Raw genomic sequence first — 54555 nt, 5'->3', positions numbered from 1 at the left:
CGGCCAGCTTGCCCGACAGGTTTTCGCGCGCGCACAGGGCCTCGGCCAGACGGCGCGGCACGACGCGGCCGACAGCCGTGTGCACGGCCTGCTTACCGTTCTCAGTCTTGGCGGCCAGAATTTCAGCCGCCGCGTCGCGGTCGGGGGCCAGATCGACGGTGATCGCCTCGCCCTCGCGCCAGTAGGAGCTGATCTGCAGGATCGACGGCCCCGACAGGCCGCGATGGGTGAACAGCAGGCCTTCACGGAAGACAATTTCCTTGCCCGAGCGGCCCGCGCCTGCATCCTTGGGCGCCTTGTGCCGCACCACGGCGTCGACCGACACGCCCGCCAGAGGCTTCAACTGTTCCAGCAGCCCCGGCTCGAACGTCAGGGGAACCAGCGCGGGCCGGGTGTCGGTGACGCGCAGGCCGAAGCGCCGCGCGATCTCATAGCCCCAGCCGGTGGCCCCCATCTTGGGAATGGACTTGCCGCCGGTGGCGACGACCAGCGAGGCCGCCGTCACGCGCGATCCGTCGTCCAGATCGACCTGAAACCGCTCGCCCGCGCGCTCCACCGCCTTGACGCCCACGCCCAGCGACAGGCTGACGCCCGCCGCCCTCATCTCGTCCGTCAGCATACGGATGATCTGCTTGGCGCTGTCGTCGCAGAACAGCTGGCCGAGCGTTTTCTCGTGCCAGGCGACGCCATGGCGATCCACCATCTTGATGAAGTCGTGCTGGGTGAAACGCCGCAGGGCCGACAGGGCGAAGCGCGGATTCTCGCCCAGGAAGTTGGCGCCGCCGGTCCCCAGATTGGTGAAGTTGCAACGCCCGCCGCCCGAGATGCGGATCTTCTCGCCGGGGGCGCGGGCGTGGTCGATCACGCGCACGCGGCGGCCGCGCTTGCCCGCCTCGATGGCGCACATCATGCCGGCCGCGCCGGCGCCGACGATCAGGACGTCGATGTCTGAAGACTTCATCGCCCCGCCCTAGCAGGCGGCGGGGCTTGAAGCGATGCCCTACAGGCCCAGCATGGCCCGATAGGTCGGATGCACCTGATCGGCGTATTCCGGGTGCTTCTTCAGATAGCCGGAGAAGAAGGGGCAGGTCGGCAGGATCAGCAGCTCTTTCGCCTTCAGATCGGCCAGCACGTGCTTGGCCATGCGGCTGGCGATGCCGCGTCCTTCCAGCGGGACCGGCACGATGGTCTCTGTGATCAGCCGGCCGCCCGCGACGGGGTTGTAGATGACCACGGCGGTCTCGCCGTCGACCTCCAGCTCGTAACGCTTGGCCTCTTCATTGTCGCGGATTTCGGGGTCCAGGCTCATATCTCGTCCCTATTCAAAGATAAGCGGATTTAGTGCGCGTCGTCCCAGTTGCCGGCGGCCTTGGCTTCGACGTCCAGCGGCACGCTCAGGTCCACAGCGGGCAGGGCGGCGCCTTCCATGATGCGGCGGATGACGGCGACGGCGCGCTCGGCCTCGGCTTCGGGGGCCTCGAACACCAGTTCGTCGTGGACCTGCAGCAGCATGCGGGTCTGAAGCCCGGCCTCGGCCAGGGCGCCCGGCATGCGGATCATGGCGCGGCGGATGATGTCGGCGGCGGCGCCCTGGATCGGGGCGTTGATGGCCGCGCGCTCGCCGAACTGGCGCTCGGCGCCGGACTTGGAGTGGATGGCCGGGATGTGGATGCGCCGCCCGAAGACGGTGGTGACGAAGCCTTGCTCCTTCACCAGCGCCTTGGTCCTGTCCATGTAGTCGCGGATGCCGGGGAAGCGCTCGAAATAGGTCTTGATGTAGGCCCCGGCCTCGCCCTGATCGATGCCCAGCTGGGCGGCCAGGCCGAAGGCGCTGATGCCGTAGATGATGCCGAAGTTGATGGCCTTGGCCCGGCGGCGCGTCTCGCTGGGCATGCCTTCGACCGGGACGCCGAACATCTCGGATGCGGTCGCCGCGTGAATGTCGAGGCCGCTCTTGAAGGCGCGCTTCAGCTCGGGAATGTCGCCGATGTGGGCCAGCAGGCGCAGCTCGATCTGGCTGTAGTCTGCGCTGATCAGCACATGGCCCGGCGAGGCGATGAAGGCCTGGCGGATCTGGCGGCCAGTCTCGGTGCGGATCGGGATGTTCTGCAGGTTGGGGTCGGACGAGGCCAGGCGGCCGGTGGTCGCCGCCGCCAGTTGATAGGAGGTGTGGACCCGGTTCGTCTGCGGGTCCATCGCCGCCACCAGGGCGTCGGTATAGGTGCCCTTCAGCTTGGACAGCTGGCGCCAGTCCAGAATGGTGCGGGGCAGGGGATGGCTCTGGGCCAGATCCTCCAGCACGCTGGCGTCGGTGCCCCATTGGCCGCTGGCGGTCTTCTTGCCGCCGGGCAGGTTCATTTCGCCGAACAGGATCTCGCCGATCTGGCGGGGGCTGCCGACGTTGAACGGGCGGCCGGCCAGCTTGTGCGCCTCTTCCTCCAGCTCGGCCATGCGCTGGCCGAAGGTCGAGGACAGCGAGCGCAGCCGGTCCGGGTCGACCCGCACCCCGGCCCGCTCCATGTCGGCCAGGACGGCGGGCATGCCGCGCTCCAGCGTCTCATAGACATTCGACAGGCCCTCGGCCGCCAGGCGCGGCTTCAGCAGGCGATGCAGGCGCAGGGTCACGTCCGCGTCCTCGGCGGCGTAGCAGACGGCCGATTTCAGCTCGACGTGTTTGAAGCTCTTCTGGCTCTTGCCGGTCCCGGCCACGCTCTTGAACGGGATCGGCTCGTGGCCGAGGTGCAGCCGCGCCAGCTCGTCCATGCCGTGGCCGTGCAGACCGCCTTCGAGGACGTAGGAGATCAGCATCACATCGTCGATCGGGGCGACGCGAACGCCGCGCCGGGCCATGACGGCGAGGTCGTATTTGATGTTCTGGCCGACCTTCAGCACCGATGGGTCTTCCAGCAGGTCTTTCAGTCGAGCCAGGGCCGTCGGCTTGTCGATCTGTTGCAGGGGCGGGCGCGCGTCGCCGCCGTCGCCGAAGTCCAGCCCGCCGTCGCCGGTCGGCTCATGCTCATGCGTCAGGGGGATGTAGCAAGCCTCGTTCGGCCCGACCGCCAGCGACACGCCGCACAGCCCGGCGTGGGTCGAGGACAGGGCGTCGGTCTCGGTGTCGAAGCCGACCACGCCCGCCGCCCTGGCCCGCGCGATCCAGCGGTCGAGGTCTTCCAGCGTCTGCACGCATTCATAGCGATCCCGATCGATCGCATGGGTCTCTGTCGGCGCGGCGACCTCGGTCTGGCCGTAGCGCGGGGTGGCGACGGGCGCGCTCGGCTGGCGGGTGAAGGCCGAGCCTTCCTTCTGCGGCGCCTTGCCGTCGCCGACGCGGCGGGCCAGCGATTTGAACTCCATCGTCTCCAGGAAGGCCGACAGGGTTTCAGGGTCCGGATCGCGGATCAGGAAGTCGTCGATCGGTTCAGGGATCGGCGCGTCGCAGGTCAGCTTCACCAGTTCGCGCGACAGGCGGATCTGGTCGGCGAAGTTGATCAGGGTCTCGCGGCGTTTGGGCTGTTTGATCTCGCTGGCGCGCGCCAGAAGCGTGTCGAGGTCGCCGTATTCGTGGATCAGCTGGGCCGCCGTCTTGGGGCCGATGCCGGGGGCGCCGGGGACGTTGTCGACGCTGTCGCCGATCAGGGCCTGAACCTCGACCACCTTGTCCGGCGTGACGCCGAACTTCTCGAATACGGCCTCTTCTTCCAGGCGCCGGTCCTTCATGGGATCGTACATGACCACGCCGTCGCCGATCAGCTGCATCAGATCCTTGTCGGAGCTGACGATCACCGCCTCGCCGCCCGCGTCGCGCGCCTGACAGGCATAGGTGGCGATCAGGTCGTCGGCTTCATATCCGGCCATCTCGACGCAGTGGACGCCGAAGGCCTTGGTCGCCTCGCGCACCAGCGGAAACTGCGGCACCAGATCCTCGGGCGCCGGGGGGCGGTGGGCCTTGTACTGGTCATAGAGATCGTTGCGGAAGGTCTTCTCCGAATGGTCGAAGACGGCGACCAGGTGCGTCGGCCCGTCCTCGCCCTTCATGTCCTTCAGCAGCTTCCACAGCATGTTGCAGTAGCCCTGCACAGCCCCCACAGGCAGGCCGTCCGACTTGCGGGTCAGCGGCGGCAGGGCGTGATAGGCGCGGAAGATGTAGGCCGAGGCGTCGATCATCCACAGCCGCAGAGGCGGCCCGTCTTGCGTGAGGGGGCGGGCGGGGATTTCGGCGGGCGCGTCGGTCATGGCGCGAACATAGGGGGCGGCGACGCCCCCGTCATCCGGCCATGTGACGGATTAGGGCTGCCAGCCGCCCGGCGTTTCGGGGATGACGTGTTCGCCCTCGTCCGAGACCTCGCCGCGGGTCTTCTTCACCTCGGCCCAGGCGGCGCGCAGCAGCTCGGTCACGCCCTCGCCCGAGACGCCGGACACCAGATAGGGCCGACGACCGGCGACCGCCTCCAGCTCCGCCGCCTTCTCCTCGCGGGCCTCGGGCGTCAGGGCGTCGATCTTGTTCAGCGCCAGGATCTCGACCTTGTCGGCTAGGCCCTCGCCATAGGCCTCCAGCTCGCCGCGGATGATGCGATAGGCCTCGACCACGTCGTCCTGCGTGCCGTCGATCAGGTGGATCAGGCTGGCCGATCGCTCGACGTGGCCCAGGAAGCGGGTGCCCAGACCTGCGCCCTCGCTGGCGCCTTCGATCAGGCCGGGGATGTCGGCGATGACGAAGCGTTCCGACGGGCTCAGGTCCACCATGCCCAGGTTGGGCGTCAGGGTGGTGAAGGGATAGTCCGCCACCTTGGGCCGCGCCGCCGAGACGGCGGACAGGAAGGTCGACTTGCCCGCATTGGGCAGGCCCGCCAGGCCGATGTCGGCGATCAGCTTCAGCCGCAGCCAGATCCAGCGCTCCTGGCCTTCCTGGCCGGGGTTGGCGTGGCGCGGCGCCTGGTTGACCGGCCCCTTGAAGCGGGTGTTGCCCCAGCCGCCGTTGCCGCCGGACAGCAGCTTCACCTTCATGCCCGGTTCGTCCAGATCGACGAGCACGGTCTCCTTGTCCTCGTCCAGCACCTGGGTGCCGACGGGCACGCGCAGGACCACGTCCTCGCCCTTGGCTCCGTGCATCTGGCGGCCCTGGCCGTGGTTGCCGGTCGCGGCCTTGAAATGCTGCTGATAGCGGAAGTCGATCAGGGTGTTCAGCCCGTCGGCCGACTCGACCCAGACGTCGCCGCCCTTGCCGCCGTCGCCGCCGTCGGGACCGCCGTTGGGAATGAATTTTTCGCGACGGAACGAGACGGAGCCCGCGCCGCCGTTGCCGGAGCGAATATAGATCTTGGCCTGATCGAGGAACTTCATGGGCGCCTTATGGCCCAGAAGCGCGGCGAATTACAGGCGGCCGAAATTCACGGGTGGGATTTCAGCTGCGCGCCCAGACGCCGAAGGGGTCGCGCCATTCCATCCCAAGGGCCTGGGCCACGGCTGGGTGGGTGATCTCGCCCTTCAGCACGTTCAGCCCCTTGGCCAGGTGCGGGTCGGCGCGCAGGGCCTCCAGCCCCCGGTCGGCCAGGGCCAGGCCGAAGGGCAGGGTGGCGTTGTTCAGGGCTTCCGAACTGGTGCGGGGCACGGCGCCGGGCATATTGCCGACGCAGTAGTGGATCACGTCGTCGACCACATAGGTCGGCTGGTCGTGGGTGGTCGGGCGCGAGGTCTCGAAACAGCCGCCCTGGTCGATGGCGACGTCGATCAGGACGCTGCCCTTCTTCATCGACGCCAGCTGGTCGCGCCGCACCAGGGTCGGCGCCTCCGCCCCCGGCGTCAGGACGGCGCCGATCACCACATCGGCCTTGGGCAGTTCATCTTCGATGGCGTGCAGCGAGGAATAGCGGGTGATGACCCGGCCGCCGGTCACTTCGTCGATCTGGCGCATCCGGGGAATGGAGCGTTCCAGCACCACCACCTCGGCGCCCAGACCCATGGCCATGCGCGCGGCGTTCAGCCCCACGACCCCGCCGCCCAGCACCAGCACGCGCGCCGGCGCGACGCCCGGCACGCCGCAGAACAGCAGTCCCATGCCGCCCTTGTGCTTGAGCAGGGTCTCGGCCGCCGAAAAGACGGCGATGCGCCCCGCCACCTCGGACATGGGCGCCAGCAGCGGCAGGCCGCCGTTCTTGTCGGTCACCGTCTCATAGGCGACGGCGGCGCAGCCGGAGGCCAGCAGGGCCTTGGTCTGTTCGGGATCGGGCGCCAGGTGCAGATAGGTGAAGAGGATGTGGCCGTCGTTCAGCAGGGAGAACTCGGTCGGCTGCAGCTCCTTGACCTTCACGATCATGTCGCTGCCGGCGAAGACGGTGCGGGCGTCGGGCGCGATGCGGGCGCCCGCCTTGACGTAGTCGGCGTCGGAGAAGCCCGCGCCGAGACCTGCGCTCGTCTCCATGACGACGGCGTGGCCGTGGGCGACGTATTCGCGTACGGCGGCGGGCGTCAGGCCGACGCGATGTTCGTTGGTCTTGATTTCTCGGGGGCAGCCGACGCGCATCTTCTTTTCAAAGTCCTGGCCCCTTCATGGGGCGCGGCGACGCTAAATGAGCCGCCAAGGTCGCGCCAGTGAAAAATAAAACCCCGCCGAGCGATGCTCTCGGCGGGGTCCAGGCGCAGTCTCCTGATCGGAAGGGGATCAGTTCTTGGCGTCGCGGGCGGCGCCTTCGACGGCCTGGCCGGCGGCCTGGGTGTCCTTGCCGACGCCTTGAATGGTGTTGCAGGCGGCGGTGGTCAGGGCCGCGGCGGCGACGGCCAGGATGATGATTTTGCGCATGGAATGCTCCTGAGGCATGGGACGGTCGGGACGGAAGCCCTCAGGTTTTCTGAACGCCACGCTCAAGGTCGGGTTCCACTGACCCGGAAGGCGGCGACCTCGCGCACATGGGCCGATCCGTGGGCTTCGGGCGTGACGAAAGTCAGGCGGGCGATCGAGCCCCCGTCGGGCGCGGGGACGATCTCAGCCTCGCCGCGCAGCTGTTTGGCGAAGGCGATCATCAGGGTGCGGCCCACCCCCGCCCCGGCGGCGTCGGCGACGCCGGGGCCGTCGTCCTGCACCTCCAGCACGCTGGTGTCGCCCTGGACCCGGAAGCGGACCTGAAGGTCGCCGCCGCGCTCGGCGAAGGCGTGCTTCTGGGCGTTGGAGACGGCCTCCACCACCCACAGGGCCAGGGGCGCCAGCTTGTCGGGGTCGATGACCAGGGGATCGGCTTGGATCGTCGTGGTCACCAGAGGGCCGCGCATCGCTTCTCCGGCGATCAGCTGGCCGACCAGTTCGCGCAGGAAGGTCTCGGAGTCGGCTTCGCGGACGTGCTCGCTCTGGTAGAGAATGCGGTAGATCAGGGCCAGGGCGGCGATCCTCTGGCGGGTGTCGCCCAGGGCCGCGCGGGCGCTGGGGTCTGTCACCGCCCGCTGCTGCATCGACAGCAGGGATGAGATGATCTGCAGGTTGTTCTTCACCCGGTGGTGGATTTCGCGCATCAGCGCGTCCTTCTCGTCCAGGGCCTCCAGCAGGGCCTTGTCGCGTCGGGTGATGTTGTCGCCCAGGGCGCCGAGGGTGCGGGCCAGGACGCGGATTTCGGCCGGGGCGTGTTCGGCCTGGACGGGGCGGACCGAAAAGCGGCCGCGCGCATAGATGGCGGCCACCCGCTCCAGATAGATCAGCCAGCGCACGACGATCCGCTCCGACAACAGCATGACGGCGGCGAAGGTCGCCAGCCAGGCCGCCAGCGGCAGCAGCAGGGTGCCGAAGGGGTTCAGCCGCGCCCAGGACAGCAGGCCCGGCGCGGGCGCCGACAGCAGGACGAAGACGTCGCGCCCCGACAGCGGCGCCCCCGCATAGACGTGGCGGCGGCCGCGCGCGTCCTTCGCCTCGAACAGGGTGGTGTCGCCGCGTTGGGCCTCAGCGGCCCAGGCGACGATGGCCTGGGGATCGTTGAGCTGGAAGGATTCGGCGTCGGTCGTGGTCAGCACTCGTCCGGACGCGTCGATCACCGCCGCCTGGGCCCCCAGGGGCAGGGCGGGATCGCGAATGTCCGGCTGCAGCGCAGCCAGCGGCAGAATGGCGGTCATGGCGCCCTGGAAGGCGCCCATGGGCCGTTCGGAGCGGACCGCGACCAACAGGGCGTTCGGCTTCCCGGCGGTCCACTCCATGACGACGTTCTCGCCGCGCCTCAGCCGCTGATACCAGGACCGCTCGCGCACCTCGGCGCCGGAGGGCGGCGGATTGGAGCGGGAGGCGCAGACCGGCTCGCCAGTGGCGCTGAAACGGGCCAGGGCGGCGATGCTGTCCATCCGTTCGACCAGGGTCGTCAGCCGCGGTTCGCAATAGAAGCCGACGCCTTCGGGGGCCAGGGCCTGCAACAGCACCACGGCGCTGTCGATGTTGTTCTTGGCGTGGGCGGCGCTGCGGTCGGCGGCCAGTTGCAGATCGATGCGCTGTTCGGCGGCCTGGCGGCGGAAGCCCGCCTCGGTCTGGATCATGGCCAGCAGCAGGATCGGCAGCAGGGCGATGGCCATGGCCACGCCCAGGCGAAAGCGGATTCCCTGCACGCTGGGCCATCCGAGCTTTCGCCCCAGAACCCGGCCGATCCGCCGCACGACTATCTCCGCCCGGAGCCGCTCAGCCTGTCGGCGTCGGCCAGGATGGATCGCATCGCATCCCCGGCGGACTTTCCGTCGCGGGCGTAGCCGCCGCGCTCCAAGGTGGCCTGCAACGCCTTGCGGGCGCGCGACACGCGGCTCTTCACCGTGCCCACGGCGCACTGGCAGATCTCAGCCGCCTCCTCATAGGCGAACCCTCCGGCCCCGACCAGGATCAGGGCTTCCCTCTGCTCTTCGGGCAGGGTCTGCAAGGCCTGACGCAGTTCGTCCAGGGCGACGGGCGCCTCGGGATCGTCGACGGCGATCAGGGTGCGTTCGGCGGCTTCCTGGTCAAGCTGGGTCTGACGCCAGGAGCGGCGCTTCTCGGAGTAGAACTGGTTGCGCAGGATCATGAAGGTCCAGGCCTTCATGTTCGTGCCCATCTGATAGCTGGCGCGGGCGTCCCAGGCCTTCATCATGGCTTCCTGCGCCAAGTCGTCGGCGGCGGTGGGGTCGCCGGTCAGGGTGCGGGCGAAGGCGCGCAGGTGGGGGATCAGGGTGACCAGTTCGGCCTTGAAGGCGCCGTCATCGGCCGACGGGGGCCGGGATGGGGTGCTGGTCACTGTCCCTCCTTGGTGGACGACGCTTGGTCGGCGCGTCTGAGAATCTCGAGGAACTCGTCGGGAACGGGTTCGTTCACGACCTCGTCGAACATGTGGCGCAGCTTCACGCCGATCGCCTGCTGACGCAGGCGGACCTCTTCAAGCCCTCGCTCATTCGACGGTGTCCCGTCGGGGTGAACGGGGGTGTCCTTGGTGTTGATCATCGAGTTTACGGCTGCCGCCCAAGCCAGTTGAAACGCCTGTAGAAACGGAAAACGCCGCCTCTCGCATAGAGTTCCTAACGCCGGACGTTTTTATGCTCAAGCTGGCGGACGGTGCGGGAACCGCGGCCCATTTGGCACGTTCAATCCGCTGGTGCGCCATTAGACATGCGGCGCGAAGATTGTCGGGGAACGAACCAATATGAGCCTTCTGGCCAGACTAGCGCCTCATCTGCCCTACGTTCGTCGTTACGCCCGGGCGCTGACCGGCGACCAGGCGACGGGCGACAACTACGTCCGCGTGGCCCTTGAAGCCCTCGCGGCGGGCGAGCGCCAGCTGCCGACGGACATGACGCCGCGCGTGGCCTTGTATCACGTCTTCCACACCATCTGGGCGGCCACGGGCGCCCAGCTCGAGGACGGCGCGGCGGCTGAGGGCGACGACGCCGCCCATCGCCTGATGCGTATTTCGCCGCGCTCGCGCCAGGCCTTCCTGCTGACCGCGCTGGAAGGATTCACGCCGTCCGAGGCGGCCCAGATCCTGGCCGTCGATCCGCGCACGGTCGAACGGCTGATCGCCGAGGCCCAGTCGGACATCGACGCCGAGCTGGCCACCGACGTCCTGATCATTGAAGATGAAGCCATCATCTCGGCCGACATCGAAAGCCTGGTGAAGGAGCTGGGCCACCGCGTCACCGGCACCGCCACCACCCATGACGAGGCTGTGGACGCCGTGTCGCGCCACACGCCGGGCTTGGTGCTGGCCGACATCCAGCTGGCCGACGGCTCGTCGGGCATTGATGCGGTGAAGGACATCCTCAAGAAGTTCGACGTGCCGGTCATCTTCATCACCGCCTTCCCCGAGCGGCTGCTGACCGGCGAGCGCCCCGAGCCGACCTTCCTGATCACCAAGCCCTTCCAGCCGGAGACGGTGAAGGCGGCGATCAGCCAGGCGCTGTTCTTCCATCCGTCGCGCCAGAAGCAGGCCGCCTGATCGAGCTGAATTTCTTCGGCCAAGATCAAGGGCTCCGCTGCAGCGGAGCCCTTTTTCGTTCAGAACCGCATCAGGGCGCCGGAGGCGGTTCGACAGGCGGCGGCGTGGCTTCCGGCCCCGCGGGGCGGACCGCAGGGTCGGTCTGCACAACCGGCGAGGGTTCGGGCGTCGCGTCGGTAGCTTCCGAGGTGCGTTGGAGCCCCGCGTTGTTGAGCGCCCACCACCCCAGCAGCAGGATGGCGGCGGCCCCGGCCGAAACGATCAGCAGCACCAGGATGCGGCGTCCGCTTCGGCCTTGGCGCACATACTGAGCCTCCACCGCCTGGTGCTCGTGCACGGCGTCGGCGGAGTGGGAATGCGGGTCTTGGTGGGTCATCGGCTCGCCTCCTTTTCGCGGTCTGGAAACCTCTAGGGCCAACGCCGCCCCCGCTCCGCCGTTCCGATGGGGAGGATCGCCGGGCGGTCCGCGCCTTTGGAACCGAGTTTCGCGTTCGCCGTTGTCTGATTGTCGAGGGTCGTTCCCCCGGACCGGCTCGGCCGGTCTTCGCCCTCGCCTCATTCTCGATGATGCGACTCCTAGGCGGATCCTGAACGGGTCCGCCTTCTTTTTTGTCGGCAGGCCGGGGCGAACGGTCGATCCGTCGCGCTTGCCCTCTGGCGGCGAGGCGTCACTATGGGTTCTGAAAGAAAACGCTTTAGGAGATCGATTGATGAGCCTGCGCAACAGACAATGGATCCTGCGTCAGCGGCCGCACGGCCTGATTCAGGACGGCGATCTGGAGTTGGTCGAGAGCGCCCTGCCCGATCTGAAGGACGGCGAGGTTTTGGTTCGCACCGTCTATCTGTCGATTGACCCGACCAACCGCACCTGGATGAATGATTCCGAAGGCTATCTGCCGCCCGTCGGCCTGGGCGACGTCATGCGCGGCCTGACTCTGGGCGTGGTCGAGCAGTCGCGCGGCGAGCGATACAAGGAAGGCGATCTGGTCATGCCCCTGTCGGGCGCCTGGGCTGACTACGCCGTCGTGCCCGAGGCGGGGCTGCGGCCGGTCCACCGTGCGCCGGGCCTGCCGTTGACGGCCAACCTGTCCGTCCTGGGCATGACCGGCATGACCGCCTATTTCGGCGTCACCGACGTGCTGAAGGCGAAGGCCGGCGAGACCCTGGTCATTTCGGCGGCGGCGGGGGCGGTCGGCTCCATCGCCGGTCAGGTGGCCAAGCAGCGCGGCTGCCGCGTCGTCGGCATCGCCGGGGGCGCCGAGAAATGCCGCTGGCTGACCGAGGAGCTCGGTTTCGACGGCGCCGTCGACTATAAGAACGAGGACGTCGGCGACGCCCTGGATCGCCTGGCCCCCGACGGCATCGACCTCAATTTCGAGAACGTCGGCGGCGACATCATGATCGCCGTCTGGAACCGGCTGAAGGTGCACGGCCGCATGGCCGTCTGCGGCCTGATTTCGGCCTACAACGCCACGCGGATGCCGCCTTCGCCCAACTTCGCCCGCATCATCACCCACCGCCTGGACGTGAAGGGCTTCCTGGTCCTCGACTACGCTCATCGCGCCAAGGAGATGGTCGCCGAGATGGGCCCGTGGCTGGCCGACGGGAAGATCCACTGGAAGGTCCATGTCGACGACGGGCTGGAAGGGGCGGTTGGTTCGCTGAACCGCTTGTTCACGGGCGACCATGACGGCAAGCTGATGGTCAGGGTGTCGGAAGAACCGGCCGCCTGACGGAGGGAAGACCGCGCATGACCGAGCCGCTGCACATCCATTTCGAGGATCTCGAGATCGGTCAGGTCATCCCTCTGGGCGCCTGCGCCGTGGATGCGGCGGCGCTGGATCTGTTCGCCGAGCGGTTCCAGCCGGGCTGGGACGTCGCCTACGGCGCGCCCGAGGCCATGGTCTACGCCTTGTGGAGCCGCCTGGCCGCCGACCGCACCAGCGGCTGGGCGGGGGTCAAGACCCTGGCGGTCGACGGGCTTCGCTTCCTGCGCAGTCCCCCGGCGGGCGAGCTTCTGCGCGGCCGTCTGACCATTATGGGCAAGGATCCGGTCGGGGACGAAAAGGGCGTGGTCATCGCCCAGCAGGACTTGCTGGACGAGGCGGGGCGGCTGGTCTTCTCCTGCCTGACCCGCGCCCTGGTCGCGCGCCGTTAGAATCCTTCTCCCCTTGCGGGAGAAGGTGGACGGCGAAGCCGGACGGATGAGGGGTTTCGCGCCCTTGACCGTCAGCCGGCGCCAAACTTCGGAGAGACCCCTCATCCGGCCCTGGCGGGCCACCTTCTCCCACAAGGGGAGAAGGATAAGAAAACGCCCCGCCAGTTTCCTGACGGGGCGTTTGCCGTTTGGTGTTCCAAGGGCCTTAAGCCGCGCTAACGCGCGTTAGGCCCTTAAAAAATCAGGCGTTGGCGGCGACCGGCTGCTGCTTGGCGGCGCGGGTCAGAGCCACGGCGATCAGGCGATCCCAGCCCAGCAGCGACACCAGGTGGGCGTAGATCTGGCCCAGGGCGCCGTTGTCGCGCAGTTCGGCCAGCTTCTCGGCCGGCAGGGCCTTCAGCTTGTCTTCCGAGACGGCGAAATATTCGGCGATCTTCTGCGGCGTTCCGGCCGTGCCGTCGGCGTTGCGCGGGGTGTAGTTGGCCTCGCGCACCTCGAACAGGTCCAGTTCCTTCAGCAGGGCGACGAAGGATTCGCTGCGCACGCGCTCCTGCTCGAAGTTGTTGCAGAACTCCATGCCGAAGTTGACGTAGCCGCTGGGCTGGCCGTTTTCGAACAGGGGGGTCTCGCCGCCTTCGACCACGAAGGGGGCGGCGCGGTCGATGCACAGCACCAGGCGCTTCTGCTCTTCGTCATTGGCGAAGACGAAGGGGTAGCGGCGGACGTAGGCCGGGATGTAGGCGTCGGGACGGAAGTCGCCGTCCTCGATGAACAGGTTCTCTCCGGCGTTCAGGCCCATGGCGGCGACCGGCTGCTTGGCGTCGCCGACGAAGATGACCGGATAGGACAGGGCGGCCGGGGCGAACTCCGTCACCGTCAGCGGCACCACATTGGTCTGGGCGACGAAGGCGTAGGGCTTGTCCGCCGGGGTCACGCCCAGCTTGCCGTGAGCCTCGGCCGACAGGGGTTCGGGCTGGGAATAGAACAGGACGTTGCCCGACAGGGGGCTGTTCGCTTGGATGGCGTCGGTCATGAAAAACGGATCTTCTGAACAGAAAGGACGGTTCTTCTAGCCCATGGCCGGGGCCGCCGCAAACGCCGCTGTTTGGCCACATTGCGCCGGCTGCGGGCGGCGACCCGAGCGGGTGCGACCGTCGTGCGGTTGCAGCGGCGGCCCTGACCTCCTAGCTGTAGGCCATGGGTCTGGCCTGCGATCATGAACACGCTGAACACGAGCTCGGCGCCGCCGAGGTGGAGCGCGCCCTGACGGCCGTCGAGGCGCGCTGCGCCGCCGACGGCGAGCGCATGACCGCCCCGCGTCGCCGGGTGCTGGAGCTGCTGCTGACGGCGGGCGAGCCGGTGAAGGCCTATGACCTGATCGCCCGTTACGGCCTGGACGGCCAGGCGGCGAAGCCGCCGACCGTCTATCGCGCGCTGGACTTCCTGGAGCGCCGGGGCCTGGCGCACCGCATCGCCTCCATCAGCGCCTATGTCGCCTGCACCGCTGACGCCCTGGGCGAAGACAAGGGCCACGCGGCGGCCTTCCTGATCTGCGACTGCTGCGGCGCCGCCGAAGAGGTGGCGGTCCAGGGCGGCGACGCCTTCGCCCGCGCCGCCGCCGGCGCCGGCTACGCCATCGAACGCACCACCATAGAAGGGCATGGCCGCTGCCCGGCCTGTCGCGTGGCGGCCTGAACCTGATGGACGCCCTGGCCCTGTCGGCGCCGCGCCGGATCAGCGTCCCCATCGACAATCGCTGGGGCGGCGGCGAGATGGCGGTTCTGGACTTCGGCGATCGCGAGCGGCCGGTCGATCTGGTCTTCGTCCACGCCAACGGCTTCAACGCCCGCACCTACCGCACCCTGTTGCAGCCCCTGTCCAGCGCCCTGCGCATCTGGGCGCCCGACCTGCGCGGCCATGGCGCGACGCGCCTGCCCGCGGAGCCCGAGGGCCATCGCAGCTGGAAGGATCACCGCGACGACCTGATCGGCCTGCTGGAGGCGATCGGCGGCCCGCCCGTGGCCCTGGCCGGTCATTCCATCGGCGGGACCAGCGGCCTGCTGGCCGCCGCCGAACAGCCCGAACGGGTCTCGCGCCTGCTGCTGCTCGATCCCGTGATCTGGCCGCGTCCGATGGTCATGGCGATGAACCTGCCCCTGATCGGGCGGGCGTCGCGTCGTTTTCCCATCGTCACGCGCACGCTGAAACGCCGCGCGGTGTTCGACAGCCGTGAACACGCCCTGGCCGCTTATCGCGGACGGGGCGCCTTCAAGGGCTGGCCGGACCTGATGCTGGCCGACTATCTGGCCGACGGCCTGGCCGAGACGGATCGAGGACTGGAGCTGACCTGCAGCCCGGCGTGGGAGGCGTCCAACTACGGCGCCCAGGCGCATGACCCGTGGCGGGCGCTGGCCCGCTATCCGGGGGCGGTGCGCATTCTCAAGGGCGAGACCGGCAGCCTGTGCGCGGTTCGGCCTTCAGCTCGGCGCGCGAACATGCAGGTCGAGACGGTCGCGGGCGGCGGCCATCTGTTTCCCATGACCCATGCCGAGATCACGCGCGACGCCCTGTTCGACCTGGCGGTCTGACCCCGCGCTTGGCGGAACGTCCCTGTCGCGCCAAGAGGCAGTATGGAACCGGCCGAGAGGGAATATCGTCATGACCGCAGACCTGACGGTGCGCCGCGCGACGGCGACGGACGCCGGGCGCATCCACGCCCTGATGCGCGCTCTGGCGGAGCATGAGGGCCTGGCGCCCTATCTCGCCGCCACGCCGGACAGTCTGACGCAGGTATTGTCAGCCCAGCCGCCGCGCGCCGCCTTCCTTCTGGGCCGAGATCGCAGGGCGAGCGGCGGGTTTCGTCTCCTGGACGCGGGTCTACGGCATTTGGCGGGGCGGGGACTACCTCAACCTCGACGACCTGTTCGTGGCCGAAGAGGCGCGCGGCGCTGGCGTAGGCGAGGCGCTGATGCGGGCGTTCGCGGCCGAGGCGGCGGGCGAGGGGCTGAGCGGCCGCTGGGAGGTCTGCGCGGACAATCACGGCGCGCGGCGTTTCTACGCCCGCCTCGGCGCCGAGCAGGAAGAGAAGGTCGTGGTGCGCTGGTCGGCCCAGGCCATGAAGACCACGCCCTAGCCTCAGGGGTTGTCGTGCGTCGGTTCGATGCTAGTCCTGACGGACGATGACGTCGTCCGCCTCTTCTTCTCAACTGCCGCGCGTCCTGCTGGGCGCGCTGATCGGCGCTGTCCTGGGCCTGCTGATGCTGGGGGTGGCGCTGGCCGCTTGGTGGCTGGCGGTCGCGCGTCATGAGCCTCAGCCGATCATCGCGCCCGAGGGGTTCGAGGCGCGGCTGGAAGCGGCGGCCGGGGGCGCCGCCTTCGGCCTTACGCCCGTCTATGTCCATGATCGCGACGGCCCCGATTCCAGCGGCGCCGTCTGGTTGTCCCAGATTGCTTCCGAGCTCGAGGCCCAGGGCCATGAGCTTCGGCCCGTGCCGACGGACGACGCCGAACTAGTCCGCGAGATCGAGCGCCTGGCCCGCCGCTGGGCCGAGCCGCCGCGCCGCCCGCTGCTGATCTGGAGAGGGCCGACCGGGCTGATGCTGTGCCGCTGCGATCATCCGCGCGCGCGAGCGCAGGCGCGTCAGCTGCTGGCGGCCTCGGCCGCGACATCGGCGGATGCGGTCGAGGCGCAGGCGTCGCCTTCCGTGGTCGCGCCGCGCCGGGCGGTCGAGCCGAAGGGGCCGGCCTATCCGCGCCTGGGCCCTCCGCCGGCCAAGACCGCCGCGCCGTCTGCGCCGCCCGTTGCGGCTCCGGCGCGGGCTGCGTCCCCGGCGCCGTCCCTGCCGGGAGATCCGGCGCCCAGGCGAGCTGAAGCCAAGGCCTCGCCCGCGCCCCGCGCTTCGTCTGCGCGCCCCGCCTCGCCCCGGCGCACCGATCCGCCCGAGGCGCGGCGCGACGCCGACAGCCTGTTCTTCTGACGGCCTAGCTCAGGCGGGCGCAGGCGTGGATCAGTTTCTCCACGTCGTCCTCGCTCTGATACAGGCTGAAGCCGAAGCGGATCACGTCGTCGCGCACGTCGGCGATGACGTTCATCTCCTGCAGCGCCGCCTTCCAGCGCGGCGCGTCGGCGTGGCGCAGGGCCAGGAAGCGGGCGCGCGGCGCCGTCCCCTCGACCGGGTTCAGGATCTGGGCCCCGGCCAGCGCCCCGGCCTCGTTCGATTGGATCGCCGTCTGGAACCGGGCCTGAAGACCGCGCGCGTGATCGGCGATCATCGCCGTGGTCAGGCCGTGCTGCTCCAGCATCCGGCGCACGGCGTTGAAGCGATAAAGGGCGCTGGCGTCGAAGGTGGCCCCCCAGAAGCGGCCGCCGTCGGTGCGGTACTGAACCCCGCCGGGCGGGCCTTCCAGATGGCCGAACTCGGCGAACCAGCCGGTCACGACCGGGCGCGGGCCGAAGCCGGGCGGGGCGTGCAGGAAGCAGGCGCCTTCGCCGGCCATCGCATACTTATACCCCCCGGCCAGATAGAAGATCTTGTCCGCCACGGCCGACAGATCGGTCGGCGTGGCCATGAAGCCGTGGTAGCCGTCGACCACCACCCACGGTCCCGCCGGGTCGGCCAGTTCCGCCAGTTCGGCGATGCGCTCGAACAGCCCGCCGGTGCGGAAGAAGACCTGGCTGACGAAGATCAGGTCGTGCCCCGCCCGCCCTGGCCGCGGCGACGAAGCGGTCGGCGAAGGTCTCGAACGGAGCCAGGGGCACGCGGGTGACGACGGCCTGTCCCGCCTCCTCCCAGCGTTCCGACTGGCGGCGGAAGGAGTGGAACTCGCCGTCGGTGGCCAGGATGCGTACCGGCGCCTTGTCGACCGCCGAGACGATCCGCAGCAGAATCTCATGCGTATTGGGCGCGAAGATCAGGCTGTCGGGCGAGGGCAGGCCCAGTTCCTTGGCGACATGCGCTTGCGCCTCGGGGATGACCTCTCCGAACACCAGATCCCATTTGCGGTCGGCGAAGCGGTTGGCCTCGGCCCAGGCCTGGACCTGGCCCGTCGAAGCTGACGTCGGGCCACAGGTGGTGGCTGTGAGCGGCGAAATGCAGGCGTTCCGGATCGAGGCCCAGCGCGCGCGAGAACAGGGGCTTGTAGTTCATGGTCCGACCTTACCCGGATCAGCGGGCGGCCCAACAGAAAAGACGGATGAGCGATAAGGAAAGGCGCGGCCAAAGAAAAAGGCGGGCCGCTTTCGCAAACCCGCCTCTCTCAAGTCGGTCTTTGGCGCTCAAGCAGCGAGCGACCGCGTCGCGAGCGTAGCGCCGCGCACTTCAGCGCGCCTTAGATCAAACTACCGTGGCAGTGCTTGAACTTGCGGCCCGAGCCGCAGGGGCAGTCGGCGTTGCGGCTGGTGCGCTCCCAGCCGACGGGCAGGGCCTCGACCGGCAGTTTGGAGCGGTCGTCGCCGGTCAGCTGACCTTCCGGGTTCTGAGCCATCGGGTTCAGCATCTCATTTTCGCCGGTGCCGGGGTTCAGGTGGATTTCCTGGAACTCGGGCATTTCCATCGGCGGCGGCGCCTGGAACTGGAACTCGACCGTCATCAGCCAGCGCGTGACGTTGTGGCGCAGGTCGTGCAGCAGCGTCTCGAACAGGTTGAAGGCTTCGGTCTTGTACTCGTTCAGCGGGTCCGCGCTGGCCGTAGCCGCGCAGGCCGATGACGCCGCGCAGGTGGTCCAGATGGACCAGGTGCTCGCGCCACTGCATGTCGATCATCTGCAGCATGAACTGCTTTTCGAGGCCGCGGCGTCTGGTCGGCGCCGATCAGTTCGAGGCGTTCGGCGGCGCGCACGTCGGCGGCCGCGACGATGCGCTCCTCGATCTCCTCGTTGGAGACGCCTTCCTCGGCGGCCCAGTCATGCAGCGGCAGTTCCAGGCCGAGGGTGGACTTCACCTTCTCGTCCAGGCCGTCGATGTCCCACTGCTCGGCATAGGCCTTGGGCGGCATATAGCGTTCGACCAGGTCGTTGATCGCGTCGTTGCGGAAGTCGGCGACCAGCTCCGACAAGTCTTCGGAGTCCATGAACTCCTGACGCTGTTCGAACACGGCCTTGCGCTGGTCGTTCACGACGTCGTCGTTACTTCAGCACGTTCTTGCGCATGTCGTAGTTGCGGGCTTCGACGCGCTTTTGGGCAGTCTCGACGGCGCGGTTCAGCCAGGGGTGGCTGATGGCCTCGCCCTCGGCCACGCCGAAGGATTTCATGATGGCGTCCAGACGGTCGCCGGCGAAGATGCGCAGCAGGTCGTCTTCGCACGACAGGTAGAATTTCGAGGTGCCGGGGTCGCCCTGACGGCCGGTGCGGCCGCGCAGCTGGTTGTCGATGCGGCGGCTTTCGTGGCGCTCGGTGCCCAGGACGAACAGGCCGCCGGCGGCCATGGCCTGTTCCTTGGCGGAGGCGATCTCGGCCTTGAACTCGGCTTCCTTGGCTGCAAGGTCTTCCGGCGTCACGGCGACGGCCATGTTGCGCTGTTCCTGGGTCCAGCGCTGGATGCGCATCTCCAGGTTGCCGCCCAGCTGAATGTCGGTGCCGCGACCGGCCATGTTGGTGGCGATCGTCACCGCGCCCGGCAGACCGGCGTCGGCGACGATATAGGCTTCCTGCTCGTGCTGGCGCGCGTTCAGGACGTTGTGCGGAATGCCGCGGCCGGTGGCGTAGTCGATGTCATAGGCGGCGTCGCCGACCTTCTGCGCTTCCTTCTCGCGGCCCGCGTATTCGGGCTTGAGGGTGCGCGAGCGCTCGACCTTGTAGGTGTAGGTCTTCAGGACTTCGGACAGTTCTTCGGAGTTCTCGATCGAGACGGTGCCGACCAGGATCGGCTGGCCACGAACGTGGCATTCCGCAATCTGGGCGGCGATGGCGGCGTTCTTTTCCTTGAAGGTGCGATAGACCTCGTCGTCGTAATCCTTGCGCTGGATCGGACGGTTGGTCGGCACTTCCAGGACGTCCATCTTGTAGATGTCGAGGAATTCCTGGGCCTCGGTGGCGGCCGTGCCGGTCATGCCGGACAGTTTCTCGTAGAGGCGGAAATAGTTCTGGATCGTCACCGAGGCCAGGGTCTGGTTCTCGGGCATAATCTTGACGTCTTCCTTGGCCTCGATGGCCTGGTGAAGACCTTCGGACAGGCGACGGCCCGTCATCATGCGGCCGGTGTATTCATCGATCAGGACGATCTCGCCGTCCTTGATGATGTAGTCCTTGTCGCGCGTGTAGAGCGTGTTGGCGCGCAGGGCCTGGTTGGTGTGGTGGACCAGGCTGACGTTGGCCGGGTCGTACAGGTCGACGGTGTCCTCGGCGAAGTGGCCGGCGTCCTGAAGCATCTGCTCCATCCGCTCCGAGCCCAGCTCGGTCAGCAGGGCCTGACGCTGCTTCTCGTCGAGGTCGTAGGTGTCCTTGTCCTTGATCAATTCCTTCACCAGGGCGTCCAGCACCTTGTAGAGGTCCGAACGGTCCTCGGTCGGGCCCGAGATGATCAGCGGCGTGCGCGCCTCGTCGATCAGGATGGAGTCGACTTCATCGACGATGGCGAAGTGGTGGCCGCGCTGCACCATCTCGCGACGGTCGTAGACCAGATTGTCGCGCAGATAGTCGAAGCCGAATTCGTTGTTGGTGCCGTAGGTGATGTCGGCGTTGTAGGCCATCTGGCGCTGGCCCTGCGACAGGCCGTTGACGATGACCCCGACCTCAAGGCCCAGGAAGCGATAGACCTTGCCCATCTGCTCCGCGTCGCGGCGGGCCAGATAGTCGTTGACGGTGACGACGTGGACGCCCTTGCCGGCCAGGGCGTTCAGATAGACCGGGGCCACGGCGACCAGGGTCTTGCCTTCGCCGGTGCGCATTTCGGCGATGCCGCCTTCATGCAGGATCATGCCGCCGGTCATCTGCACGTCGTACTGACGCTGGCCCAGCACGCGCTTGGAGGCTTCGCGCACCACGGCGAAGGCTTCGTTCTGCAGCTTGTCCAGGCTCTCGCCGGCTTCGATGCGATCCTTGAACGTCTGCGTCATCATGCGCAGTTCGTCGTCCGAGAAGGCCTCGAACTTGGATTCCAGGGCGTTGATCTTCTGGACCTGGCCCATGAAGGCCTTGACCTTGCGGTCGTTGGAGGAACCGAGAAATTTCTTGGCGAAGCCGAGCATGGGCGATCCGGGTCAGGCGGTCGAGCGGCTGAAGGCTCTGAGAAAGACAGTTTCACCCGGTCGGAGGGCCGCGATCACGCCGGCCCCGGGCCTTCCCTGCAGATGAGGGCGCGCGAAGGGCCGCGCAGACGATCGAAAACCCCTCGACTTGGGCGCAGGCGGGACTTAAGCACCGCCCTTATCCCTGTCAACGCGAGGGCCTTTTTAAGGCGGCGTGTTTCAGGCGCGAATGTCCGTTTCGACGGCCTGTCCACAGACCCTTGCCCGGAGCGTCCGATGCGAGCGCGACGTCCCCTCCACAGCCTGTTTCTGGTCGTCGTCGCTGGTTTGGCGCTGGGCGTGGCCGCCTGCGGGCGCGGCGGCGACGAGGCCGCGCCGGAAAAGAACGACCGCGTCGTGGCCAGAGTCAACGATCGCGCCGTCTGGGCCTCGGACGTGCGCCGCGAAGCCGTGGCGCAGGGATTGATCGGCGAGGACGATCCCCTGGACGCCTCGTCGGAACTGTTTCGCCGGGTGATGGACGAGGTGGTCGATCAGAAGCTGCTGGCGGCCGAGGCCGAGCGCCGGCGGCCTCGATTCCAGCCCCGCCGCCCAGCGCCGCCTGCAGGCCGTGCGCGAGCGCATCCTGGGCGACATGCTGGTCGAGAAGGTGGTGTCCGGCGCCGTGTCCGAACAGGCGGTCGAACGCCTCTACGCCGAGCAGCAGCGGCTGGCCCGCGCGACCGAAGAGGTGCGGGTGCGCCTGATTCTGGCGCCGACCAAGGAACAGGCGGACGCCGTCCTGGGCGTCCTGGGGCAGGGGGCGGCCTTCGAGGCCGTCGCCGCCCAACGCTCCATCGACGACGCCACCCGCTATTCCGGCGGCGACCTGGGCTATTCGACGCTCGACGTTCTGCCCGGTCCCTACGCCGCCGCCCTGCAGGGCCAGACGCCGGGCGCGGTCGTCGGTCCGATCCAGACCGAGACCGGCTGGGCCGTGCTCAAGGTCGAGGATCGCCGCGTCGAAACTCCGCCGACGCTGGAGCAGGCGCGGCCGCAGATCGTGCGCTACCTGACCTATGAAGGCGTTCGTCAGTTGCTGGAGCAACTGCGCGGCCAGGCCGAGGTCGAGATCTCCCTGGACGGGGCCAAGACGGCCCCGCCTTCAGCCCCCGTTGAGTCCGCCGCCCCGCCTGCGGCCCAGAAAACCTCCGCTTCTCCCGCCGGAAACGCCTCATGAGCCAGCCGCCCTCCAAGTCCGCCTCGACCGGCAAGAAGATCGAAACCGCCATCGAGAAGGCGCTGGATCCGCTGGCCTCGGCGCTGAAGCGCGCGACGCAATCGGCCACCCAGGCGGTCGCCGCCTCGCCCGGCAAGCCGGGCCTGATGATCTCGCCCCTGGCCGTGCCTTTCCCAGCCATTCCGCCGATCGGCGGGGTCGAGATCGCGACGGCGCGCGCGGGCTTCTACAAGCATGAGCGCGACGATCTGGTGGTCTTTCGCTTCCCCGAGGGCGCGTCCTGCGCGGGCGTCTTCACCCGGCACAAGGTCGGCTCGGCCCCGGTTGACTGGTGCAAGCGTCATCTGGACGCGGACAAGGGCGGCGAGGGGGTCAAGGCCCTGGTCGTCAACGCCGGATGCGCCAACGCCTTCACCGGCAAGGCCGGGGCCGACGCCGCGCGCCGCACGGCTTCCGAGGTCGCCAAACGCTTCGACTGTCGCCAGCGCGACGTCATGCTGGCCTCGACCGGCGTTATCGGCGTGGTGCTGGACGACAAGAAGATCACCGCCCGCCTGCCCGAGGTCGAAGCCGGTCTGAAGGCTGACGCCTGGGCGCAGGCCGGTCTGGGCATCATGACCACGGACACCTTCCCCAAGGGCTCCTACGCCGAATGCGAGATCGAGGGGCGTCAAGGTCCGTATCGCCGGCATCGCCAAGGGCTCGGGCATGATCGCGCCGGACATGGCGACCATGTTGGCCTTCATCGTCACTGACGCCGACATCGCCCCGCCGGTGCTGAAGGCCCTGCTGAACCTGCACGTCCGCACCACCTTCAACTCGGTGACAGTGGACGGCGACACCTCGACCAACGACACGGCCCTGCTGTTCGCCACGGGCGCGTCCGGCGCGCCGCGCATCGGCCGCGTCGGCGACCGTCGGCTGAAGGAATTCTCGGCGGCGCTGGACGCCGTCATGCTCGACCTGGCGCACCAGCTGGTGAAGGACGGCGAGGGCGCGACCAAGTTCGTCAAGGTGACGGTCGAGGGCGCCGCCAGCCCCGCCTCGGCCCGCAAGCTGGCCAAGTCGATCGCCGACAGCCCCCTGGTCAAAACCGCCATCGCCGGCGAGGACGCCAACTGGGGCCGCATCGTCATGGCCGTGGGCAAGACGGAGGAGGCGGTCGACCGCGACCGCCTGGCTATCCGCTTCGGTCCGCACGTCGCCGCTGTCGACGGCGCCCCCTCGCCGACCTACGACGAGGCGGTCATGAGCGCCTATATGAAGAACGCCGAGATCGACATCACCGTCCATGTCGCCTCGGGCCGGGCCTCGGCCACCGTCTGGACCTGCGACCTGACCAAACGCTACATCGAGATCAACGGGGATTACCGCTCGTGAGCGAGATGCCCGCCGTTCCCACCGTCCTGGTCGTCGCCGTCGCCCTGATCGACCCGGACGGCCGCGTGCTGATCGCCAAGCGTCCCGAGGGCAAGCAGTTGGCGGGCCTGTGGGAGTTTCCCGGCGGCAAGGTCGAGCCGGGCGAACGGCCCGAGGCCGCCCTGATCCGCGAACTGAAGGAAGAGCTGGGCATCGACGTGAAAGAGGCCTGCCTGGCCCCCTTCGTGTTTACCAGTCACGCTTACGAATCCTTTCACCTGTTGATGCCACTCTACCTGTGCCGGCGCTGGTCCGGCGTGGTCGAGGCGCGCGAACACGCGGGTCTGGCCTGGGTGAAGCCGGACAAGCTGTCGGCCTATCCCATGCCTCCGGCCGACGAACCGCTGATCGCCTGGCTGCGCGATCTGCTCTGACGGGCCGACGATAGGGGAGGGCCGGGCGTGAAGGGTTTCATCTGCCGGTTCCACAGCGACGAAGGCGGCGCCACGGCCATTGAATACGGCCTGATCTGCGCCCTGATCTTCCTGGTCATCATCGGCGCCGTCAGCGCCTTCGCGGCGCGGTCGACGGCCATGTACGACTACATCTCCACGACCATCAGCGGCGCTATCGGCGGAGCCTAGATCCAGGGAAGAGCGGGGCTCAGCCCTCCTCGCCGGTCTGCTCCCTGACGCCTAGCGCATCGGCCAGGCGCGTCTTGGCCGAGCCGCGTTTGGCGGGCTTCTGCTGGCTGTCGTGCGGCGCCCATCCGGCCAGATGCACCATCTCGAAGGTGGCGGGGATGCGCCCGTCCGCCTCCGTGTGGCGCTCGGCGTAAAGCTGGGCCGCGCGGGCCAGCACGGCGCGGCTCAGCGGCCGGATCGGCCCGGCCAGCACATTGGTCTCGCCCATCGCCCGCAGGTCGCGCATCAGGGCGAAGGGATCGCCATAGCGCACCGTCACCCGGTCCACGTCCGTCACCGGCAGGGCGAACCCGGCCCGTTGCAGCAGGGCCGCCCCGTCGAAGCCGTCGGCGAAGGGCGAGACGCGCGCCTGGGCGCCGCCGTTGACCTCCAACTCGGCCTCGGTCAGCACGCCGCGCAGTTCTTTCAGCGTCGCCGCCCCGAACAGGCTGGCGACGAACAGGCCGTCGGGCTTCAGCGCGCGGCGGATCTGGCTCAAGGCGCCCGGCAGGTCGTTGGCCCAGTGCAGGCCCAGCAGGTTGACGATCAGATCGGCCGACCCGTCCTCCAGCCCCAGAGGCCCTGCCCCCGGCGCGGCGCGCTCAGCGGTCGAACCGACGGCGCGCACCTGCGCCACCCGCGCGCGCGCCGGGCTGTCGGCCAGGGCGCGGGCGAAGACGCCGGGGTGCGGCGACAGGTCGACGGGCGTCTGAAACTCGCGCAGGATCACTTCGAGGCTGTTCACCGCATTGTCGGCGGCGCGCAGGTGCAGGAAGTCGGCGTCGGGGAAATGTCGGGCGGCGCGGCTCAGGCGCGCGGCGCGGCGCGCGGCGTCGAAGATGATCGGGGGACCGGAGGAGGGAGAGGGGGCGCTCATGTCGGTTCAGGATGGGGGCTGGCGAGGTCGATTGAAAGGCGTCGTTGCGCCTTTAGCATCCGGCGCGCGCGATACGGGCCGGGGCCTGCTGGATATTCTGCTGCCGCCCGTCGCTCATGACAGCCGCGAGGCGGCGGCGTCCGCGGGCCTGTCGCCGGGCGCCTGGAGCCGGGTGGCCTTTCTGGAGGCGCCGGTCTGCGAGGGCTGCGGCGCGGCGTTCGAATATGACGGCGGCGACTTCGCGGCGGAGCGGTGCGCAGCCTGCGTCGCCAGCCCTTACGCCTTCGGCCGGGCGCGGGCGGCCTGCGTTTACGACGAGGCGTCGCGCGGGATCATCCTCAAGTTCAAACATGGCGACCAGCAGCAGTTCGCCCCTCTGTTCGCGCGTTGGATCAGCCGTTCGGCCGCCCCCCTGATCGAGACGGCCGACGCCGTGGTCCCCGTGCCGCTGCACCGCGCCCGCCTGCTGTCGCGGCGGTTCAATCAGGCCGCCGAGATCGCCCGGCCGCTGGCCCGCGCGGCGCGGCTCGACTATCTGCCCGACGCCCTGATCCGTCCTCTGCCGACCGCCAGCCAGGGCGGCAAGTCCGCGCGCGGACGGCGGCTGAACGTCAAGGCGGCCTTCGCCGTGACCGAGGTCGGGCGCCGACGCATCAAGGGACGTCGTCTGCTGCTGATCGACGACGTGCTGACCACGGGGGCTACGGCCGAGGCCTGCGCGCGGGCGCTGATCGAGGCCGGAGCGCGCGCTGTCGACCTGGCCGTCATCGCGAGGGTGAAAAACGCGCGCGAACCGCTTAAGTGAGGGAGAACCTTCCCATCCGCCTTCAGGAGTTCCCCTTGGCCGAAGTCGTCCTCTACACCAAACCCGGCTGCCCCTACTGCATCCGCGCCATGGCCCTGCTGGACCGCAAGGGCGCGGCCTATACGGAGATCGTCGCCTCCAACGATCCGGCCAAGAAGGCCGAGATGGTCGAACGCTCGGGCGGCGCCGCCACCTTCCCGCAGATCTTCATCGACGGAAAGCACGTCGGCGGCTCGGACGACATCCACGCCCTGGATCGCAAGGGCGAGCTGGACGCCCTGCTGGCGGCCTAGGTGACCGACACGCTCGACATCGCGCTGATCCAGACGCGGACGCCGGCGACGGCGGCCGCGGGGCTGGCGCATGTCGAGCCCCTGATCCGTCAGGCGGCGGCCGAGGGGGCGCAGTTGATCCTGACGCCCGAGGGGACCAACTTTCTCGAGCAACGCCGCGTCTTGCGCGACGCCGCCCTGTCGGACGAAGGCGCTGACCCGGCTGTCCTGGGGCTGAAGGCCCTGGCCGCCGAACTGGGCGTGTGGCTGTTGGTCGGCTCGGCCATCGTCCGCTCGGGCGTGGCGGATGACCCGCGCGCCGCCAACCGGTCCCTGATGATCGACCCCAGCGGGGCGATCACGGCCCGCTATGACAAGCTCCACGTCTTCGACGTCGACCTGCCGAACGGCGAGACCTATCGCGAAAGCGCCTCGGTGCGGCCCGGCGAGGCGGCGGTGGTCGCCGACAGCCCCTGGGGCGGCCTGGGCCTGACCATCTGCTACGACCTGCGCTTCCCGCATCTGCACCGCGCCCTGGCCAAGGCGGGCGCTCAACTGATCGCCGTCCCCGCCGCCTTCACCCGCCCGACCGGCGAGGCGCACTGGGAGACCCTGTTGCGCGCCCGCGCCATCGAGACGGGCGCCTTCGTCCTGGCTCCGGCCCAGGGCGGCACGCATGAGGACGGCCGCCAGACCTGGGGCCGCTCCCTGGTCGTCGGCCCGTGGGGCGAGGTCATCGCCCAACTCGACCACGACGAACCGGGCGTCCTGCACGCCCGGCTGGACCTTTCCGCCGTGGAGAAGGCGCGCGCCAGCGTCCCCGCCCTGCGCCACGACCGCGACTTCGACCTGCCTCTATGATCCGTTACGCCCTGTCCTGCGACCACGACCACGGCTTCGAGGCCTGGTTCGGCTCCTCGTCCGACTATGACGATCAGGCGGCGCGCGGTCTGGTGGAATGCCCCTTCTGCGGCTCGACAGCGGTGAGGAAGCAGGTGATGGCCCCGGCCGTCTCCGGCACGAAGAAGACCTCGCCCGACGCCCTGAAACCTGAAGCTCTGCAGCATATGCAGTCGATGATGATGCAGGCCGCCCGCGAGGTGCGCGACCACGTCGAGCAGAATTTCGACTACGTCGGCGACGCCTTCGCCCGCGAGGCCCGCGACATCCACGAAGGCCGCAGCGAGAAGCGCGAGATCTACGGCGAGGCCACCCCCGCCGAGGTCAAGAAGCTGAAGGACGACGGCGTGCCTTGCGCCCCCCTGCCCAGCCTGCCGCCCGATCCCAAGAAGGCGAACTGATCGCAGATGGGGCAGGGGGAGCGGTACGAGGAATTCGCCCCGCCCGAACCTTTGCGCCCCTTCGTGCGCCTGCTGTGGACCTACGCTGCGCCTCGCCCCAGCGGCGGGGTCCAGCGCATCGCTCCGGACGGCTGTCCCGAGCTGGTGGTCGATTTGGCCGCCCCCTATGAGGAACAGGACGTCGACGGCGTCTTCCACCCGCAGCCGTCGGTGATCTTCGCCGGCCAGATGACCCGGCCGATGGCCATCCGTCCGGTCGGCCCGGTCGAGATCGTCGCCGCCAAGTTCGAGCCGGACGGGGCGCGCGCGTTTCTCGGCCGCCCGCTGATCGAGGCGACCGACCGGCGGCTGGACCTTGTGGCGCGGCTGGACGGCTTCACGGCGCCGTCCGGCGATCCGGCGGGGCAGGCCGCCGCTCTGGGCGCCTGGCTGGAGGATCAGCGCCGGGCGGGCGACTGGCGCATCGACCCCGCCGTCCGCGCCCAGGTCGCCGCCGCCGAGAGCGACCTTGAGGGGCTGTCTTTGAGCCCGGCCGAGCGCCGCGCCCTGCAGCGCCGGTTCCGCGACCGGGTCGGCGTGGCGCCGCGCACCCTGCGCTCGGTCTTCCGCTTCCGCCGCATCTTCGATCACGCGATGGGCCAGGACGCAGACGCCGCCTCCTGGCTGGAGGCCGGTCTGGCCGCCGGCTATTTCGACCAACCGCAGATGGCGCGCGATTTCCGCCGCTTCCTGGGCTGCACCGCCACCGCCTGGGCGCGCGAACAGGTGGAGCTGGCGCTGCGGCGGGCGTCGCATTCCTACAAGCCCGCGCCGTGAGGGCTGCGTAACCTTCCCTTCGTCCTTGAGGAGGGAGAGCCCATGTCCGTTTCCAGCCTGCTGGCCGCCGCCCTGTGGCAGGCATCCTTGCCCGCGACGCCTGCGCCCGACCTGTCGTGGCTGGCGGGCTACTGGCTGGACTGTTCCGGCGGGCGCGAGGCGTCAGAGACCTGGAGCGATCCGCGCGCGGGTCTGATCGTCGGCCACTCGGTGACTGTGCGCAATGGCCGCAGCGGCTTCGAGAGCGCGCGTATCGCTCCCCTGACAGACGGCGGCCTGGCCTATTTCGCCCAGCCTGAGGGAGCGCCCGCGACGCCTTTCCGCCTGGTCGACAGCGGCCCCCAGCGGGCGGTTTTCGCCAATCCGGACAACGACTTTCCGCACCGCATCATCTATGAACGCGCGGGGGATAGACTGACCGCCCGGATCGAAGGGGCGGACGACGATGAGAACCGGAGCGTGCAATGGCGATTCAACAGGGCGGAGCTGAACGCCCGCTGTCCACTCTGACCTGGCGACCGATGACGCCGGACGACCTCGACGGCGTGGTCGCGGTGGCCCAACTGTCCTTCCCCGATCACCCGGAAGAGCGCGCCTGCTTCGCCAACCGTCTGGAGCTGCACCCCGAAGGCTGCTTCGTGCTGGCCGCCGAAGACGGGCCGGTCATGGGCTATCTGGTCGCCTATCCGTGGGTGCTGAACGCCGCCCCGGCGCTGAACGTGCTGATCGACGCCATCCCGGCCGAGGCCGAGGTCGTCTATCTGCACGACCTGGCTCTGCACCCCGACACGCGCGGCGGCGGCCACACCCGGCCGGTGGTCGAGCGCCTGGCCGAGCAGGCCAAGGCGGCGGGCTGGCCGGCGGTCGCCCTGGTGGCGGTCAACGACGCATCAGGCTTCTGGGCGCGCAACGGTTTCGAGATCCAGAACCCGCCGGGCATGGCCAAGAAGCTGGCCAGCTACGGCGACGACGCCCGCTATATGGTCAGGCCCCTGTAAGAGTCTTCAGCACGAAGTCGAGGCGCTCGGACACGGGCGCTTTGGGCAGTTCGATTAGTTCATAGCCGAAGCGCGGATAGGTCTCGGCCATGGCGTCGAAGGTGCGGCGGGCCTCGTCCAGATCCTGCTTGCGCTCGGCGTCCTGGCCGAAGATCTCGGGCCAGACCGGGGCGATGAAGACGCGCCGGTCATAGCGGATGTCCTGCGCCGCCCGCTCCATATGGGCTGGGACCGGAAGGCCGCACAGGCTCAGGTATCCGACCACGTCCGGGACGCCGCGATCGAAGAAGACCGGCCCGTCGGCGCTCTCGGCGCGGGCGTGGGCTTCCAACTCGCGATCCAGCATCAGTTCGGCGAACAGGGCCCGGTCCTTCCACGGCAGGGCCTCGCCGTCGATGGCCTGCTGGCGGCGGATGATGGCGCGCCCGGCCTCGGGCGAGGTTACATGGCCAGCCGCCGCCAGCGCCTCCAGCAGCGTCGTCTTGCCCGAGCCGGGACCGCCGGTCAGGACGATGCGGCGCGGGCTGATCATGCGTCGCGGGTCGCCATCATCATGTAGTTGATGCCCACGTCGTCGCCCTCGCTCCAGCGGTCGTTCAGCGGGTCATAGGCCAGTCCATAGGGGCCGGTGACGGTCAGGGGCTCGCCGTCCAGCATGGCGCGCAGTTCGTCGGGCTTGAGGAACTGGCGCCAGTCGTGAGTGCCTGCGGGCACCCAGCGCAGCACATATTCCGCCGCGACCTTGCCCAGCAGCAGGCCCTTCAGCGTACGGTTCAAGGTGGCGACGATCATGAGGCCGCCCGGCTTGATCAGTTTCGAGCAGGCGCGGATGAAGGCTTCGGGGTCGGCGACGTGTTCGATGACTTCCATGGTCAGCACCACGTCGAACGGCCCGGCGCCTGCTTCGACCATCTGCTCCACCGTGGCGGCGCGATAGGCGATGTCCAGACCGACCTGATCGGCGTGGGCGCGGGCGGTGCCGATGTTCTCGGACGAGGCGTCTATGGCCGTGACCTCAAAGCCCATGCGCCGCATCGGCTCGGCGATCAGGCCGCCGCCGCAGCCGATGTCGATCAGGCTGAGGCCGCTGAAAGGCGCGCGCGTGCGCACGTCGCGATCAAAGTGCTCGGCCGCCCGATCGCGCACGAATTTCAGCCGCGCCGGGTTGAAACGATGCAGGGGGGCGAAGGGGCCTTTGGGATCCCACCACTCGGCCGCTTGGGCCGAAAAGCGCGCCACGTCGGCCGGGTCGATGCTCGGTCCTTCGGCACGATCGGTAGCAAAGGGTGAAAAACCCTCTTCGCTTTGGGGTTTGCGTGGATCGAGGCTGTCGTTAGAAGCGGGCATGGGCAGAGGCATGGACCGCCTTCGCCCGCCATGCAAGCAGGGGATCAGACGCCAGGATGACGCGGGCCGACACGAACCGGTTGGTGATGAAGTTCGGCGGCACCTCCATGGCCGACCTGGAACGCATCCGTCGCGCGGCGCGCATCGTCGCCGCCGAAGCCGCCAGGGGCAAGAAGGTGGCCGTGGTCGTCTCGGCCATGGCGGGCAAGACCAATGAGCTGGTCGCCTGGACCGACGGCGTGGGCGCGGCCGCGCCGGGCCTGTACGGCGACGGCGTCCTGTCGGACGACGAATACGACGTGGTGGTCGCCTCGGGCGAGCAGGTGACGTCGGGCCTGCTGGCCCTGACCCTGCGCAACATGGGCCTGAAGGCGCGCAGCTGGATGGGCTGGCAGATTCCGATCCTGACCGACGACGCCCACGGACGCGCCCGCATCGAAGAGGTGCCCGGCGATGCGCTGGGGGCCGCGCTCGACGCGGGCGAGATCGCCATCGTGCCGGGCTTCCAGGGCGTGACCCGCGACGGGCGCATCACCACCCTGGGCCGGGGCGGCTCGGACACCTCGGCCGTGGCGGTGGCGGCGGCCCTGGGCGCGCCGTGCGACATCTATACCGACGTGGACGGCGTCTATACGACCGACCCGCGCATCCAGAGCCGCGCCCGGCGTCTGGAGAAGGTGTCCTACGAAGAAATGCTGGAGATGGCGTCGCTGGGCGCCAAGGTGCTGCAGACCCGCTCGGTCGAGCTGGCCATGCACAAGCGCGTGCCGGTGCGCGTCCTGTCCAGCTTCATCGAACCGGATGAAAACGGAAACCTGCCGCAACACGCCGGCACCCTGATTTGCGACGAGGATGAGATCGTGGAAAAGCGCATCGTTTCCGGCGTGACCATGAGCCGGGACGAAGCCCGGATCACGCTGCTTGGCCTGTCGGACCGGACGGATGCTCCGGCCGACGTCTTCACCCGCCTGGCCGAGGCCGAGGTCAACGTCGACATGATCGTGCAGAGCCAGGCCCGCACCGAAGGCGCGGTCAACCTGACCTTCACGACCGGCCGCCGCGACGCGCGCCGCGCCGCCGAACTGATGACCGCCGCCAAGGCCGAGATCGGCTTCGAGGAGCTGCGGGTCGACGACGACGTGGCCAAGGTCTCGGTGATCGGCGTGGGCATGCGCAGTCACGCGGGCGTGGCCCAGACCATGTTCCGCGCCCTGGCCGACAAGGGCGTGAAGTTCCAGGCCATCTCGACCTCTGAGATCAAGATCAGCGTGCTGATCGATTCGGATTACGCCGAGCTGGCGGTCCGAGCGCTGCACGCGGCCTACGGTCTGGACGCGGAAGACTAGGATATCGGAAGCGCCGCCCTATCTGGAACGGATCGGGAGCGGCAAGGCGGGAGCAGGCATGGTCAAGGGCGTGGCAGCGACGGCGAGGGGGCCCCGCCTTCTGCTGCGCCAGATCCGCGAGGCTCTGGCCGGGGCCGGGGGCGGCGCGCCCGCGCAGGACCGGCTGAACATGGTGGTGCGGATCATCGCTCGCTCCATGGTGGCCGAGGTCTGCTCCATCTATCTGCGGCGCGCGTCGGGCGAGTTGGAGCTGTTCGCCACAGAGGGGTTGAACCCCGAGGCCGTCCACAACACCCGTCTGCGCCCCGGCGAGGGCCTGGTCGGCGAGGTGGCCCGCACGGCCGCGCCGATCAGCCTGTCGGACGCCCAGTCGCATCCCAGCTTCTCCTATCGGCCGGAAACGGGCGAAGACCCCTATCACGCCTTCCTCGGCGCGCCCCTGCTGCGCGGCGGCCGGGCCATCGGCGTCCTGGTCGTCCAGAACCGCGCCGCCCGTCGTTATGACGAGGAAGAGGTCGAGGACATCCAGACCATCGCCATGGTCCTGGCCGAGACGGTGGCTTCGGGCGAGCTGCTGGCGCTGGAGGAGCTGCGCGACGTCGAGGTCGCGCCCCACCGCCCCGAGCGGCTGAAGGGGCAGAAGTTCGCCGAGGGCCTGTCGTTCGGGCAGGCCGTGCTGCACGAGGCGCCGATCGCGCCGGAACAGCTGCTGTCCGACGATCCGGCTGCTGAAGAGGTGCGGCTCAAGGAGGCGCTGGAGCGTCTGCGCACCAGCATCGACGCCCTGCTGGAAGGCAGTCAGGGCAAGCTGGGCGGCACCCCCTATGAGGTGCTGGAGACATATCGGATGTTCGCCGACGACCGGGGCTGGAACCGGTCGCTGGAGGAGGCGGTGCGTTCCGGCCTGACGGCCGAGGCCGCCGTGGACCGCGTCCGCAACGAGCACCGCGCCCGCTTCGCCAACGCCCGCGATCCCTATATCCGCGAGCGGCTGCACGACTTCGAGGATCTGGCCAACCGCCTGCTGCGGCTGATGGCGGGCGATCATCCGGGCCAGCGCGACCTGCCCGACGACGCCATCCTGGTGGCCAAGAACCTGGGACCGGCGGACCTGCTGGAGTATCCGCGCCACAAGCTGCGCGGCCTGCTGCTGGAAGAAGGCTCGGCCGCCGCCCACGCGGCCATCGTCGCCCGCGCCCTGCAGATTCCCTGCGTCGGCCGCCTGCAGGGCCTGCGCGATCGCCTGACCGAGGGCGATCAGGTCATCGTCGACGGCGAGACGGGCGAGGCCTACTTGCGGCCCCGCCCCGACATGCTGGCGGCGGTCGAGAGCCGCATGGCGGTGCGCGAACAGCGCCGCGCCGAGTTCGACCAGCTGCGCGACACCCCCGCCGTCACCAGGGACGGCAAGCGCATCATGCTTCTGACCAACGCCGGCCTGGCGGTGGATCTGGAGAATCTGGACGCCACGGGCGCCGAGGGCATCGGCCTCTTCCGCACCGAATTCCAGTTCATGGTCTCGGACGAGCTGCCGCGCCTGGACGCCCAGGCGGCGCTCTACAAGCTGGTGCTGGATGCGGCGGGCGACCGGCCCGTCACCTTCCGCACGCTGGACATCGGCGGCGACAAGGTGCTGCCCTACCTCGACAATGAGCGCGAAGAGAACCCGGCGCTGGGCCGCCGCGCCATCCGTCTTGGGCTGGATCGTCCGGCCCTGCTGCGGATGCAGCTGCGCGCCCTGCTGAGCGCCGCCGCCGGGCGCGAGCTGCGCGTCATGTTCCCCATGATCGCCACGGTGGACGAGTTTCGCGCCGCCCGTGAACTGGTCGACGTCGAATGCGACTGGGCGCGGCGCCGGGGGCGGCCTCTGCCGTCCCTGCTGCGGGTCGGGGCCATGATCGAATGCCCCAGCCTGCTGTGGCACCTGGACGCCCTGCTGCCGCTGACCGACTTCGTTTCGATCGGCACCAACGACCTGCTGCAGTATATGTTCGCCGCCGACCGGACGAACCCGCGCGTGTCGGATCGCTACGATCCCCTGTCGCCGCCCTTCCTGCGCGCCCTGGCGGATATTCAGCAGAAGTGCGCCGACAGCGCCACGCCCGTCTCGGTCTGCGGCGAACTGGCGGGCCGTCCGCTGGAGGCCTTCGCCCTGATCACCCTGGGCTACAGCCGTTTGTCCGTTCCGGCGGGCGGGGTGGGACCGGTCAAACGCATGATCCTGTCGGCTGATCTGAACGCGGCGCGGCGGGGGATGAACGCCCTGCTCGGCTCCTCGGCCGCGTCGGTGCGCGGCGAGATCGAGTCCCTGGCGCGCAAGCTCAATGTCGAAGTCTGAGAAAGCGGGGCCGCTTTCCCGCGTTGCCCGCGCTCCCGGCCTCGTCTAAGCGGGGGTGACGGGCGCATCGGCGCCCAGCGTGACGGAACACCGACCCTATGGACCAGGATCGGCAAGCCGCGTTCGACTTCGACGCCGACGCGACGCTGGATCAGACCCCGGAGGCGACGCCCGAAGCGACGCCTGAAGAACCCTCGGACGATTCCCTGGGCGCGTCCCTGCGCGCCGCGCGCCTGGCGTCGGGCCTGTCCATGGCCGAGCTGTCGACCAAGACGCGGGTGCATCCGCGTTTCCTGACCGCGCTGGAGCAGGGCGAGTACGCCGTCCTGCCGTCGCGCATCTTCTCCATGGGCTATGTGCGCGCCTATGCCGGCGCCCTGGGCCTGGACGAGCTGAACGCGGTCGAGCGGTTCAAGCAGGAATACCCCGATGCGGCCGTGCCGCTGCAGCCGCCGACGGGCGCCGCCCTGCAGCAGATGCGCCAGAACTCGCCCAAGATCCTGGGCGTCATCGGCGTCTTCCTGGCGGTGGTGATCGGCTGGAACGTCTTCCAGCGCGTCAACCGAATCGAGGCGCCGCACCCCTCCGACCTGGTCGCCGTGCCCAAGGACTGGGCCGAGCAGGCCGACCATCAACGGGACCGCGCCCTCTATCTCGGCGCGCCCAAGGCGGCCCCGCCGGACCAGACGACGCCGGCCATGTACATCACCCCGGGGCTGGAGGCTCAGCTGACGGGGATCGACCCGGACGACCCCAACGCCGCGCCTCCGCCCGCGCCGCCGGTGCAGGCCGCCTTCAACCCGCGCGGGGCCATCTACGGCGCCTCGGCCACGGTCTCCCAGGTCACGCTTCAGGCGCGCAAGTCCGCCATCCTGGTCATCCGCCAGGGCGACGGCCGCATCCTGTTCGCGCGCCAACTGGCTGCGGGCGAGGCCTGGCGCGCGCCGCCCGGCGTGGCGGCCACCATCGACACGCCCGATCCGGCGGCCTTCGACGTCTATCTGAACGGCGAGCACGGCGGCGTCCTGCCCGCGCCCCAGTCGCCGCTCGGGTCGCTGAACAACCGCGCCCAGGCGGCCGCGCGCGAGTCCGAGGCCCGCGCCGCCGCCGCCGTCGAGGCCCGGGCCCGCGCGGCTCAGGCGGCGGCTGCGGCTGCGGCCGCCGCGACGCCTTCGCCGACGTCGACCCAGGCCGCCGCCGCGGCTCCCGCGCCCGCCGCCTGATACTTTCCTCGACGAAGGCGCGATCTTTCGCCGCCTGTCGTGGTTTTGCCGCTCTTCCTGTCCTATGTTCCCGGCGTCATGAGCGACCATTCCGAACTCGGCCATATCCGCCCCTGGCGCCACATCGAGCGCCGCAAGAGCCGCCAGATCATGGTCGGCTCCGTCCCTGTCGGCGGCGACGCCCCGATCAGCGTCCAGTCGATGACCAATACGCCGACGACCGACGCGGCGGCGACGCTGGAGCAGATCCGTCAGTTGGAAGAGGCCGGGGCCGACATCGTGCGCGTCTCTTGCCCGGACGAGGAGTCGACGGCGGCCTTCAGGACCATCGCGCGCGAGGCCAGCGTGCCGCTCGTGGCGGACATCCACTTCCACTACAAGCGCGGCATCGAGGCGGCCCAGGCGGGCGCCGCCTGCCTGCGCATCAACCCCGGCAACATCGGTTCGATCGAGCGGGTCAAGGAAGTCGTTCAGGCGGCCCGCGACCACGGCTGCTCCATGCGCATCGGCGTCAACGCCGGCTCGCTGGAGAAGGAGCTGCTGGAGAAATACGGCGAGCCCTGTCCGGATGCGATGGTCGAAAGCGCCCTGAACCACGCCCGGATTCTTCAGGATCTGGACTTCCACGAGTTCAAGATCTCGGTGAAGGCGTCCGATCCCTTCCTGACGGTGGCCGCCTATCAGCAACTGGCTGACGCCATTGACTGCCCCCTGCACCTGGGCGTGACCGAGGCGGGCCCCTTGCGCACCGGCACCATCAAATCGGCCATCGGCATGGGCAATATGCTGTGGTCGGGCATCGGCGACACCATCCGCGTGTCCCTGGCCGCCGATCCGGTCGAAGAGATCAAGGTCGGCTTCGACATCCTGAAGTCGCTGGGCCTGCGTCACCGGGGGGTGAACATCATCGCCTGCCCGTCCTGCGCGCGTCAGGGCTTCAACGTCATCGAGACGGTGGGGATTCTGGAAGAGCGACTGGCGCATGTCTCGACGGCCATGTCGCTGTCCATCATCGGCTGCGTGGTCAACGGGCCGGGCGAGGCCCTCTATACCGACATCGGCTTCACCGGCGGCGGCAAGGGGGCGGGCATGGTCTATCTGAACGGCAAGATCGCTCACAAACAGGCCAATGAGGGCATGATCGACGAGATCGTCGCCCAGGTCGAAGCCAAGGCCGCCGAACTGGACGCCGCCCGCGCCGCCGCCATTGCTCTCAACGCCGCCGAATGACCATGAAGCTCTACATCACCACCCCGTCGCCCTTCGCCCGCAAGGTTCGCATCGTCGCTCGCGAAAAGGGGCTGGCCGACCGGGTCGAGGAGATCATCGTCGATCCTTACGCCGACGCGCCGGAGCTGCTGTCGACCAACCCCGTGGTTCAGGTTCCGACGCTGATCGCCGCGGACGGCCTGCCGCTGACCGACAGCCCGGTCATCGCCGAGTATCTGGACGCCCTGGGGTCAGGACCGCGTCTGCTGCCGACCGAGGGGACGGAGCGCCTGCGGGTCAAGCGGCTGGAGACCCTGGCCAACGCCGCGTTGGAGATGGGCGTCAAACTGGTGCTGGAGAAGCGGCGACCCGAGCATGAACGCTCGCCGTCCTGGATCGCGCGCTGGACCGTCAACATGGGCCGCGCCCTGGATGCGCTGGAGACCGCCGCCCCGGACGCCGAGGCGCTGGACATGGGCGTGCTGACGGCCGGGATCGCCGTCACCTGGATCGGCTTCCGTCACCCGGACTACGACTGGAAGACGGGCCGCCCGAACCTGGTCGCCCTGCAGGCGGCGCTGGAGCAGCGTCCCAGCTTCATCGACACCTTCCCGCGCTAGACGGGATCAGCCGATTAGTTTCAGCAGTTGCGCGCCCTGGAAGGCGGCGAGGATCAGCAGCAGGAAGCCGACCGCATAGGTCAGGGCCTTGCGCGGCACCTTCTTGACGATCAGTCCGGCGAAGGGGGCGGCGATCAGGCCGCCGACCACCAGGCCGCCGACGGCCGCCGCGTGGTTCTGGAGCGCGCCCGCCTCTTCCCAGTGGCCGCTGACCAGGGCCCAGACGAAGGTGGCCGAGACGGCCACGGTCAGGAAGAATTCGGCTGTGTTCACCGTGCCGATGGCCTTGCGCGGCTCATGCCCGGCGCCGACCATGGTCGAGGAGACGGTCGGCCCCCAGCCGCCGCCGCCCACGGCGTCCAGAAAGCCGCCGACCAGCCCCAGCGGCGCCGTGACCCAGGCGGGCAGGTGGCGCGGGCGGATGTCATGCCCGGCGCGCCACAGGATCCACACCCCGACCAGGGCCAGATAGCCGACGACGAAGGGTTTGATGGTCGAGGCCTCCAGTCCCGTCAGAACATAGGCGCCCAGCACCCCGCCGATCACGCCCGCGATGGCCAGCGGCGCCAGCAGCCGCCACTCGACGTTCTTGTGCCAGGCATGGCTTCCCGCCGAGGCGGCCGTGGTGAAGACCTCGGCGGCGTGGACGCTGGCCGAGGCCGTGGCCGGGGGCACGCCCAGGGCCAGAAGCACCGAGGAGGAGATGACGCCGTAGGCCATGCCCAGGGCGCCGTCGACCGCCTGGGCCAGGACGCCGACCAGAAGGAACAGGAAGAAGGTGTCCATTCAGCGCCTCGGGCCGGTGGGGTTGAGGGCCATCAGGCGCAGGTCGCGCGCCGCCTGGCAATGGCCGTCATGAGCCGGCTCAGGCGGACTCCAGCCGGGACAGGGCGTCCAGCACGTCGCGACCGCGATAGGGCTTGATGACCATGGCGGCGGCCAGTTCGGCGTTTTGCGCCGCCGCCGTCACGTCGCCGGACAGGAAGATCACCGGCACGCCCCAGCGCGATTTCAGGCTGCGGGCCAGGTCCACGCCCGTGTTCTCGCCCGACAGGTTGATGTCGAGCAGGGCCACGTCGATGGGGTGAAGCGCGGTCGCCGCCGCTGCGGCTTCGGCGCTGTGGAAGGGACCGACGACGCGGTGCCCGGCGGCGTCCAGCGCCTCGGTCAGGTCCAGGGCGGCGTCGGCGTCATCCTCGACCAGCAGGACGGTCAGGGGGGCGGCTTCGGCCGCCGGGGTCGTGATCGGCTCGGTCGAGGTCCGCTCCGGCGCCGGGGCCTGGCGCACCAGGACGGCGCGGACATAGGGCCACAGTTCGGCGGCGGGGCGCTCGGCGTCCAGGTCGAAGATCTTGGCCAGGGCTCTCAACTCGCGCTCGGCCTCGGGCGACACCGTTCCGCCCGCCTGCAACAGGCCGTCGTAGAGGGCGCACAGTCGCGCCGCATCGGTATTCGCCGCGCCCGGCGGGGCGGCGTTCTGAGGCTTGATGACGGTCATGCCCCTGTCTCCTTCTGTTTCAGCCTCACAGCAGCTAGGGGTTTTGCAGTTGCGAAAAAACCGGCCTGACGGGCTTGTGACGGCTGTTCACGATTGCTCCATGAGCGCGTGTAGAGGCGTTTTTATCGACACGGCGGCGTGTCGCGGGTAAGGCTCCGCGCTCGATTTTCTCAGCAAGGACACGCCGTTGCGACTGCCTCAGGCCCGGCTCGATCAGGTGCTCGACCGCTTCCATCAGGTGGAGGCGCGCATGGGCGCGGCCACCGACGGCGCCGAGATCGTGCGCCTGTCGAAAGAGCACGCCGAGCTCAAGCCCGTGGCCGACGCGGTTCAGGCCCTGGCCCGCGCCCGCGCCGAGGCGGACGACCTCAAGGCCATGGCCGCCGACCCGGAAATGGCCGCCCTGGCCGCCGATGAACTGGACGCCCTGACCGAGCGCCTGCCGACACTGGAGCGTGAAGTCGCCCTGCTGCTGGCCCCGCGCGACGCCGATGAAAACGCCTCGGCCGTGCTGGAAGTGCGCGCGGGCACCGGCGGCGACGAGGCGGCGCTGTTCGCGGGCGACCTGTTCCGCATGTACTCGCGCTACGCTCAGTCGCGCGGCTGGCGGGTCGAGATCGACAGCGCCGCCGAGGGCGACGCCGGCGGCTTCAAGGAGATCATCGCCACTGTCAGCGGCGAGGGCGTCTTCGGCCGCCTGAAGTTCGAGAGCGGCGTCCACCGCGTCCAGCGCGTGCCCACCACCGAGGCGGGCGGCCGCATCCACACCTCGGCGGCGACCGTCGCCGTCCTGCCCGAGGTCGAGGACGTCGAGATCGAGATCCTCGACAAGGACATCCGTATCGACACCTATCGCTCGTCCGGCGCGGGCGGCCAGCACGTCAACAAGACCGACTCGGCGGTGCGCATCACCCACCTGCCCACCGGCATCGTCGCCACCTCTTCGGAAAAGTCGCAGCACGTGAACCGCGACAAGGCGATGAAGAACCTGCGCGTGCGCCTCTACGACATGCAGCGCCAGGCCAAGGACGCCGCCCGTTCGGACGCGCGCAAGTCCCAGGTCGGCTCGGGCGACCGCTCCGAGCGCATCCGCACCTACAACTTCCCGCAAGGAAGGGTGACGGATCACCGCATCGGCCTGACCCTGCACAGCCTGCCGCAAATCCTCGAGGGCGACCTCGACCCCATGCTCAACGCCCTGATCGCCGAAGACCAGGCCGCCCGCCTGGCCGATCTGGAAGCCGAACTGGGCTGAGGGCGCCGAGGCGCGTCCGCATCTGACGCGGCCCGCCTTTAATCTGGCTCCGACTCCCGCTAGGAACGGAGCATGAACATGCTGGAACTCGTCCTCTTGGCCTTTGTCGCGGTCGCCACGGCGGGCTTCCTGTGGGCCTATATGGGCTGGCAGAAGACGCGCGGCGCGCTGGACGCCGCCGATGCGCGGCTGGCGCTGATGGAGGAGAGCCGGGACTCCATGGCCGAGTTCCTCAAGGCGCAGGCGTCGCAGTCGGCCGAGGCGGTGGCGACCAAGCTGGTCGCCCGCGCCACCGAGACCTTTCAGGCCCAGGACCGCGTCGCGCGTGAGCGGATGGAGGCCCAGCTCAAGCCCGTGTCCGAAACCCTGGCCAAGTTTCAGCAGCACGTCACGGCGCTGGAAAAGGCGCGCGCCGACGAGACCGGCGGTCTGAAGGAGCAGCTCAACCTGCTGATGGCCGCCTCGACCGCCACCCGCGACGAGGCGCGGCGTCTGACCGAGGCGCTGAAGGGCAACACCGGCCGTCGCGGCCGCTGGGGCGAACAGACCTGCCGCAACGTGCTGGAGGCGGCGGGCATGGCCGGCCGCTTCGACTTCGAAGAGCAGAACTCCTCGGCCACCGATGAAGGCCGCCAGCAGCGCCCGGACTTCATCGTGAAGTTGCCCGGCGGCGGCATGTTCGTCATCGACGCCAAGGTGTCGCTGGCCTTCGCCGACGAGGCCGACGGCGATGAAGAGGCCCAGGCCCGCGCCATGTCCCTGCGCACTGCGGCCAGCATGAAGACCCACGTGCGCCAGCTGTCGTCCAAGGCCTATCAGGACCAGTTCAAGCCCAGCCCCGACTTCGTCGCCATGTTCGTGCCGGGCGACGCCTTCCTGGCCGCCGCGCTGGATCATGAGCCGGACCTGATGACCACGGCCATGGCCTCGCGCGTGGTCATCGTCACGCCCACCACCCTGTTCGCCCTGTGCAAGGCGGTCGCCTACGGCTGGCGCGCCGAGGAGCAGGCCCGCAACGCCGAGGACGTCGCCAAGCTGGGCAAGGAGCTCTACAAGCGGCTGTCGGTCATGGGCGGCCACGCCGCCTCGGTCGGCAAGGCGCTGGACGCGGCGGTTTCCCGCTACAACCAGTTCGTCGGCTCGCTGGAAAGCCAGGTCATGGTTTCGGCCCGCCGCTTCGAGGATCTGAAGGTCGATCACGAGGGCAAGGAGCTGCCCGAACTGAACGCCGTCGAACAATCGCCCCGCGCCCTCAGCCGCCCGGAGCTGCTGAACGCGCCGGAGTGACGACTGAGTGTGACAAACACGCTTGACGTTTTGTGCTGAGGGTGACAAACAAACTTGTCTGTTTGTCCTCGAGAGCGTCCATGTCGTCCAAATCGTTCAAGCCGCTCGGAGTGCGAGGCGCTCTTTTGGTGTTCGTCGTGTCTCTCGCGCTGGGAGTGCTCGGCGGCGTCCTCGGCGTTGTTCTGTCAGACCAGCCGGGCGTGGCCGGTTTTGCCATGACCGCTGCCATGCTGGCCCTGGTCATGGCCGGGACTTTGCTGATCTGCATCTGGTGGTGGCGTCATCTCGATGAGGCGGCGCGCGAAGCCCATAAGTGGTCCTGGTTCTGGGGCGGCATGGGGGGCATGGCCGTCGGGGCCGTGCTGCTGCTGGTCTTGTCTCTGCGCCGGGACGAAATTCTTTTACCGCGGTGGGTGGGCGAGACCCCGCCTGACCTGTTGTTGAGCGGCATGATGGCCATTCTACTGTTCCAGGTCGCCGGCTACAGCCTGGCTTGGGCCTGGTGGTGGCTGGGCCGTCGTTGAGGAGAATGCCGTGAGCGACAGCGCTTTCCTGGGCGACAAGCCCTTGGCCCGAACCGGTGTGTTGTTCCTGCTGAAGATGGCGGCGGGCGTCGTCTGGCTCGCCGGCGCCGCCTGGGGCGGCGCCTACCTGTCGACGGGCGGCGACGCGCTGCCTTTGAAGGCGCTGGCCGCAGCCGCCGTGGTTCTGCCTGTCTTCGTCTGGATCGCCGTGCTTCGCCGACAGGCGGCGATCGATGAGCTGGAAGAGCGTTTGGCCCTGATGGCGCAGGCTCAGGGCGGCTGGTGGGCCCTGGCCTACGGCTCGACCCTGTTCGTCATCTCGAGCCTGATGGGCGATGGAGTCAGCCCTGTCATGCTGGCGACCCTGCCTGCGGGCGGTTTTCTGTTCGGCGAGGCGATGGCCCAGGTGGCGCGTTTCAACCTGTCGCGTCCCGGCCAGGAGAGACGTGCATGAAGAACCGCCTCAAGGTGCTGCGCGCCGAGCGCGACTGGAGCCAGGCGCACCTGGCCGACGAACTGGGCGTGTCGCGTCAGACGGTGAACGCGCTCGAGACCGGCCGCTACGACCCCTCCCTGCCGCTGGCGTTCAAGATCGCCCGGCTGTTCCAGATGCCGATCGAATCCATCTTCATCGACGAAGAAGGCTGACGGCTGTTTCTCTTTTGCGACCCTAGGAGCCTGACCATGATCCGCCGACTCTGGAGCCGCGCCGCCGCCTCCGTCTCCGCCGCCGCCCTGACCGCCGTCCTGCTGGCGCCCACGACGCCCGCCTTCGCCCAGGCCGCGCCCGCCGCCGCCGATCCGGCCGCCGTGACCGTCGCCCCGGCCGGGTCCGGTCCGCGCCTGTGGGTGGTCAAGGATGCGGACTCCACCCTCTATCTGTTCGGCACCGTCCATGTGCTGAAGCCCGAGACGCCCTGGGGCAGCGCCAAGCTGGACCGCGCCTTCGCCGCCGCCGACGAATACTGGTTCGAGATCGCCGATTTGAACGACGTCGCGGGCGCCGTGCCGATCATCCAGTCCAAGGGCGTCTCGCCCGACCGTCCCCTGTCCAGCCTGCTGACCGCCGGGGAACAGGCCGACCTCGACGCCGCCGCCCGCTCCATCGGCGCGACGGCCGCCCAGTTGGACCCGCTGCGCCCGTGGTTCGCGGCCCTTCAACTGGCCATGGCCAGCATCACCAAGGCCGGCTATCTGCCGCAGAACGGCGGGGACCAGGTGCTGCACGCCCGCGCCGCCGCGACCGGCAAGCCGATCAAGGGCCTCGAAACCATGCCCCAGCAGATCGGCTTCATCGCCGACATGTCGGAAGAGGCGCAGCTGGCCATGCTGCGCTCGGGCCTGAAGGAGTTCGATCAGGCGCCGGAGTTCCTGGGCCGCATGGTCGGCGCCTGGTCGACCGGCGACGTGGACGGTCTGGACGTCTTGATCGGCCAGGAGATGAAGGCGGAATCGCCGGAGATGTACGAGGTCATGCTGACGCGCCGCAACGCCGACTGGACCAATCAGATCGTGACCCTGCTGGAAGGCTCGGGCACGGCCTTCATCTCGGTCGGGGCCGGCCACCTGGCGGGGGCCGACAGCGTTCAGGCCATGTTGGCCAAGCGCGGCGTCACGGTCGAGGAAGTCCGCGACTGATCCGTCTCGGCCTCTGTCAAAAAAACCAAAGGCCCGGTTCGCCGGGCCTTTTCTTTTGCCCCGCGCCCTATATCTTCGCGCTCCGCCTCGGCGCGGCGCGGGTATAGTTCAGAGGTAGAACGTCAGCTTCCCAAGCTGAATGTCGCGAGTTCGATTCTCGCTACCCGCTCCAATCATTTCAATGATTTATGGGCAGCCGGCCAAGTCGCCGCAGGCGACAGGGTGCGGCATGCCCCGCCGTCAGAAGCTGCGCGTCAGCGACAGGGCGAAGCTGCGCGGTCTTTGGGGCGTGGCGACGGACTCTCGGCCGACGAGGAAAGGGTTGCCGTAGCCGAAGGTGTCGCCCGAGCCGTTGAACAGATTGTCTATGCGGAGGGTGGCGTCCCAGGCGCCCATGGCGACGCTCGCGGCCACTTCGGACGTCACATAGTCTCCCATCTGGGTGGTGGCGACGGGGGACAATTGCTGGCTGGACGGGCCGACATAGCCGACCGAACCGCTGATCCATCCGGGCAGGCCGCCCAGCGACACCTCGCGGCGGGCGCTGGCTGCGCCCAGAACCCTGGGCACGCCCGGCAGATGGCCGCCTTCTTCTAGGGGGTAGTTCTTGTCCGCGGTCTCCAGGCGGGCGTCATTGGCCATGAAGTTGAAGTCCAACCGCCACGGGCCGTCGCGCCAGACGCCCTCGACTTCTATGCCGGTGCTGCCTCCGGAGCCGATATTGGCGGTGAAGGGAAGGCCGTCCGGAGAGACGCGGTCGGATTGAATCTCCTCCCATCGGGTCCGGAAGGCGGCGGCGCGGAGCATGAGGCGGTTGTCGAAGCCCCGCCAGCGCACGCCCGCCTCCAGGCTATAGAGCCTGTCCGGGGCGAATTCGCGAAAGGGCGGGGCCCCGGAGCCCGGCTGGCCGTACGGTTTGTCGATCAGCGCGCCGCCGTTGAAGCCGCCGACGCGATAGCCCTGGCTTTGCTGCACATAGGCGAGCAGGCTGTCGCTCACATCATACTCAAGCACGCTTTTCAGCGCGAAGTCTGCATCCTCATGCTGTCCCTCGAACTTGTCCTCGGACACGCGGCTCTGCTGATAGGTGTGGGAGAGGATCGCGACGACGAAGTAGCGTCCGCCGACGGTGAGCTTGACGCGATCAAGCGGGTTCCAGGCCGCTTCGCCGAACAGGGCGGCTTCCCAGGTCTTGTCCTGCTTGATGGCCCGAAACAGTTGCTGGTCAGGCTCGAGATCGCGCAGTTCGCCAGCCCGGTCATGTTCGTACTGCGAAGCGTAGACGCCGGCGATGCCTTCGAAGGGGCCTCCTGGATGGGTGGCGACGGACATCTCCAGCGCGATCGCCTCGATGCTGTCCGCCTCGTCATAGATCAGCGGCCCGTCGCTTGCGCCCAGTGACGCGGCGGCCTTGGTCGCATCGTAGCGACGGCCGAGGTTGTGCGCCTGAAAGGCGTTGGTGATCTTCACCCGCCCCCAGCTCAAATCTCCCGTGACAGCCAGCGCCATGCCGCTGAAGTTGTTGTTGCTCGGCTCGCGTTTCGACAGGGCGCGTTCGTAGGCTCCTTGGGATTCGAAGGCGTACTGGCTGTCGTTGATCCTGATGTCCTGCCGCACCCAGCCGAGCCGCGCCTGCCACTGGGGATCAATGCGCCACAGAAACGTCATGCGCGTTCCCGAGCGCACGGTGCGGCCGGTGTCGATCAGGTCCAGATTCGTGTCGTCGATGACGCCGCCGAACCTTTCCTGATAGATGACGGTGCGCATGGCCAGGCGGTCGCGGATCAACGGCGCGTTGAAGATCACATCCGTCGAATTGCCGGAGATGGAGCCTTCGGTGAAGCTGACCCCTGCGGAGGCCTTGCCGCTGTAGGCGTCCAGTTCGGGCGCTCGGCTCACCAGCTTCAGCACCCCTCCCATGGCGCCGGCCCCATAGAGCGAAGCCTGGGGGCCGCGCAGGAGCTCGACGCGTTCCAGGTCGACCAGGCGCAGGTCCGGATCGGGCGCGTCGTAGGTCAGGCGGGTTTCGTCGAGGTACAGCCCCACCATCGCCTGCGTCTGGCCGGTCAGGGGGCTGTCGGCCAGTCCCCGCACGAACAGTTTGTTGCGGCCGGAGCCCAGGTTGGTGACGGTGAGCCCCGCCAGGCGAGTGGCGAGGGCGGCGGTGTCCTGTCGCGCCGCGGCGTCAAAGACGTCTCCGTCCAGCGCGGACAGGGCGTAGGGGGCGTCGGCCAGCGCCAGATCGCGTTTCGTGGCGGTGACGATGACGTCATCGACGGCGAAAGGGACGTGCTCGACCGGCGGCGCTTCGGGGGCCGTCCTCGGGGAGGACGCAGGGCGCGGTTGGGGGCGCGGCGTGATGATGTAGGTTCGATCGTCGATGCGCCGGAAGGCGCAGGCGCTCCCCTCCGTCATCAGGCGCAAGGCCGATTGGACGTCATGAGAGCCGCGGACGGCGCGCGAACGGCCGCAGGCGGCGGCGGCTCCGGCGTTGATCGAGACCCGGGCCTGAACGCCGAGTTGCAGGACGGCCGCCGTCATCGGCTGGGCGGGGATGGACAGGCGATGTCGCTCCCCGGCCTGCGCCGTCTGGCCGCCCAGCGAGAACGCAATGCCGAACAGGATGAACCCGCGTCGCCCTCTGCAGATCATCGAGCGGCTTCGCGTGACCTGAGCTGGACGGCTCCATCCGCGCGGGATGCGGAGATGGGAAGAAAGGCCTCGAGACGACGCAAGGTCGAGGCCTGGTCGTCGAGAATTAGGGTGCCTGTGAAGCGGATATCGGCGGCGTCGCCGACGGCGCGTACGGGCGTCGGATAGGCGCGGCTGAGGTCGGCGGCGACGTCCGACAGGGGGCGGTTGTCGTAAACCAGCCGCCCGGCGCGCCAGCCGGCGGTCTCGGTCGAGCCTTGCGTCACCTCGAGGGCGTGGCTGCCGTCCACCAGGGTGACGGCCTGTCCCATAGTCAGGCGGACGTTGTGGGCGGGGTCCGCCAGTTCGGAGACCTGCACGACGCCTCTGGAGACGTTGACGGTCGTGGAGCGCCCGTCGCGACGAACGTCGAAGGCCGTGCCCAAGACCTCGATCCGGCTCTCGCCGACCGTCACGCGGAAGGGGCGCTGGGCGTCGTGCGCCACGTCGAAGGCGGCTTCGGCCGACTTCATTTCGATCAACCGCTCCTTGCGGGACAGGCGGACCGAAAGTTCCGAGCCGCCGTTCATGGCGATGGACGAGCCGTCGCGGAGGGTGATCGTCTTCTGTTCGCCGGGCGCGGTGACATAGGTGGAGGGCCGATCGCTCAACAGGGGCAGAAGCAGAAGGCCTGCGGCCAGGGCGGCGGCCAGGCCTCCGCCGGCCCACCGCCAGCGTCGATTGGGCGAGCCTTTGCGGGGCGCGAGGGCGGATATCGTCGGCGCTGTCGCGGCGGCGGCCTGCGTCAAGGCGGCGTCCAGCGCGCCGCGATCATCGTCCAGGGCCGCCCATAGCTGCTCGGCTTCGGTCAGGGCGTGAGGATGATCGGGCGAGACCGCCAGCCAGGCTTCAAGGTCCAGGTAGTCCGCCTCGGACATGTCGCCGCCGCCCAGCCGGACGGCCCAGGCCGAGGCCTGGTCGATAACGCTCTGGGAAAAGGGCGAGGTGTGGCGTGTCATGCGGCTTCAGCCCGTAGGACGAGGGGGCGTCCAGAGAAAGAGACGCCGCGGAGCGCGACGACCCACAATGAATAGCGGTGAAATCTTGATTTCATGGCCATCCGACCCGTTTCAACAGGTGGGCCAGGGCCGTGCTCAGGTACTTTTCGACCGAGCTGCGCGAGACGCCCATGCGTGCGGCGACCTCTGCGTGGGTCAGGCCTTCGATCCGGTGCAGACGAAGGGCGATGCGGACATTGGGGGCGAGCTCCTCGACGGCCGCCGCGACCCGATCGAACTTCAACCGCGCCCAGGCCGCATCCTCGGGAGAGGGGGAATCGGCGACCGATACGCCGTCAGAGCTTAGGCTCGACGCATCGGACCAGGCCTGATCCCTGGCCGAGGCGCGCTGTCGTCGCCGAACGCCGTCCAACATCAGATTGCCGCCGATCCGGTATAGGAAGGCGGCGGGATTGGCGATTTCGCGCGCAGAGGTTTCCGGCAGGGCCTGAAGTCTAACGTAGATGTCCTGCACGATGTCTTCCGCACGATCAGGGCATCCGGTCCTCGTCGCAAAGAAGCGGACGAGCGCGGGGCGACGTTCCAAGTAAACGGCCAGAAGTTCGGCTTTCGCGTTCGACGTCACGTGTGAATAGACCCCTCGATGTCAGACGTCGCCATATCCAGAAGCGGCCTTCTCCAATGCGCTGGCGTTTTTCGCAATGCGTCAAGTTGGAGTCCGGAAGAATATTTTGAATTCGATTGAGGGGGAGGCGGGGCGGCGGCGTCTCAGGTGGAGCGCCGGCATCAGGGCGCTGTGAGCCAAGACGACGACCGGAGACACCTCATGAACAGAGCGCTCATGATCGCCCCCATTCTCGCAACGGCGGGCCTTGCCGCCTGCAGCACCAAGCCGGCGCCGAACTCCGGCTTTCTCAGCAGCTACGCCGACATGCAGAAGCGCGGCGGCATAAACGAGGGCGCCTCGATTCAGCAGCGGCGCGACGACGCCGCATCCGACAGCGTTGATAGCGTCTTCTTGGAAAAGGCGGTTTTCGCTCCCCGCGTCGGCGAAGGTCTGACGGAGACGGAGCGTTCGATGGTGCTGCGCGAGGTGGATCGTCAGATCTGTTTCGAAGTCAGCGAGCGTTTTGCGGTGGTGACGACGCCGACGTCGAAGACCGCGACGGTCCGCACGGCCATCGTGCGGTTTGAAGCGACCGGCCGCGTGGGGTCCGTCGTCAGCGCCGCCAGCGGCTTCGTCGTGCCTGTCGTCACTCTGCGCGTGCCGGGTTCGACCGGCGGACTGGCTGTGGAATCGGAGCTGCTGGAGCCGGGCGGCGGACGCCAGATCGCCGCCATCTCCTGGGCGCGCACCGCCCAGGTGGTGGGCATGGACACGCCTTCGCTTTCGCGCGTCGGCGACGCCTTGCAGATGGCCGAGCCGATGGGAGACGCGGTGAGAGAAGCCTTCGCCACCAAGGCCCGCAAGGAGATCAAGATTCCCTCACCGGACCCCTGCGCCGCCTACGGTCCGCGCCGGGACATCGGCCGCATGGCCGCGAGCATGGCTGTGGATTCCGTGACGGGGCTCTATTTCCCCGAAGCGGCCGGAACCGGGCCGAAGAAGGACTGATTGACCATGCGTTCTCGTTCTTGGGGCGGCATGCAGCGTGTCCTGCGGATCATGCAGACCTGGCTGGCCATGTTCTACATCCACCTGCTGGGGGTGCATCGCCCAGACGCCGGGCGTCGGCACGCGATGGCTTTCGCGCGCCGCCGCCGCCTTACAGGCCGGACCGCGGGGCTGAACCGACCCGCCGGGCCTTTTCTGTCAACTTCCGCCGATTGAGATCGATCATGCTTCCCCGTTCCTGGGTCGCAGGGGCGCGCCGTCCTGGGCCGACATCCCCCGCAGCGCGGCGTTCACGCCTGTACGCGCACCTGTTCCTGTGGGTCATGCAAAGCTGGCTGGCCATGTTCTACATCGGGGCCGGATACGCCAAGCTCACTCAGAAGCATGACTTGCTGGCCCTGATGATGACGTGGCCGGCTCAGGTCGATACGGAACTGCTGCGTGTGATCGGCGGGATCGAGACGGCGCTCGCCCTGTTCATCGTGGCGCCGCTGATGTCCTGGTCGCTGTTCCGTTCGTCATGCTGGTCGGCGCTACCGGCCTTCTGGCGGTCGCCGGCGGCATGGTCGTCTTTCACACGCTCAACGGCGACATCTTCCTGGCGGCCGTGAACTGCGTGCTCCTGCTGATGTCCTTGATCATTCTTCTCGGTCGGTGGGAGTGGCGCGACCATGCCCAGCTTCGGAACGCGACCTCATGACGACCGCCCCCAGTGCGTCGGCGAATCCGGACGCGTTCACTCTCCACGACTGGGCCGCGAAAAAGGCCGCCCGGTTGATCGCCGGGCGGCCTGTCCTGTTCGGTCGGTCTGATTAGCGGGCCGCGTCGCGCGATGCAGCCGGGCCGTAGAACAGGGCGTTGAACAGCAGGCGGCTGGAGGCGCGGGCCTGGGCGCGGTTGACCACGTCGGGGCCCAGGACGATGACCCGGCCCTGACCGTGCTCCAGATCCAGCACGGCGTCGGCGCCCGCTAGCTTGTCCGAGCCGATGGCCCAGCCGCTGGAGACGGCGACCTGCTGCGGATAGCGCACCAGGGACGCGCCGTCGCCCGCGTGGCGGAAGCCCGCATTGCGGTTGAAGAAGACGTCCATCTGACGCGGCGCGCCGAAGGTCAGGGGGCGGCTGTTGTCGACCTCGGTCTTCATCACCGCGCCGGGGATGAAGAAGTCGGTCGAGGCCAGAGGCTTGCCGTCGGCGCCCGTCAGCACGTCCTGCACCGGCGCGCCCATGGCGGCGGCCAGGCGGTGGGCCGAGCCGATGGTGACGACGCTGCCGCCTGCCCGCGCGAAGGCGTCCAGCTGGGGCACGGTCTTCTCGGCGGTGATGTGGCCCAGCCAGCTGCGGTATTCGGCGGGGATGCTGTCCGGCGCCGGTTGCGGGCGCTGGGCTGCGGCGGACAGGTTGGCCGGGATCATGTCCGAGGCGAACAGCAGGACGTCGAAATCCTTGTTCAGGTCGCCCGCGTCGAGGCGCTGCGGATAGACGACCTCGAACGGATACTCGAACTGTTCGAGCATCCATTTGGTCCAGCCCGAGGCCATCGAGCCGCCGTAGCGATCGACCAGGCCGATGCGGACCGGCTTCAGCGTGATCCGCTCGCCGCCGGGCGCGCGGGCGACGGCGTGGGCGTTCAGGCCCAGGTCGCGCACGGCCGCCTCGACGATCGGGCGGGCCTTGTCGTCGGCCGGAATCCACAGGGCGCCGGGCGCTAGGGTCGCCCGGCCCGCGCGGGTCTCGCCTTCCTGCCAGTAGACCGGCACGCCCGCCGCCAGCAGGCGATTGGTCAGCAGGTAGCCGTTGATCGGCGCATGATCGATCAGCCAGCCGGCGCGGCCATTGCCCTCGATCTTGCCGGGGGGCGGGGCCATGACGTCGGCGACGCGCTCGGTCGGCGCCTCGAAGCCGTCGAGGATGCGGTCGAACTGGACCCCCATCTGCAGCGCCAGGGTGTAGCCGGTGGCGTCATAGGGCAGGGCGGGCGGGCCGCCCGGATATTGCAGGTCGTGGGGGTGGTCCTGCGGCTCGAACATGTCCAGCACATGCGGGCGATAGGCCTGGGCCGTCTTCACCACATAGGAGCCGGCCGGATAGGTCTTGCCGTCCACGGTGAAGGCGCGCGTCGCCCGCTCGACGTCCACCCCGGTCTTGATCAGGCTGTTCAGGAAGGCGACGGCGGTGGGCAGGTCGGCCTGATCCGCCGGGATGACATAGCCGCGCGGGTCGCGACGGGCCGGGTCGCGCATGATGCGCTCATACAGGGCCGGATCGACGCCGCGCCGGGCGTCGACCTGCGTTCCGGCCGCCGCGTTCAGGGCGTCCACCGCCGAGGGGGTGAGGCGCCAGGTGTCGGTATTGCCCTTGTCGATGGCGTTCTGACCCATGCGCCAGATGTTGAACAGCGTCCGGTCCTTGTTGCGCGAGGCGTAGTTCAGCACGGCGCGGTTGATCGACTGCGAATAGTCGATCGACTGGGCGAAACGCCAGGTCTGCGGCGCGACCGGCATGGGCAGGTCGTTGCGCGGCAGCTGGTTCTGCGGGATCAGGCTGATCTGGCTGGGCGTCGGGTGGCCGGTGATCTCGGTCAGCAGGCCGACGGCGTTGTGGAAATAGGTGACGGAGCGCTCCATCCCGTTGTTCCACGTCGAGTAGTTGGCCCCGCTGCGCATGGTCGAGCCGGGCTTGCCCTCTTCGATCAAACGGCTGTGCATGGCGGCCCCGACCTCGGACAGGGTGCTCATGACCAGCGGGTCGTAGTTGTAGTTGAAGGGGTCGCGGAAGGGCGGCATGAAGACCACGGTCCCCGCCGGCGCCGTCTGGTGGTGGTTGTAGATGATCTGCGGGAACCACTCGCGGAAGAACTGCCGGTTGACGTTGGTCGTCTCGGCCATGGCCGACAGGTAATAGTCGCGGTTGTTATCGTGGCCGACGTACTTCTGGTACAGCACCGGGATGCTGTCGTACTCGCGCTTCAGCGGGTCTTCGTTGCGCATATACCAGGTGGAGACCAGCTCCCACCCGTCCGGGTTCAGCGGCGCGAACAGGATGACCACATCGTCCAGGATGCGCTTGGCCTCGGCGTCCTCGGCCGTCAGCCATTCATAGAGGGCGGCGATCAGGGCCTGGGGCGGCACCGTCTCGGTGGAGTGCAGGCCGCCGTCGATCCAGACCACGGCCTTGCCCTCGGCGGCCAGGGCGCGGGCCTCCTCCTCGCTGACGCCCTCGGCCTTGGCCAGGCGGCGCGCGATCTCCTGATAGCGGTCGATATTGGCCAGGTTCTGCGGCGAGGAGACGACCGAGAGGTATTGCGTCCGCCCTTCCGACGACCGGCCGATCTCCAGCAGCTTCATCCGGTCCGACTGCCCGGCCAGGGTGTGCAGATAGCGCTCGAACTGGGTGTAGGTGATCAGGCGATAATCCGCGCCGACCTCATGGCCGAACGCTTCCATCGGCGTGGTCAGGGCGCGGGCGGGCGCAGCGGCCGCCGCGGCCGGGGCGGGAGAGATGAAGGCCGCCGCCTCCAGCGCCAGGGCGCTGGTCGACGAGAGGGCCAGAACAGCCAGTCCGGCGGCCAACCGGCGTGCAGAACCAAGGATGGGGCGGGACATGCGGACTCCTGATGCGTTCACTCGATAGCCTTCTGCGAGGCTTGAGCGCAGCTTGGCGTCTTCCTGGCGTGAACGCAATTTGCATCGATCCGGTCGTCGGCGTCTCAGGCGAGTAATTTTCCTGCGCTGTCTCGGACAATTCGGGAGAGATCGCCCCTTTCCGGAATATGTTTCAGACATGAACGAATTTTCGGACTTCAGGCCGGAAAATATTCGTTTCTAGGCCGAAATTCGGCGGCCGATCCATGTCTCCCCCGCCTGGGCCTCGAGGAGTTCGTTGGAGCTCAGAGGATTTTCGTTTATTCGCTGCCTCTTCCTTCTGGGCGGGTGGGGATCCTCCATCGGTTTGTAACTGCGGTCCGGCGACGTCGGGCCTGCAAAGCTGGACGACTTTTTGTATGAAACGCTTGTTCGCCTATTTCATCGTCGGAGCCATGATATTGGGGGTTCTCACAGGGTGGGGCCTCAATCATTTCCTGACGGCGGATCAGGCCTCGGCCGCAGCGTCGAACCTGAATCTGATCACCGACGTCTTCCTGCGCTTGATCAAGATGATCATCGCGCCGCTGGTGTTCACGACTCTGGTGGCGGGCATCGCGCACATGGAGGACGCCGCTTCGGTGGGGCGGATCGGCGTCAAGACCATGACCTGGTTCATCGGCGCCTCGATCGTGTCGCTGGTGCTGGGTCTGGTGATGGTTCAACTGCTGCAGCCGGGCGCGAACATGCATCTGCCTGAAGCCCGTGGCGGCCAGCGCGCCGGCGGCTTCGACGGACGCCTTCTCGCTGCATGGCTTCATCACCCATCTGGTGCCGACCTCGATCTTCGACGCCATGGCCAAGAACGAGATCCTGCAGATCGTCGTCTTCTCGGTCTTCGTCGGCACGGCGGTCGCGGCGCTGGACGACAAGGCTCCGGCGGTGCTGCACCTGGTCGAACAGGCCGCCTCCATCATGCTGAAGGTGACCGAGTTCGTGATGAAGCTGGCGCCCTTCGCCATCTTCGCCGCCCTGGCCTCGACCATCGCCACCCAGGGTCTCGAGATGCTGGGCACCTACGCCAAGTTCGTGCTGGGCTTCTACGGCTCCATGGGCGTGCTGTGGGGCCTGTTGTTCCTGGCAGGCGCCGTGGTGCTGGGCAAGCGGGTGATCCCGCTGTTCCGCGAGATCCGCACCCCGACCCTGCTGGCCTTCTCGACGGCCAGCTCGGAAGCGGCCTATCCGCGCATCCTGGAGGCCCTGCCCAAGGTCGGCGTGCGCCGTCGCATCGTCAGCTTCGTCCTGCCGCTGGGCTATTCGTTCAACCTGGACGGGTCGATGCTCTACTGCACCTTCGGCACCATGTTCATCATGCAGGCTCACGGCGTGCAGCTGAGCTTGTCGCAACAGATCTTCATGCTGCTGCTGCTGATGGTGACGTCCAAGGGCATCGCCGGCATTCCGCGCGCCTCCCTGGTGGTGATCATGGCCACCCTGACCTATTTCGGCCTGCCCGAGGCGTGGATCGCCATCGTCCTGGGCGTCGACCACCTGCTGGACATGGGCCGCTCGGCCACCAACGTCGTCGGCAACTCCGTCGCCGCCGCGGTGGTCGCCAAGTGGGAAGGCGAACTGGACGACATGCCTGTGGACGGGGCTGACGGGGCGGAGCGCCCGGCGACAGCCTGACGGTCATTCAGACGATCAAGCGAGAGCGGCGGCCCTGCGAAGGGCCGCCGTTTTCAATTGCGCTTCGGGCGATGCGCTGCGGTCGCCTGCAGTGAGCGGTCAGATGGGTCGCGAATCTGTCAATTGCAGCGACGCTTTGCCTTGAAATGTGAAATTCAAGACTCAAAAAGCAATAAGCGTGCGTCTTCTGTGGATATGCGTTAAGGTATCGTTAGTGCTTAGGCGTTGCTTAGGTTGAAGAGGCCGCCGGTTTCGAGCGAGGCCGTGCGCCAGTCCTGGAGCGTTGGCGTTGGAACAAGCTGTGTGGGAGGCCGGTCGGGCAGGACGCCGGGCCGCAGAGGGGGCGTGGTTCGCCCCGGACAGACGATCGAACCCGGATCGCCGTCGACGGCCATTGACGGCGGCCGCCGACGATGTCGAAGGGCAGTGCAATCGCGCCCTGGCCGCCTGGATCGATCACGAGATGCGCGCGCGCCTGCTGGTCACGCGGATGCTGGAGGTGGTGTGGCTGAATGAGGCCGCGCGCGCGCTCCAGGAAGACGGCGACCTGTTCGGGGTCGAAGGGGGGCGGCTGTCCCTGCGGTCGCGCGCCCTGCCGCGTCTGATGGCGCAGGCGCGATCAGATGAAACGCGGTGTCTGGC

51 protein-coding genes, 1 tRNA gene and 6 pseudogenes (2 of these 58 running past the window's edge) are annotated in these 54555 nt (G+C 68.6%); 34 read left to right on the top strand and 24 right to left on the bottom strand.

From position 1 onward, the window contains the following. From FGL25_RS14410 to nepR, 9 genes are all read right to left on the bottom strand, one after another. Window positions 1-961: the 5' portion of an NAD(P)/FAD-dependent oxidoreductase gene (locus tag FGL25_RS14410; RefSeq protein ID WP_138142078.1), read on the bottom strand. Its footprint begins 263 nt before the window's first position; the window shows 961 of its 1224 coding nt (coding positions 1-961); its start codon is at window positions 959-961; its stop codon lies off the left edge, out of view. A gap of 39 nt (window positions 962-1000) precedes the next feature. Then, entirely contained in the window at window positions 1001-1309 is a 309-nt protein-coding gene (locus tag FGL25_RS14405; RefSeq protein ID WP_003164207.1) for a GNAT family N-acetyltransferase, read from the bottom strand. A gap of 29 nt (window positions 1310-1338) precedes the next feature. Further along, complete coding sequence (gene polA, locus FGL25_RS14400; RefSeq protein WP_138142077.1) at window positions 1339-4233, bottom strand: DNA polymerase I; 2895 nt, start codon at window positions 4231-4233, stop codon at window positions 1339-1341. A gap of 51 nt (window positions 4234-4284) precedes the next feature. Then, entirely contained in the window at window positions 4285-5340 is a 1056-nt protein-coding gene (gene obgE / locus FGL25_RS14395; protein ID WP_003164204.1) for a GTPase ObgE, read from the bottom strand. Between the two features lie 61 nt (window positions 5341-5401). Next, entirely contained in the window at window positions 5402-6520 is a 1119-nt protein-coding gene (gene ald / locus FGL25_RS14390; RefSeq protein ID WP_128719318.1) for an alanine dehydrogenase, read from the bottom strand. 138 nt (window positions 6521-6658) lie between these two features. Next, on the bottom strand, window positions 6659-6796 hold the full coding sequence (locus FGL25_RS14385) for an entericidin A/B family lipoprotein (RefSeq protein ID WP_025976938.1): 138 nt from the start codon (window positions 6794-6796) through the stop codon (window positions 6659-6661). 62 nt (window positions 6797-6858) lie between these two features. After that, window positions 6859-8538 (bottom strand): sensor histidine kinase PhyK, encoded by a 1680-nt coding sequence (gene phyK, locus FGL25_RS14380; protein ID WP_233126840.1) that lies wholly within the window; start codon window positions 8536-8538, stop codon window positions 6859-6861. An 83-nt stretch (window positions 8539-8621) separates the two neighbouring features. Then, entirely contained in the window at window positions 8622-9224 is a 603-nt protein-coding gene (locus tag FGL25_RS14375) for a sigma-70 family RNA polymerase sigma factor (protein WP_003164198.1), read from the bottom strand. Then, window positions 9221-9427: an anti-sigma T factor NepR gene (gene nepR, locus FGL25_RS14370; RefSeq protein ID WP_003164197.1), complete on the bottom strand. Its 207-nt coding sequence runs from the start codon at window positions 9425-9427 to the stop codon at window positions 9221-9223. Before nepR ends, FGL25_RS14375 begins: the two co-directional genes overlap by 4 nt. A gap of 199 nt (window positions 9428-9626) precedes the next feature. On the opposite strand from nepR, the gene phyR reads away from it, so the two are divergent. Beyond that, a complete protein-coding gene (gene phyR / locus FGL25_RS14365) occupies window positions 9627-10418 on the top strand; it encodes an anti-anti sigma factor/receiver protein PhyR (RefSeq protein ID WP_003164196.1) in 792 nt (263 codons plus the stop codon). A 70-nt stretch (window positions 10419-10488) separates the two neighbouring features. Here the strand turns inward: phyR and FGL25_RS14360 are convergent, their stop codons facing one another. Next, complete coding sequence (locus FGL25_RS14360; RefSeq protein ID WP_252970204.1) at window positions 10489-10794, bottom strand: hypothetical protein; 306 nt, start codon at window positions 10792-10794, stop codon at window positions 10489-10491. Window positions 10795-11128: 334 nt separating this feature from the next. On the opposite strand from FGL25_RS14360, the gene FGL25_RS14355 reads away from it, so the two are divergent. Both FGL25_RS14355 and FGL25_RS14350 read left to right on the top strand, forming a co-directional pair. Continuing rightward, the gene (locus FGL25_RS14355) at window positions 11129-12151 is read left to right on the top strand and encodes an NADP-dependent oxidoreductase (protein WP_138142076.1); all 1023 of its coding nucleotides are present in this window, start codon (window positions 11129-11131) and stop codon (window positions 12149-12151) included. A 17-nt stretch (window positions 12152-12168) separates the two neighbouring features. Then, the gene (locus FGL25_RS14350) at window positions 12169-12576 is read left to right on the top strand and encodes a MaoC family dehydratase (RefSeq protein WP_138142075.1); all 408 of its coding nucleotides are present in this window, start codon (window positions 12169-12171) and stop codon (window positions 12574-12576) included. 241 nt (window positions 12577-12817) lie between these two features. Here FGL25_RS14350 and FGL25_RS14345 read toward each other — a convergent pair whose 3' ends face one another. Beyond that, window positions 12818-13609, bottom strand: coding sequence for a SapC family protein (locus FGL25_RS14345; protein ID WP_003164192.1), 792 nt, complete (start codon window positions 13607-13609; stop codon window positions 12818-12820). Between the two features lie 164 nt (window positions 13610-13773). Here FGL25_RS14345 and FGL25_RS14340 point away from each other — a divergent pair, with 164 nt between their 5' ends. The 4 genes and pseudogenes from FGL25_RS14340 to FGL25_RS14325 all read left to right on the top strand — a co-directional run bounded on the left by FGL25_RS14340 (window position 13774) and on the right by FGL25_RS14325 (window position 16553). After that, complete coding sequence (locus tag FGL25_RS14340) at window positions 13774-14271, top strand: Fur family transcriptional regulator (protein ID WP_003164191.1); 498 nt, start codon at window positions 13774-13776, stop codon at window positions 14269-14271. A 5-nt stretch (window positions 14272-14276) separates the two neighbouring features. After that, window positions 14277-15164, top strand: coding sequence for an alpha/beta hydrolase (locus FGL25_RS14335; RefSeq protein WP_167493358.1), 888 nt, complete (start codon window positions 14277-14279; stop codon window positions 15162-15164). 233 nt (window positions 15165-15397) lie between these two features. Continuing rightward, a pseudogene (locus FGL25_RS14330) lies at window positions 15398-15709 on the top strand (GNAT family N-acetyltransferase); the annotation flags it as partial. Window positions 15710-15755: 46 nt separating this feature from the next. After that, a complete protein-coding gene (locus FGL25_RS14325; RefSeq protein WP_138142072.1) occupies window positions 15756-16553 on the top strand; it encodes a hypothetical protein in 798 nt (265 codons plus the stop codon). A gap of 4 nt (window positions 16554-16557) precedes the next feature. On the opposite strand, the pseudogene FGL25_RS14320 reads toward FGL25_RS14325, so the two are convergent. The 4 genes and pseudogenes from FGL25_RS14320 to secA form a co-directional block, all read right to left on the bottom strand. Next, window positions 16558-17723: pseudogene (locus tag FGL25_RS14320) on the bottom strand (aminotransferase class V-fold PLP-dependent enzyme). A gap of 181 nt (window positions 17724-17904) precedes the next feature. Then, on the bottom strand, window positions 17905-18165 hold the full coding sequence (locus FGL25_RS18145) for an SEC-C metal-binding domain-containing protein (protein WP_436835256.1): 261 nt from the start codon (window positions 18163-18165) through the stop codon (window positions 17905-17907). A gap of 278 nt (window positions 18166-18443) precedes the next feature. After that, a pseudogene (locus tag FGL25_RS18140) lies at window positions 18444-18644 on the bottom strand (hypothetical protein); the annotation flags it as partial. A gap of 55 nt (window positions 18645-18699) precedes the next feature. Then, the gene (gene secA / locus FGL25_RS14315; RefSeq protein ID WP_436835255.1) at window positions 18700-20760 is read right to left on the bottom strand and encodes a preprotein translocase subunit SecA; all 2061 of its coding nucleotides are present in this window, start codon (window positions 20758-20760) and stop codon (window positions 18700-18702) included. A 276-nt stretch (window positions 20761-21036) separates the two neighbouring features. Here secA and FGL25_RS18135 point away from each other — a divergent pair. The 4 genes and pseudogenes from FGL25_RS18135 to FGL25_RS14295 all read left to right on the top strand — a co-directional run bounded on the left by FGL25_RS18135 (window position 21037) and on the right by FGL25_RS14295 (window position 23982). Continuing rightward, window positions 21037-21979 (top strand): annotated as a pseudogene (locus FGL25_RS18135) (peptidylprolyl isomerase). Further along, window positions 21976-23359: pseudogene (gene argJ / locus FGL25_RS14305) on the top strand (bifunctional glutamate N-acetyltransferase/amino-acid acetyltransferase ArgJ). The pseudogenes FGL25_RS18135 and argJ overlap by 4 nt, the downstream one beginning before the upstream one ends. A 5-nt stretch (window positions 23360-23364) precedes the next feature. Then, a complete protein-coding gene (locus FGL25_RS14300; RefSeq protein ID WP_138142463.1) occupies window positions 23365-23772 on the top strand; it encodes a (deoxy)nucleoside triphosphate pyrophosphohydrolase in 408 nt (135 codons plus the stop codon). A 27-nt stretch (window positions 23773-23799) separates the two neighbouring features. Next, a complete protein-coding gene (locus FGL25_RS14295) occupies window positions 23800-23982 on the top strand; it encodes a Flp family type IVb pilin (protein ID WP_138142071.1) in 183 nt (60 codons plus the stop codon). Between the two features lie 19 nt (window positions 23983-24001). On the opposite strand, the gene FGL25_RS14290 is transcribed toward FGL25_RS14295, so the two are convergent. Next, window positions 24002-24898 (bottom strand): methyltransferase domain-containing protein, encoded by an 897-nt coding sequence (locus tag FGL25_RS14290; RefSeq protein WP_138142070.1) that lies wholly within the window; start codon window positions 24896-24898, stop codon window positions 24002-24004. Here FGL25_RS14290 and FGL25_RS14285 point away from each other — a divergent pair. The 7 genes from FGL25_RS14285 to FGL25_RS14255 are packed head-to-tail and all read left to right on the top strand — an operon-like array spanning window position 24897 to window position 29090. Next, window positions 24897-25703 carry a ComF family protein gene (locus FGL25_RS14285; RefSeq protein ID WP_138142069.1) on the top strand — a complete coding sequence of 269 codons (807 nt, stop codon included), beginning with the start codon at window positions 24897-24899 and terminating at the stop codon, window positions 25701-25703. The genes FGL25_RS14290 and FGL25_RS14285 overlap by 2 nt on opposite strands. A gap of 35 nt (window positions 25704-25738) precedes the next feature. Further along, on the top strand, window positions 25739-25996 hold the full coding sequence (gene grxC, locus FGL25_RS14280) for a glutaredoxin 3 (protein ID WP_003164178.1): 258 nt from the start codon (window positions 25739-25741) through the stop codon (window positions 25994-25996). Next, window positions 25997-26836 carry a carbon-nitrogen hydrolase family protein gene (locus FGL25_RS14275; RefSeq protein ID WP_138142068.1) on the top strand — a complete coding sequence of 280 codons (840 nt, stop codon included), beginning with the start codon at window positions 25997-25999 and terminating at the stop codon, window positions 26834-26836. After that, window positions 26833-27276 (top strand): DUF1178 family protein, encoded by a 444-nt coding sequence (locus FGL25_RS14270; protein WP_138142067.1) that lies wholly within the window; start codon window positions 26833-26835, stop codon window positions 27274-27276. The genes FGL25_RS14275 and FGL25_RS14270 overlap by 4 nt, the downstream gene beginning before the upstream one ends. A 6-nt stretch (window positions 27277-27282) precedes the next feature. After that, complete coding sequence (locus tag FGL25_RS14265) at window positions 27283-28092, top strand: AraC family transcriptional regulator (protein ID WP_138142066.1); 810 nt, start codon at window positions 27283-27285, stop codon at window positions 28090-28092. 42 nt (window positions 28093-28134) lie between these two features. After that, the gene (locus tag FGL25_RS14260; RefSeq protein WP_003164173.1) at window positions 28135-28602 is read left to right on the top strand and encodes a DUF6265 family protein; all 468 of its coding nucleotides are present in this window, start codon (window positions 28135-28137) and stop codon (window positions 28600-28602) included. Further along, window positions 28557-29090 (top strand): GNAT family N-acetyltransferase, encoded by a 534-nt coding sequence (locus tag FGL25_RS14255; protein WP_138142065.1) that lies wholly within the window; start codon window positions 28557-28559, stop codon window positions 29088-29090. Before FGL25_RS14260 ends, FGL25_RS14255 begins: the two co-directional genes overlap by 46 nt. On the opposite strand, the gene FGL25_RS14250 is transcribed toward FGL25_RS14255, so the two are convergent. Together FGL25_RS14250 and ubiG are read right to left on the bottom strand one after the other, a co-directional pair. Then, complete coding sequence (locus FGL25_RS14250; protein ID WP_138142064.1) at window positions 29077-29622, bottom strand: AAA family ATPase; 546 nt, start codon at window positions 29620-29622, stop codon at window positions 29077-29079. The two genes, FGL25_RS14255 and FGL25_RS14250, sit on opposite strands and share 14 nt — an antisense overlap. After that, window positions 29619-30449, bottom strand: coding sequence for a bifunctional 2-polyprenyl-6-hydroxyphenol methylase/3-demethylubiquinol 3-O-methyltransferase UbiG (gene ubiG, locus FGL25_RS14245; protein ID WP_223850921.1), 831 nt, complete (start codon window positions 30447-30449; stop codon window positions 29619-29621). Before ubiG ends, FGL25_RS14250 begins: the two co-directional genes overlap by 4 nt. Before the next feature lie 44 nt (window positions 30450-30493). On the opposite strand from ubiG, the gene FGL25_RS14240 reads away from it, so the two are divergent. The 5 genes from FGL25_RS14240 (at window position 30494) to FGL25_RS14220 (ending at window position 37173) form a co-directional block, all read left to right on the top strand. Further along, a complete protein-coding gene (locus tag FGL25_RS14240; RefSeq protein ID WP_138142063.1) occupies window positions 30494-31783 on the top strand; it encodes an aspartate kinase in 1290 nt (429 codons plus the stop codon). Window positions 31784-31841: 58 nt separating this feature from the next. After that, on the top strand, window positions 31842-34121 hold the full coding sequence (gene ptsP / locus FGL25_RS14235) for a phosphoenolpyruvate--protein phosphotransferase (RefSeq protein WP_138142062.1): 2280 nt from the start codon (window positions 31842-31844) through the stop codon (window positions 34119-34121). Window positions 34122-34219: 98 nt separating this feature from the next. Continuing rightward, window positions 34220-35344 (top strand): helix-turn-helix domain-containing protein, encoded by a 1125-nt coding sequence (locus tag FGL25_RS14230; protein WP_138142061.1) that lies wholly within the window; start codon window positions 34220-34222, stop codon window positions 35342-35344. A gap of 78 nt (window positions 35345-35422) precedes the next feature. After that, window positions 35423-36574: a flavodoxin-dependent (E)-4-hydroxy-3-methylbut-2-enyl-diphosphate synthase gene (ispG, locus tag FGL25_RS14225; protein WP_138142060.1), complete on the top strand. Its 1152-nt coding sequence runs from the start codon at window positions 35423-35425 to the stop codon at window positions 36572-36574. Next, a complete protein-coding gene (locus FGL25_RS14220; protein ID WP_138142059.1) occupies window positions 36571-37173 on the top strand; it encodes a glutathione S-transferase N-terminal domain-containing protein in 603 nt (200 codons plus the stop codon). The genes ispG and FGL25_RS14220 overlap by 4 nt, the downstream gene beginning before the upstream one ends. Window positions 37174-37179: 6 nt before the next feature. On the opposite strand, the gene FGL25_RS14215 is transcribed toward FGL25_RS14220, so the two are convergent. Both FGL25_RS14215 and FGL25_RS14210 read right to left on the bottom strand, forming a co-directional pair. After that, window positions 37180-37959 (bottom strand): sulfite exporter TauE/SafE family protein, encoded by a 780-nt coding sequence (locus tag FGL25_RS14215; RefSeq protein WP_003164165.1) that lies wholly within the window; start codon window positions 37957-37959, stop codon window positions 37180-37182. 79 nt (window positions 37960-38038) lie between these two features. After that, complete coding sequence (locus tag FGL25_RS14210) at window positions 38039-38671, bottom strand: response regulator (RefSeq protein WP_138142058.1); 633 nt, start codon at window positions 38669-38671, stop codon at window positions 38039-38041. Between the two features lie 187 nt (window positions 38672-38858). Between FGL25_RS14210 and prfA the strand changes: the two genes are divergently transcribed. The 7 genes from prfA (at window position 38859) to FGL25_RS14175 (ending at window position 43547) form a co-directional block, all read left to right on the top strand. Next, window positions 38859-39926: a peptide chain release factor 1 gene (prfA, locus tag FGL25_RS14205; RefSeq protein WP_046654433.1), complete on the top strand. Its 1068-nt coding sequence runs from the start codon at window positions 38859-38861 to the stop codon at window positions 39924-39926. 72 nt (window positions 39927-39998) lie between these two features. Continuing rightward, the gene (locus tag FGL25_RS14200; protein WP_138142057.1) at window positions 39999-41213 is read left to right on the top strand and encodes a DNA recombination protein RmuC; all 1215 of its coding nucleotides are present in this window, start codon (window positions 39999-40001) and stop codon (window positions 41211-41213) included. Window positions 41214-41293: 80 nt separating this feature from the next. Then, window positions 41294-41737 carry a hypothetical protein gene (locus FGL25_RS14195; RefSeq protein ID WP_050796584.1) on the top strand — a complete coding sequence of 148 codons (444 nt, stop codon included), beginning with the start codon at window positions 41294-41296 and terminating at the stop codon, window positions 41735-41737. A gap of 10 nt (window positions 41738-41747) precedes the next feature. Continuing rightward, a complete protein-coding gene (locus FGL25_RS14190; RefSeq protein WP_076224419.1) occupies window positions 41748-42191 on the top strand; it encodes a hypothetical protein in 444 nt (147 codons plus the stop codon). Beyond that, window positions 42188-42385, top strand: coding sequence for a helix-turn-helix transcriptional regulator (locus tag FGL25_RS14185; RefSeq protein WP_003164157.1), 198 nt, complete (start codon window positions 42188-42190; stop codon window positions 42383-42385). The genes FGL25_RS14190 and FGL25_RS14185 overlap by 4 nt, the downstream gene beginning before the upstream one ends. Window positions 42386-42421: 36 nt before the next feature. Further along, window positions 42422-43375: a TraB/GumN family protein gene (locus FGL25_RS14180; RefSeq protein WP_252970203.1), complete on the top strand. Its 954-nt coding sequence runs from the start codon at window positions 42422-42424 to the stop codon at window positions 43373-43375. Window positions 43376-43472: 97 nt separating this feature from the next. Further along, window positions 43473-43547: transfer RNA gene (locus FGL25_RS14175), tRNA-Gly, on the top strand. A 68-nt stretch (window positions 43548-43615) separates the two neighbouring features. Here the strand turns inward: FGL25_RS14175 and FGL25_RS14170 are convergent. The 3 genes from FGL25_RS14170 to FGL25_RS14160 all read right to left on the bottom strand — a co-directional run bounded on the left by FGL25_RS14170 (window position 43616) and on the right by FGL25_RS14160 (window position 47650). Then, window positions 43616-46027, bottom strand: coding sequence for a TonB-dependent receptor (locus FGL25_RS14170; RefSeq protein ID WP_138142056.1), 2412 nt, complete (start codon window positions 46025-46027; stop codon window positions 43616-43618). Beyond that, window positions 46024-47025: a FecR family protein gene (locus tag FGL25_RS14165; RefSeq protein WP_138142055.1), complete on the bottom strand. Its 1002-nt coding sequence runs from the start codon at window positions 47023-47025 to the stop codon at window positions 46024-46026. The genes FGL25_RS14170 and FGL25_RS14165 overlap by 4 nt, the downstream gene beginning before the upstream one ends. 91 nt (window positions 47026-47116) lie before the next feature. Continuing rightward, window positions 47117-47650, bottom strand: a complete 534-nt coding sequence (locus FGL25_RS14160) for an RNA polymerase sigma factor (protein ID WP_252970202.1) — start codon at window positions 47648-47650, stop codon at window positions 47117-47119. 201 nt (window positions 47651-47851) lie between these two features. Between FGL25_RS14160 and FGL25_RS14155 the strand changes: the two genes are divergently transcribed. Further along, window positions 47852-48640, top strand: a complete 789-nt coding sequence (locus FGL25_RS14155; RefSeq protein ID WP_128719393.1) for a DUF3313 family protein — start codon at window positions 47852-47854, stop codon at window positions 48638-48640. 224 nt (window positions 48641-48864) lie between these two features. Further along, window positions 48865-49251, top strand: coding sequence for a DoxX family protein (locus FGL25_RS14150; protein WP_138142054.1), 387 nt, complete (start codon window positions 48865-48867; stop codon window positions 49249-49251). 201 nt (window positions 49252-49452) lie between these two features. On the opposite strand, the gene FGL25_RS14145 is transcribed toward FGL25_RS14150, so the two are convergent. Beyond that, the gene (locus tag FGL25_RS14145; protein WP_252970201.1) at window positions 49453-52245 is read right to left on the bottom strand and encodes a M14 family metallopeptidase; all 2793 of its coding nucleotides are present in this window, start codon (window positions 52243-52245) and stop codon (window positions 49453-49455) included. A 398-nt stretch (window positions 52246-52643) separates the two neighbouring features. Here FGL25_RS14145 and FGL25_RS14140 point away from each other — a divergent pair. Together FGL25_RS14140 and FGL25_RS14135 are read left to right on the top strand one after the other, a co-directional pair. Beyond that, a pseudogene (locus FGL25_RS14140) lies at window positions 52644-53913 on the top strand (dicarboxylate/amino acid:cation symporter). A gap of 394 nt (window positions 53914-54307) precedes the next feature. Then, window positions 54308-54555, top strand: the 5' portion of a protein-coding gene (locus tag FGL25_RS14135; RefSeq protein WP_003164052.1) for a helix-turn-helix transcriptional regulator. It continues 322 nt past the right edge of the window; the window shows 248 of its 570 coding nt (coding positions 1-248); it begins with the start codon at window positions 54308-54310; its stop codon lies beyond the right edge, outside the window.

It is taken from the genome of Brevundimonas vancanneytii (genome assembly GCF_901421975.1).
GTDB classification, from domain to species: Bacteria; Pseudomonadota; Alphaproteobacteria; order Caulobacterales; family Caulobacteraceae; genus Brevundimonas; species Brevundimonas diminuta.
Note: the sequence above shows the minus strand (reverse complement) of the source record. Positions and strands in the feature narration are given on the sequence as shown.

Excerpts from the sequence above, each read along its gene's own strand:
- FGL25_RS14405 (WP_003164207.1), bottom strand. The coding sequence starts at position 1,309 with ATGAGCCTGGACCCCGAAATCCGCGACAATGAAGAGGCCAAGCGTTAC.
- polA (WP_138142077.1), bottom strand. The coding sequence starts at position 4,233 with ATGACCGACGCGCCCGCCGAAATCCCCGCCCGCCCCCTCACGCAAGAC.
- obgE (WP_003164204.1), bottom strand. The coding sequence starts at position 5,340 with ATGAAGTTCCTCGATCAGGCCAAGATCTATATTCGCTCCGGCAACGGC.
- ald (WP_128719318.1), bottom strand. The coding sequence starts at position 6,520 with ATGCGCGTCGGCTGCCCCCGAGAAATCAAGACCAACGAACATCGCGTC.
- FGL25_RS14385 (WP_025976938.1), bottom strand. The coding sequence starts at position 6,796 with ATGCGCAAAATCATCATCCTGGCCGTCGCCGCCGCGGCCCTGACCACC.
- phyK (WP_233126840.1), bottom strand. The coding sequence starts at position 8,538 with ATGGCCATCGCCCTGCTGCCGATCCTGCTGCTGGCCATGATCCAGACC.
- nepR (WP_003164197.1), bottom strand. The coding sequence starts at position 9,427 with ATGATCAACACCAAGGACACCCCCGTTCACCCCGACGGGACACCGTCG.
- phyR (WP_003164196.1), top strand. The coding sequence starts at position 9,627 with ATGAGCCTTCTGGCCAGACTAGCGCCTCATCTGCCCTACGTTCGTCGT.
- FGL25_RS14360 (WP_252970204.1), bottom strand. The coding sequence starts at position 10,794 with ATGACCCACCAAGACCCGCATTCCCACTCCGCCGACGCCGTGCACGAG.
- FGL25_RS14355 (WP_138142076.1), top strand. The coding sequence starts at position 11,129 with ATGAGCCTGCGCAACAGACAATGGATCCTGCGTCAGCGGCCGCACGGC.
- FGL25_RS14350 (WP_138142075.1), top strand. The coding sequence starts at position 12,169 with ATGACCGAGCCGCTGCACATCCATTTCGAGGATCTCGAGATCGGTCAG.
- FGL25_RS14345 (WP_003164192.1), bottom strand. The coding sequence starts at position 13,609 with ATGACCGACGCCATCCAAGCGAACAGCCCCCTGTCGGGCAACGTCCTG.
- FGL25_RS14340 (WP_003164191.1), top strand. The coding sequence starts at position 13,774 with ATGGGTCTGGCCTGCGATCATGAACACGCTGAACACGAGCTCGGCGCC.
- FGL25_RS14335 (WP_167493358.1), top strand. The coding sequence starts at position 14,277 with ATGGACGCCCTGGCCCTGTCGGCGCCGCGCCGGATCAGCGTCCCCATC.
- FGL25_RS14325 (WP_138142072.1), top strand. The coding sequence starts at position 15,756 with ATGACGTCGTCCGCCTCTTCTTCTCAACTGCCGCGCGTCCTGCTGGGC.
- FGL25_RS18145 (WP_436835256.1), bottom strand. The coding sequence starts at position 18,165 with ATGACGGTCGAGTTCCAGTTCCAGGCGCCGCCGCCGATGGAAATGCCC.
- secA (WP_436835255.1), bottom strand. The coding sequence starts at position 20,760 with ATGCTCGGCTTCGCCAAGAAATTTCTCGGTTCCTCCAACGACCGCAAG.
- FGL25_RS14300 (WP_138142463.1), top strand. The coding sequence starts at position 23,365 with ATGCCCGCCGTTCCCACCGTCCTGGTCGTCGCCGTCGCCCTGATCGAC.
- FGL25_RS14285 (WP_138142069.1), top strand. The coding sequence starts at position 24,897 with ATGTCGGTTCAGGATGGGGGCTGGCGAGGTCGATTGAAAGGCGTCGTT.
- FGL25_RS14290 (WP_138142070.1), bottom strand. The coding sequence starts at position 24,898 with ATGAGCGCCCCCTCTCCCTCCTCCGGTCCCCCGATCATCTTCGACGCC.
- FGL25_RS14270 (WP_138142067.1), top strand. The coding sequence starts at position 26,833 with ATGATCCGTTACGCCCTGTCCTGCGACCACGACCACGGCTTCGAGGCC.
- FGL25_RS14265 (WP_138142066.1), top strand. The coding sequence starts at position 27,283 with ATGGGGCAGGGGGAGCGGTACGAGGAATTCGCCCCGCCCGAACCTTTG.
- FGL25_RS14260 (WP_003164173.1), top strand. The coding sequence starts at position 28,135 with ATGTCCGTTTCCAGCCTGCTGGCCGCCGCCCTGTGGCAGGCATCCTTG.
- FGL25_RS14255 (WP_138142065.1), top strand. The coding sequence starts at position 28,557 with ATGGCGATTCAACAGGGCGGAGCTGAACGCCCGCTGTCCACTCTGACC.
- FGL25_RS14250 (WP_138142064.1), bottom strand. The coding sequence starts at position 29,622 with ATGATCAGCCCGCGCCGCATCGTCCTGACCGGCGGTCCCGGCTCGGGC.
- ubiG (WP_223850921.1), bottom strand. The coding sequence starts at position 30,449 with ATGCCTCTGCCCATGCCCGCTTCTAACGACAGCCTCGATCCACGCAAA.
- FGL25_RS14240 (WP_138142063.1), top strand. The coding sequence starts at position 30,494 with ATGACGCGGGCCGACACGAACCGGTTGGTGATGAAGTTCGGCGGCACC.
- ptsP (WP_138142062.1), top strand. The coding sequence starts at position 31,842 with ATGGTCAAGGGCGTGGCAGCGACGGCGAGGGGGCCCCGCCTTCTGCTG.
- FGL25_RS14230 (WP_138142061.1), top strand. The coding sequence starts at position 34,220 with ATGGACCAGGATCGGCAAGCCGCGTTCGACTTCGACGCCGACGCGACG.
- ispG (WP_138142060.1), top strand. The coding sequence starts at position 35,423 with ATGAGCGACCATTCCGAACTCGGCCATATCCGCCCCTGGCGCCACATC.
- FGL25_RS14220 (WP_138142059.1), top strand. The coding sequence starts at position 36,571 with ATGACCATGAAGCTCTACATCACCACCCCGTCGCCCTTCGCCCGCAAG.
- FGL25_RS14215 (WP_003164165.1), bottom strand. The coding sequence starts at position 37,959 with ATGGACACCTTCTTCCTGTTCCTTCTGGTCGGCGTCCTGGCCCAGGCG.
- FGL25_RS14210 (WP_138142058.1), bottom strand. The coding sequence starts at position 38,671 with ATGACCGTCATCAAGCCTCAGAACGCCGCCCCGCCGGGCGCGGCGAAT.
- FGL25_RS14200 (WP_138142057.1), top strand. The coding sequence starts at position 39,999 with ATGAACATGCTGGAACTCGTCCTCTTGGCCTTTGTCGCGGTCGCCACG.
- FGL25_RS14195 (WP_050796584.1), top strand. The coding sequence starts at position 41,294 with ATGTCGTCCAAATCGTTCAAGCCGCTCGGAGTGCGAGGCGCTCTTTTG.
- FGL25_RS14185 (WP_003164157.1), top strand. The coding sequence starts at position 42,188 with ATGAAGAACCGCCTCAAGGTGCTGCGCGCCGAGCGCGACTGGAGCCAG.
- FGL25_RS14180 (WP_252970203.1), top strand. The coding sequence starts at position 42,422 with ATGATCCGCCGACTCTGGAGCCGCGCCGCCGCCTCCGTCTCCGCCGCC.
- FGL25_RS14170 (WP_138142056.1), bottom strand. The coding sequence starts at position 46,027 with ATGATCTGCAGAGGGCGACGCGGGTTCATCCTGTTCGGCATTGCGTTC.
- FGL25_RS14165 (WP_138142055.1), bottom strand. The coding sequence starts at position 47,025 with ATGACACGCCACACCTCGCCCTTTTCCCAGAGCGTTATCGACCAGGCC.
- FGL25_RS14155 (WP_128719393.1), top strand. The coding sequence starts at position 47,852 with ATGAACAGAGCGCTCATGATCGCCCCCATTCTCGCAACGGCGGGCCTT.
- FGL25_RS14150 (WP_138142054.1), top strand. The coding sequence starts at position 48,865 with ATGCTTCCCCGTTCCTGGGTCGCAGGGGCGCGCCGTCCTGGGCCGACA.
- FGL25_RS14145 (WP_252970201.1), bottom strand. The coding sequence starts at position 52,245 with ATGTCCCGCCCCATCCTTGGTTCTGCACGCCGGTTGGCCGCCGGACTG.